General features: G+C 66.9%; 52 protein-coding genes and 1 pseudogene (2 of these 53 running past the window's edge). 33 read left to right on the top strand and 20 right to left on the bottom strand.

Annotated features, from left to right (window positions below; translation table 11 throughout):
- Positions 1-280: the 3' portion of a hypothetical protein gene (locus DID96_RS19345; protein ID WP_124600882.1), read on the top strand. It extends 212 nt beyond the left edge of the window; the window shows 280 of its 492 coding nt (coding positions 213-492); the start codon falls outside the window, past its left edge; it ends in the stop codon at positions 278-280.
- Positions 281-435: 155 nt separating this feature from the next.
- On the opposite strand, the gene DID96_RS19340 is transcribed toward DID96_RS19345, so the two are convergent.
- Positions 436-1266, bottom strand: coding sequence for an SDR family NAD(P)-dependent oxidoreductase (locus tag DID96_RS19340; protein WP_124600891.1), 831 nt, complete (start codon positions 1264-1266; stop codon positions 436-438).
- 120 nt (positions 1267-1386) lie between these two features.
- Here DID96_RS19340 and DID96_RS19335 point away from each other — a divergent pair, with 120 nt between their 5' ends.
- Positions 1387-2265 carry a LysR family transcriptional regulator gene (locus tag DID96_RS19335; RefSeq protein ID WP_124600881.1) on the top strand — a complete coding sequence of 293 codons (879 nt, stop codon included), beginning with the start codon at positions 1387-1389 and terminating at the stop codon, positions 2263-2265.
- Between the two features lie 9 nt (positions 2266-2274).
- Here the strand turns inward: DID96_RS19335 and DID96_RS19330 are convergent, their stop codons facing one another.
- Together DID96_RS19330 and DID96_RS19325 are read right to left on the bottom strand one after the other, a co-directional pair.
- Positions 2275-4137, bottom strand: coding sequence for a methyl-accepting chemotaxis protein (locus tag DID96_RS19330; RefSeq protein WP_124600880.1), 1863 nt, complete (start codon positions 4135-4137; stop codon positions 2275-2277).
- A 1014-nt stretch (positions 4138-5151) separates the two neighbouring features.
- Positions 5152-5478, bottom strand: a pseudogene (locus DID96_RS19325) (amino acid ABC transporter substrate-binding protein); the annotation flags it as partial.
- Positions 5479-5999: 521 nt separating this feature from the next.
- Here DID96_RS19325 and DID96_RS19320 point away from each other — a divergent pair.
- The 4 genes from DID96_RS19320 to DID96_RS19310 all read left to right on the top strand — a co-directional run bounded on the left by DID96_RS19320 (position 6000) and on the right by DID96_RS19310 (position 11993).
- Positions 6000-7640 (top strand): S8 family peptidase, encoded by a 1641-nt coding sequence (locus DID96_RS19320; protein WP_124600879.1) that lies wholly within the window; start codon positions 6000-6002, stop codon positions 7638-7640.
- Between the two features lie 557 nt (positions 7641-8197).
- The gene (locus tag DID96_RS38345) at positions 8198-8356 is read left to right on the top strand and encodes a hypothetical protein (RefSeq protein ID WP_185732299.1); all 159 of its coding nucleotides are present in this window, start codon (positions 8198-8200) and stop codon (positions 8354-8356) included.
- Between the two features lie 42 nt (positions 8357-8398).
- The gene (gene mgtA / locus DID96_RS19315) at positions 8399-11164 is read left to right on the top strand and encodes a magnesium-translocating P-type ATPase (RefSeq protein WP_124600878.1); all 2766 of its coding nucleotides are present in this window, start codon (positions 8399-8401) and stop codon (positions 11162-11164) included.
- Positions 11165-11249: 85 nt separating this feature from the next.
- A complete protein-coding gene (locus DID96_RS19310) occupies positions 11250-11993 on the top strand; it encodes a transporter (RefSeq protein ID WP_124600877.1) in 744 nt (247 codons plus the stop codon).
- A 63-nt stretch (positions 11994-12056) separates the two neighbouring features.
- Here DID96_RS19310 and DID96_RS19305 read toward each other — a convergent pair whose 3' ends face one another.
- From DID96_RS19305 to DID96_RS19295, 3 genes are all read right to left on the bottom strand, one after another.
- Complete coding sequence (locus tag DID96_RS19305; RefSeq protein ID WP_124600876.1) at positions 12057-12332, bottom strand: helix-turn-helix domain-containing protein; 276 nt, start codon at positions 12330-12332, stop codon at positions 12057-12059.
- Between the two features lie 144 nt (positions 12333-12476).
- Complete coding sequence (locus DID96_RS19300; protein WP_124600875.1) at positions 12477-12818, bottom strand: hypothetical protein; 342 nt, start codon at positions 12816-12818, stop codon at positions 12477-12479.
- Positions 12819-12821: 3 nt separating this feature from the next.
- Positions 12822-13553 (bottom strand): alpha/beta hydrolase, encoded by a 732-nt coding sequence (locus DID96_RS19295; RefSeq protein WP_124600874.1) that lies wholly within the window; start codon positions 13551-13553, stop codon positions 12822-12824.
- Between the two features lie 237 nt (positions 13554-13790).
- On the opposite strand from DID96_RS19295, the gene DID96_RS19290 reads away from it, so the two are divergent.
- Both DID96_RS19290 and DID96_RS19285 read left to right on the top strand, forming a co-directional pair.
- Positions 13791-14159 (top strand): DUF2784 domain-containing protein, encoded by a 369-nt coding sequence (locus DID96_RS19290; protein ID WP_124600873.1) that lies wholly within the window; start codon positions 13791-13793, stop codon positions 14157-14159.
- Between the two features lie 214 nt (positions 14160-14373).
- A complete protein-coding gene (locus DID96_RS19285; RefSeq protein ID WP_124600872.1) occupies positions 14374-15702 on the top strand; it encodes a leucine-rich repeat-containing protein kinase family protein in 1329 nt (442 codons plus the stop codon).
- 39 nt (positions 15703-15741) lie between these two features.
- Here the strand turns inward: DID96_RS19285 and DID96_RS19280 are convergent, their stop codons facing one another.
- Positions 15742-16617 (bottom strand): LysR family transcriptional regulator, encoded by an 876-nt coding sequence (locus tag DID96_RS19280; RefSeq protein WP_124600871.1) that lies wholly within the window; start codon positions 16615-16617, stop codon positions 15742-15744.
- Between DID96_RS19280 and DID96_RS19275 the strand changes: the two genes are divergently transcribed.
- The 5 genes from DID96_RS19275 to DID96_RS19255 all read left to right on the top strand — a co-directional run bounded on the left by DID96_RS19275 (position 16567) and on the right by DID96_RS19255 (position 20858).
- A complete protein-coding gene (locus tag DID96_RS19275) occupies positions 16567-16947 on the top strand; it encodes a hypothetical protein (protein ID WP_260463943.1) in 381 nt (126 codons plus the stop codon). The genes DID96_RS19280 and DID96_RS19275 overlap by 51 nt on opposite strands.
- Positions 16948-17077: 130 nt before the next feature.
- Entirely contained in the window at positions 17078-18145 is a 1068-nt protein-coding gene (locus DID96_RS19270) for a serine hydrolase (RefSeq protein ID WP_124600869.1), read from the top strand.
- A gap of 125 nt (positions 18146-18270) precedes the next feature.
- Positions 18271-18726 carry a MarR family winged helix-turn-helix transcriptional regulator gene (locus tag DID96_RS19265; protein WP_409333791.1) on the top strand — a complete coding sequence of 152 codons (456 nt, stop codon included), beginning with the start codon at positions 18271-18273 and terminating at the stop codon, positions 18724-18726.
- A 70-nt stretch (positions 18727-18796) separates the two neighbouring features.
- A complete protein-coding gene (locus tag DID96_RS19260) occupies positions 18797-19378 on the top strand; it encodes an isochorismatase family protein (RefSeq protein ID WP_124600867.1) in 582 nt (193 codons plus the stop codon).
- A 13-nt stretch (positions 19379-19391) separates the two neighbouring features.
- Positions 19392-20858, top strand: coding sequence for a DHA2 family efflux MFS transporter permease subunit (locus DID96_RS19255; RefSeq protein ID WP_260463942.1), 1467 nt, complete (start codon positions 19392-19394; stop codon positions 20856-20858).
- 36 nt (positions 20859-20894) lie between these two features.
- Here DID96_RS19255 and DID96_RS19250 read toward each other — a convergent pair whose 3' ends face one another.
- The gene (locus tag DID96_RS19250) at positions 20895-21494 is read right to left on the bottom strand and encodes a LysE family translocator (protein WP_260463941.1); all 600 of its coding nucleotides are present in this window, start codon (positions 21492-21494) and stop codon (positions 20895-20897) included.
- A 104-nt stretch (positions 21495-21598) separates the two neighbouring features.
- Here DID96_RS19250 and DID96_RS19245 point away from each other — a divergent pair, with 104 nt between their 5' ends.
- The gene (locus DID96_RS19245) at positions 21599-22546 is read left to right on the top strand and encodes a LysR substrate-binding domain-containing protein (RefSeq protein WP_124600864.1); all 948 of its coding nucleotides are present in this window, start codon (positions 21599-21601) and stop codon (positions 22544-22546) included.
- Here the strand turns inward: DID96_RS19245 and DID96_RS19240 are convergent.
- Positions 22461-23882: a PLP-dependent aminotransferase family protein gene (locus DID96_RS19240; RefSeq protein WP_124600863.1), complete on the bottom strand. Its 1422-nt coding sequence runs from the start codon at positions 23880-23882 to the stop codon at positions 22461-22463. The genes DID96_RS19245 and DID96_RS19240 overlap by 86 nt on opposite strands.
- Positions 23883-24035: 153 nt before the next feature.
- Between DID96_RS19240 and DID96_RS19235 the strand changes: the two genes are divergently transcribed.
- The 4 genes from DID96_RS19235 (at position 24036) to DID96_RS19215 (ending at position 29530) form a co-directional block, all read left to right on the top strand.
- Positions 24036-26360 (top strand): FdhF/YdeP family oxidoreductase, encoded by a 2325-nt coding sequence (locus DID96_RS19235; protein ID WP_124600862.1) that lies wholly within the window; start codon positions 24036-24038, stop codon positions 26358-26360.
- Between the two features lie 12 nt (positions 26361-26372).
- Positions 26373-27290, top strand: coding sequence for a bestrophin family protein (locus DID96_RS19230; protein ID WP_124600861.1), 918 nt, complete (start codon positions 26373-26375; stop codon positions 27288-27290).
- A 205-nt stretch (positions 27291-27495) separates the two neighbouring features.
- Positions 27496-27831, top strand: coding sequence for a sugar ABC transporter ATPase (locus DID96_RS19220; protein WP_124600860.1), 336 nt, complete (start codon positions 27496-27498; stop codon positions 27829-27831).
- Between the two features lie 109 nt (positions 27832-27940).
- Entirely contained in the window at positions 27941-29530 is a 1590-nt protein-coding gene (locus DID96_RS19215; protein WP_124600859.1) for an ABC transporter substrate-binding protein, read from the top strand.
- A 15-nt stretch (positions 29531-29545) separates the two neighbouring features.
- Here the strand turns inward: DID96_RS19215 and DID96_RS19210 are convergent, their stop codons facing one another.
- The gene (locus DID96_RS19210) at positions 29546-30883 is read right to left on the bottom strand and encodes a type II toxin-antitoxin system HipA family toxin (protein ID WP_124600858.1); all 1338 of its coding nucleotides are present in this window, start codon (positions 30881-30883) and stop codon (positions 29546-29548) included.
- Between the two features lie 2 nt (positions 30884-30885).
- The gene (locus DID96_RS19205) at positions 30886-31134 is read right to left on the bottom strand and encodes a helix-turn-helix transcriptional regulator (protein ID WP_124600857.1); all 249 of its coding nucleotides are present in this window, start codon (positions 31132-31134) and stop codon (positions 30886-30888) included.
- Positions 31135-31324: 190 nt separating this feature from the next.
- Between DID96_RS19205 and DID96_RS19200 the strand changes: the two genes are divergently transcribed.
- The 6 genes from DID96_RS19200 to DID96_RS19175 all read left to right on the top strand — a co-directional run bounded on the left by DID96_RS19200 (position 31325) and on the right by DID96_RS19175 (position 36073).
- Positions 31325-32395, top strand: coding sequence for an ABC transporter permease (locus tag DID96_RS19200; protein ID WP_124600856.1), 1071 nt, complete (start codon positions 31325-31327; stop codon positions 32393-32395).
- 76 nt (positions 32396-32471) lie between these two features.
- On the top strand, positions 32472-33386 hold the full coding sequence (gene nikC, locus DID96_RS19195; protein ID WP_124600855.1) for a nickel transporter permease: 915 nt from the start codon (positions 32472-32474) through the stop codon (positions 33384-33386).
- Position 33387: 1 nt separating this feature from the next.
- The gene (locus tag DID96_RS19190; protein WP_124600854.1) at positions 33388-34263 is read left to right on the top strand and encodes an ABC transporter ATP-binding protein; all 876 of its coding nucleotides are present in this window, start codon (positions 33388-33390) and stop codon (positions 34261-34263) included.
- Positions 34260-35036, top strand: a complete 777-nt coding sequence (locus tag DID96_RS19185) for an ABC transporter ATP-binding protein (protein WP_124600853.1) — start codon at positions 34260-34262, stop codon at positions 35034-35036. The genes DID96_RS19190 and DID96_RS19185 overlap by 4 nt, the downstream gene beginning before the upstream one ends.
- Before the next feature lie 135 nt (positions 35037-35171).
- A complete protein-coding gene (locus tag DID96_RS19180) occupies positions 35172-35426 on the top strand; it encodes a GlsB/YeaQ/YmgE family stress response membrane protein (protein ID WP_124600852.1) in 255 nt (84 codons plus the stop codon).
- 311 nt (positions 35427-35737) lie between these two features.
- The gene (locus DID96_RS19175) at positions 35738-36073 is read left to right on the top strand and encodes a type 1 fimbrial protein (protein WP_124600851.1); all 336 of its coding nucleotides are present in this window, start codon (positions 35738-35740) and stop codon (positions 36071-36073) included.
- A 67-nt stretch (positions 36074-36140) separates the two neighbouring features.
- Here the strand turns inward: DID96_RS19175 and DID96_RS19170 are convergent, their stop codons facing one another.
- The 3 genes from DID96_RS19170 to DID96_RS19160 all read right to left on the bottom strand — a co-directional run bounded on the left by DID96_RS19170 (position 36141) and on the right by DID96_RS19160 (position 38927).
- Positions 36141-37013, bottom strand: a complete 873-nt coding sequence (locus DID96_RS19170) for a LysR substrate-binding domain-containing protein (protein ID WP_124600850.1) — start codon at positions 37011-37013, stop codon at positions 36141-36143.
- Positions 37014-37023: 10 nt separating this feature from the next.
- The gene (bla, locus tag DID96_RS19165) at positions 37024-37932 is read right to left on the bottom strand and encodes a class A beta-lactamase (RefSeq protein WP_124600849.1); all 909 of its coding nucleotides are present in this window, start codon (positions 37930-37932) and stop codon (positions 37024-37026) included.
- Positions 37933-38090: 158 nt separating this feature from the next.
- Positions 38091-38927 (bottom strand): peptidoglycan DD-metalloendopeptidase family protein, encoded by an 837-nt coding sequence (locus tag DID96_RS19160; protein ID WP_124600848.1) that lies wholly within the window; start codon positions 38925-38927, stop codon positions 38091-38093.
- A 557-nt stretch (positions 38928-39484) separates the two neighbouring features.
- On the opposite strand from DID96_RS19160, the gene DID96_RS19155 reads away from it, so the two are divergent.
- From DID96_RS19155 to DID96_RS19145, 3 genes are all read left to right on the top strand, one after another.
- Complete coding sequence (locus tag DID96_RS19155) at positions 39485-40381, top strand: LysR substrate-binding domain-containing protein (RefSeq protein WP_124600847.1); 897 nt, start codon at positions 39485-39487, stop codon at positions 40379-40381.
- Between the two features lie 140 nt (positions 40382-40521).
- Complete coding sequence (locus tag DID96_RS19150) at positions 40522-40767, top strand: AbrB/MazE/SpoVT family DNA-binding domain-containing protein (RefSeq protein WP_124600846.1); 246 nt, start codon at positions 40522-40524, stop codon at positions 40765-40767.
- Positions 40764-41162 carry a PIN domain-containing protein gene (locus DID96_RS19145; protein WP_124600845.1) on the top strand — a complete coding sequence of 133 codons (399 nt, stop codon included), beginning with the start codon at positions 40764-40766 and terminating at the stop codon, positions 41160-41162. The genes DID96_RS19150 and DID96_RS19145 overlap by 4 nt, the downstream gene beginning before the upstream one ends.
- A gap of 46 nt (positions 41163-41208) precedes the next feature.
- Here DID96_RS19145 and DID96_RS19140 read toward each other — a convergent pair whose 3' ends face one another.
- A complete protein-coding gene (locus DID96_RS19140) occupies positions 41209-42225 on the bottom strand; it encodes an aldo/keto reductase (RefSeq protein WP_124600844.1) in 1017 nt (338 codons plus the stop codon).
- A 142-nt stretch (positions 42226-42367) separates the two neighbouring features.
- On the opposite strand from DID96_RS19140, the gene DID96_RS19135 reads away from it, so the two are divergent.
- Positions 42368-43279 carry a LysR family transcriptional regulator gene (locus DID96_RS19135; protein WP_124600843.1) on the top strand — a complete coding sequence of 304 codons (912 nt, stop codon included), beginning with the start codon at positions 42368-42370 and terminating at the stop codon, positions 43277-43279.
- A 6-nt stretch (positions 43280-43285) separates the two neighbouring features.
- On the opposite strand, the gene DID96_RS19130 is transcribed toward DID96_RS19135, so the two are convergent.
- Positions 43286-44440, bottom strand: a complete 1155-nt coding sequence (locus DID96_RS19130; RefSeq protein WP_124600842.1) for a porin — start codon at positions 44438-44440, stop codon at positions 43286-43288.
- A 388-nt stretch (positions 44441-44828) separates the two neighbouring features.
- Here DID96_RS19130 and DID96_RS19125 point away from each other — a divergent pair, with 388 nt between their 5' ends.
- The 3 genes from DID96_RS19125 (at position 44829) to DID96_RS19115 (ending at position 48567) form a co-directional block, all read left to right on the top strand.
- Complete coding sequence (locus DID96_RS19125) at positions 44829-45929, top strand: OpgC domain-containing protein (RefSeq protein ID WP_124600841.1); 1101 nt, start codon at positions 44829-44831, stop codon at positions 45927-45929.
- Positions 45930-45996: 67 nt separating this feature from the next.
- A complete protein-coding gene (locus DID96_RS19120; RefSeq protein WP_124600840.1) occupies positions 45997-46878 on the top strand; it encodes an esterase family protein in 882 nt (293 codons plus the stop codon).
- Positions 46879-47088: 210 nt separating this feature from the next.
- Positions 47089-48567: an aminotransferase class V-fold PLP-dependent enzyme gene (locus tag DID96_RS19115; RefSeq protein WP_124600839.1), complete on the top strand. Its 1479-nt coding sequence runs from the start codon at positions 47089-47091 to the stop codon at positions 48565-48567.
- A gap of 311 nt (positions 48568-48878) precedes the next feature.
- Here DID96_RS19115 and DID96_RS19110 read toward each other — a convergent pair whose 3' ends face one another.
- Both DID96_RS19110 and DID96_RS19105 read right to left on the bottom strand, forming a co-directional pair.
- Positions 48879-49973 (bottom strand): TrkA family potassium uptake protein, encoded by a 1095-nt coding sequence (locus DID96_RS19110; RefSeq protein ID WP_124600838.1) that lies wholly within the window; start codon positions 49971-49973, stop codon positions 48879-48881.
- A 101-nt stretch (positions 49974-50074) separates the two neighbouring features.
- The gene (locus tag DID96_RS19105) at positions 50075-51403 is read right to left on the bottom strand and encodes an FAD-binding oxidoreductase (RefSeq protein ID WP_124600837.1); all 1329 of its coding nucleotides are present in this window, start codon (positions 51401-51403) and stop codon (positions 50075-50077) included.
- A gap of 232 nt (positions 51404-51635) precedes the next feature.
- Here DID96_RS19105 and DID96_RS19100 point away from each other — a divergent pair, with 232 nt between their 5' ends.
- Together DID96_RS19100 and DID96_RS19095 are read left to right on the top strand one after the other, a co-directional pair.
- Complete coding sequence (locus DID96_RS19100; protein WP_124600836.1) at positions 51636-52490, top strand: helix-turn-helix domain-containing protein; 855 nt, start codon at positions 51636-51638, stop codon at positions 52488-52490.
- 136 nt (positions 52491-52626) lie between these two features.
- Complete coding sequence (locus tag DID96_RS19095; RefSeq protein WP_124600835.1) at positions 52627-54294, top strand: ATP-binding domain-containing protein; 1668 nt, start codon at positions 52627-52629, stop codon at positions 54292-54294.
- Between the two features lie 112 nt (positions 54295-54406).
- Here DID96_RS19095 and DID96_RS19090 read toward each other — a convergent pair whose 3' ends face one another.
- Positions 54407-55966 (bottom strand): methyl-accepting chemotaxis protein, encoded by a 1560-nt coding sequence (locus DID96_RS19090; RefSeq protein ID WP_124600834.1) that lies wholly within the window; start codon positions 55964-55966, stop codon positions 54407-54409.
- A gap of 165 nt (positions 55967-56131) precedes the next feature.
- On the bottom strand, positions 56132-57036 hold the 3' portion of the coding sequence (locus DID96_RS19085) for a nitronate monooxygenase family protein (protein ID WP_124600833.1). The gene runs 70 nt beyond the window's last position; the window shows 905 of its 975 coding nt (coding positions 71-975); its start codon lies beyond the right edge, outside the window; it ends in the stop codon at positions 56132-56134.

The raw sequence follows: 57036 nt of genomic DNA, 5'->3' as shown, positions 1-57036 counted from the left end.
ATGCACGAAGGACGGTGAAGCGCCTGCGGTCACGTCGATAAAGTCGTCCGGGCGCGGAGGCGCAACGGTTGGGGACTTCATCATGTTCGGCCTGGTAGGCGGCCCAATCGCTCACGGTATCGACAAAGCGACCGGCGCCGCCTATGTCTACCCCGATGACATTACGGTTTCGTTCGGCAAACCGGCAGATCAACCGCTCCCACAGGACATTACCGCACCGCACGCCGAAACGGATTCCACCGCATCGATCAAGATATCAGCGCCCACGTTGGCGCACTGATTCGATCAATCCCACGCTACTTTCGCGATGCGAGCAGCGAGGGCGACGGTTGCCGGGCAACGGCAGATGCACGGCGGAAGCGGTCGGCGTACACAAGCGACCAACACACAGCGGCAGTTCTCGAAAGCACGTCGGCCGGGCGTCGATCATCGCCCTCACCCCTGCTCGGCAACCACCTCATTGAGCCACGGCCGCAGCCCGCCCAACGTAAAGCCCCCGTCAACGAGAATGCTCTGCCCGGTCACGAAGCGTGCATCATCCGACAGCAGCCAGGCGACGACATCGGCAACCTCCTCAGGCTGGCCGATACGCCGCAGCGGCGTATGCAGCAAAAACGGCCGCATCGCGCGCTCGTCGCCGAGCGCCGCTTCGGACATCGGTGTCGCGATGACGCCCGGGCTGACGTTGTTCACGCGAATGTTGTTCGCCCCGACTTCCAGCGACACGGTACGCATCAGCGCATCGAGCGCGGCCTTGCTGGCCGCGTAGCCGGACGTCCCCGGTATCGCACCATGCGCCGTCCACGATGACGTATTGACGATCGCGCCGCCAACACCCGCAGCCAGCATCGCCTGAAGCTCGTATTTCATGCAGGCCGCCACACCCCGCAGATTGGTCGCGACCACGGTGTCGAACGTCTCGATCGCCGCGTCATGCAGCGGCACGAACTCGCCGAGCATCCCGGCGTTGTTCCAGGCCACGTGCAGGCCACCAAATGCGTCGACCGTACGCGCGACCAGACGCTGAACCTGCGCCGTATCGGTCACGTCGGTCGGCACGGCCAGCGCACGCCCGCCATCGGCCGTGATCTCCCGAACCACCGAGTCGAGCTCCGCGGGTCGCCGGCCCGCAACGACGACATTGGCGCCTTCTCTGGCCAGACGGAGCGCCGCCGCTTTCCCCATGCCGGTGCCGCCTCCGGTGATCAACGCAGTGCGTCCAGCAAACCGCGACGTCAATTGAAATCCGGGATCAGGTGTCGCCATATCGAGGCTCCTTGTATAAGCGGCAGACGACGCCGCAGTGACGGGAGCCGCCAGTATCATTGAAAAGTTTTCGTGGATAATCTCCACATAAATTGATTCAGTTTCGAGCGAGAGTGTCAAATGGATCTGCTGAGCAGCATGGAGGTTTTCGTTCGTGCAGTGGACGCGGGAAGCCTGAGCGCAGCCGCAATCGAGTGCCGGATGTCGCCGACGATGGCCGGCAACCACTTGCGCGCGCTGGAAACGCGCACCGGCATGAAACTGCTCAATCGGACCACGCGGCGCCTGAGTCTCACGGAGTTCGGCGAGACCTACTACGCGCGTTGCCAGGAAATCCTGCGGCTCGTCGGCGAGGCGGACCGACACGCGCAGAATCGGCAGACGCTTCCGAGCGGCAAGCTGCGGGTGACCGCCCCCGTGTCGTTCGGCAGCGAAGTGCTGGTCCCTGCGCTGTCCGGATATCTGGCGCGCTATCCCGCAATCGACGTCGAGTTGACGCTCAGCGATCGAGCGATGGACCTGCTCGACGATGGCTTCGATGCCGCGATCCGCATCGGCAAGCTCACGGACGCAAGACTGGTCGCGCGCCCGCTGGCCCCCTACCGGATGATGGTCTGCGCTTCGCCCGGGTACCTTGCCGAACGGGGAACACCGCGGCACCCCGACGAACTCGCGCAGCACGAATGCCTTGCATTCAGCATTTCAGCCGCTGCGCCATGGAAATTCAGCCTTCAGGAAGAAACGCTCAGCATCAAGGCGAACGGAAGGCTCAGCATCAACATGGGCCAGGCATTGCGTGTCGCCGCGCTGCACGGCATGGGGATCGTGATGCAACCTGCGGCGCTGTTGAAGGCGGATGTCGAGGCCGGCCGGCTCGTCTCGCTGTTCAGCGACTATCAGTTGCCCAGCCGCCCGATGTACCTGATGTACCCGCCGGACCATCGCACGCCCAAACTGCGCAGCTTCGTCGATTTCGCGCTGCAGCAGTTCGGCGAATGACAATGCCCGTCAAGCATCGACCTTGAACGCCGCCACCAGCCGCGTCAGCTCCGCTGCCTGGTGCCTCAAGCTCTCCGCCGCCGCCGCACTCTCCTCGACCAGCGCAGCGTTCTGCTGCGTCATCTCGTCGAGCGACTGTACGGCGCCGCCGATCTGATCGATACCGGCACTCTGCTCCAGGCTCGCATCGGCGATCTCGTTCATCATCGTGCTGACGCCCTGCACCTGCGAGACGACGTCGCGCATCACCTCGCCCGCTTCGCCGACCAGCCGCGAACCCACGTTCACCGTCCCGGCGCTGTGCTCGATCAACGTCTTGATCTCCTTCGCCGCCTGCGCACTGCGCTGTGCGAGATTGCGCACTTCCGAGGCCACCACCGCGAAACCCCGGCCCTGTTCGCCGGCGCGCGCGGCTTCCACGGCCGCATTGAGCGCGAGGATGTTGGTCTGGAAGGAGATGCTGTCGATCAGCCCGATGATTTCGGAGATCCGGTTCGACGCGTCGCTGATCTGCTCCATCGTGCTCACCACTTCTCCAACCACCTGCCCGCCGCGCACGGCAGTATCGGACGCGCCGTTGACCAGCCGGGCCGCGGTGCGCGCGGTTTCCGTGTTGTTCTTCACCACGGCGGTGATCTCCTCCATCGACGCTGCCGTCTTCTCGAGGTTGCTCGACTGTCCTTCGGTACGCTCGCTGAGATCCGCGTTGCCGGAAGCAATCTGCTCGGAGCCGGTCGCAATCGACGTCGATGCAGCCCGGATACGATGAACGAGTGTCGCCAGCGAAGACACGAAACGATTGAACGCGTCCGACAGTTGCCCGATCTCGTCCTCGCTCTCGACCATCATGCGACGGGTCAGATCGCCGTGCCCGCTCGCGATCTCGGACAGCAACGACGCCGCACGCCGGATCGGTGCGGCAATCGCGCGGCCGACCAGCAGAATGACCACCAGCGCGACACCAAGGCCTGCGACGGCGGCGACCAGCGCAGCATTCCGGATCGCATGCGTGACGGGCCCGAGCATTTCCGCCTCCGGCACCTCGACAACCACGTACGCGTTCAGCTCCGGAATGAAGGACGTCGCAATCAAACGCGCGTCCCCTGCTCCCGCATGGCTCAGCCAGGCGTACGGCTTGCCGGCCAGCAGCGCGGATGCGGCGTCGCCGGGCAAGCCGGCCTCGTTCGCCATGAAGTGTTTTCCGTCGATCAGCGCCGTATCGCGATGCATCATGATCGCGCCGTCCGGGCGCACGAGATAGGCATACCCGGTCTCGCCGATCCGGTATGCGGCGATGCCCCTGGCCAGCGCATCCACCGACAGGCTCATGCCGGTCGCGCCCACCGGGTTGCCGTCGAGCTCCACGCGGCTGTTGATGAACATCATGTAGCCGCCGACGGTCACCTCGTGGTCCATGTTGACCTCGAACGGCCGGCCGGTCGCGATGAAGGCCGTCAGCCATCGATCCTTGTCGCCGACCTTCCGTTGCAGGCCGGCCTCGCTGTAGTAGTTGCCGCTCTTCAGCGACACCCACTGCACGGACGCGGCCTTCTGCTCAGCCTTCACGTTCTCCGCAAGTTGCGTCCAGTTGCGCGTGCCGCCGTCGGGTTCGCCATCGGCCTCCCATTGCAGCAGAAACGCGTCGCGCGCCAGCACGCGCGATGCCGCGATCGGCCCGGCAAGCTGGCGCTGCACGTCCGCGCGGATGCTGTTCACCGCGGTCGGCAGCTCGTCCTGCACGACGCGGTCGCGCACGGCGCTCCCGATCAACCGGAGGCTCAGCACGCTCGAAATCGCAACGAAGACCAGCAGGCAACTGGTCATGCTGAGAATCAGCTTGTTCTGAATGGATAGCTTGCGCCAGAAGTGCATTGAATACCCTCTATGTTTGCTCGGTCGTGGCCAGCATGGTTTATCGGCACACGAGTGCGGAACGTTAGTAGCGGGCGCAAATAGTGGGTATAAGTCAATGCGGATCCCCGGCGCGCACGCAACATGACAGCGCGGGCCGGTGCCGTATCGATGCGCGTGTCGCGCTTCCGATTCGGCTGGCTTCGACGACAGAGACGGGCTAAGCGTCTAAATCGTTTGCACTTCGAACTTCAATCATCAACGGAACTTCGCCGGCAAATCCTCTCCCCGCGCCGAGAGCGTCGCGCGGACATCGAAGATGGGTGGATGCCGGTCGTACTAACCCGGATGATTCCCCGAGCGAGCACTCGGGATGGCGATGGTTTTGATCATTACAACGATTCCCCGGAATACGATGCGAAATTGAATATTCGCGCCGCCGTTCCTGTCGTTCTATTCCCGATCAAGCCGGGACAATTGGCTGTCGGCATCGAATGCAATTCATGGTAGGAGACTATCGCCGAATTACAAGACGTTCCGGCGAAACCGCACGCGCGTCACTCTCAACGGCCGATACAACTCGGCGGCGTTGCGTGCGCAACGTTTTGCGTTGGGTGTAGCAAAAAAAATCGGCAACGAATAGAGAGAAGCGCGGGAATCGTCTACTCTGAAATCTGCCGCATCCCGGAATGGCAGTCACGCAGCGGCTCGTGGCGGCGCGACGCAGACTACGCGAGCATGGATACGGCGAGCACACCCCGTCCCCGGCGGACCGTCGCTTTGCACATCGTCCGCAAGGGTGTCGACAGCGAAGCTGTGCGTGGAGTGTCATCGATGGATCGTCTGGCGAACGCAAGCATCGTTTGCAGATACCGACACGTGCCGCACTCGATTCGGGCATCGTGGCGGCATCCACGCTGCGCTGCCCGCGTGCGCTGCCGCCAAGCGCTGCATCCGACTCTTCGGCAACCAACGCCGACGCGGCCGGGCATCGGGCGCCCTGCGCGTTCGCGCGCCCGACTCGACCTCGCTCGCTCAATACTGCGCCTGATCCATCGGATTCCTGAACAGCTGCTTCATCTCCTCCGAAATTGGATAGTTCAGGTTCATCCCCTTCGGCGGAATCGGCTGCGTAAACCAACAGTTGTACAGCTTCTCCGCTTCCCCCGAAGTCTGCATCTTCGCGATCACGCCCTCGGCGACATGCTTGAACGCCGGATCGGCCCTGCGCATCATGCACGCGTAGTTCCCGTGGACGAGCGGCGTGCCCGTCACCGTGTACGCACCAGGATTGCGGTCCTTCGCGAGTTCGCCATACAGCAGCGGCTTGTCCATCACGAACGCAACCGCGCGGCCCGTCGTCGCGATGGCCAGCCAGCAATAACGACGGCCCACGCCTTTCTCCTGACGAATCGTGGATCGAACCGCGATCCTGCGCCCGCCAAAATCGCGCCGCATCAGGGAAAGCGTAAGGTCCGCGGCCGCCATCCGAGCGCTGCATGTGCGCTGCCGTGCCGCCGCAACGTCGCGATGGCACTTCTTCGACATGCTCCGCGCCGCCCGATCTCGCTGCGCGGCCGGGCACGCGGATGTACCAACCGTTCCAAACGCGCGTTCATGCTGGCATGCAGCAACGCTATCGTTTGCGCGCCCACCATGTTTTCTTTTGAAACGCACTCAAGAAGCCGCTGAGCAAGCCGTTACCCAGAGCGTGGCGCGCCGCAGCATCTGTTGCTGCCGAGCCACCAGATGACAACGAGAAGGACCGGATGCCCGCAGAACGACGCCGACGCAACGACACACGATGACACGCGAAGGCCGCGGCGACCGGCCCGACTGCCACACCGCCGGCACGACGGTTTTTACTACGATCGAGTTTCAACATGAGCGCCAAACGTTTCAATCCCGCTGTCGCACGGTTCGCTCACGCCCGCGCACTGGCCGGCATGCTGTCCGCCGCCGCGCTGCTGCCGCTCGCCGGCTGCGGAGGCGGCGGCGACGGCAACAGCCCGTCGCCGTCCACCGCCGCACCGGCCCCTTCGCCGGCTCCGTCACCCGCCCCCACGCCCAATCCGTCGTCGACCAGCAGCAACGCGTGCGCGACCCAGCAGGCCGCCGCGCAGATGGCCGCGCAAACCGCCGCCGCGAACGAGCCGCCGGTCGATCACCTGATCGTGAAACTGAAAACCGTGACGGCCGCGTACGCGATGTCGGCCGCCAACGGCACGTCGCGCATCGATGCGGTGATCCAGCGCGCGATGACTGCGTGGGGCTCGCCGAACGGCGCCGCACGCGCGTACTCGAGCACGGTACCGCAAACGCAGCTGAACGTGCAGGTCGAGCGGACGATGGCGAACGGCGCGGCCGTGCTGACGCTCGGGCAGCGTATCGCGGCGGCCGACGCGACTGCGCTCGCGCAGGTGGTCGCGGCCGACGGCGACGTCGATTACGCGGAACCGGACCGCCGGATGAGCGTGCGCGACACGCCGACCGATCCGGACTACAGCCAGCAGTGGTACTTCTCCGATCCGACAGCCGGCATCGACCTGCCTGCCGCCTGGACGCGCACCAAGGGCGCGCCGACGGTCGTCACCGCCGTGCTCGACACCGGCTACCGCCCGCATGCCGATCTCGTCGGCAACCTGCTGTCCGGCTACAGCTTCATCTCCGACGTCAACACGAGCAACAACGGCAAGACGCGCGGCCCCGACGCGACCGATCCGGGCGACTGGGTCACGCAGCAGGAGATCGACAACGCGAGCGGCCCGTTCTTTCACTGCGCAAGCACGCCGAGCGACAGCAGCTGGCACGGCACGCACGTCGCGGGCATCATCGGCGCGGCCGCGAACAACAACATCGGCATCGCCGGCGTGTCGTGGCTCGGCAAGATCCTGCCGGTGCGCGTGCTCGGCAAATGCGGCGGCGTGACGAGCGACATCGCCGACGCGATGCGCTGGGCAGCCGGCATTGCGGTCAGTGGCGCACCGGCCAACCCGACGCCCGCGAAGATCATCAACCTGAGCCTCGGCGGCACGGGCACGTGCAGCCAGACGTTCCAGCAGGCGATCGACGACGTGACCGCGAAAGGCGTGACGGTCGTCGTCGCGGCCGGCAACGACGGCCTGTCGACCGGACTCGATCAGCCCGCGAACTGCCGCGGCGTCATCAGCGTCGGCGCGACCGATACGACCGGCCTGCGCGCATCGTTCAGCAACTTCGGCACCGACGTCGCGCTGAGCGCGCCGGGCGTCAACATCCTGTCGACGTCGAACACCGGCACGACCGTACCCGGCGCGGACAGCTACGGCCTCGCGACCGGCACGAGCTTCGCGACGCCGCAGGTGTCGGGCGTCGCCGCGCTGATGCTCGCGGTCAACGGCAACCTCACGCCCGCGCAGATCCAGCAAAAGCTGCAGGGCGGCGCGCGCACGACGAAGCTCGCGGCCGGCACGTCGTGCACGGCGATGCCTGCAGGCTCGGGCATCCTCGATGCAGCCGCCGCGGTGACCGCGTCGACGCAGTAACACACGCAAGCAGCGACGCGGCAACGGACGCGCGTTCGGCACCCGGCCGAACGCGTGTTTCGTTTTCGGCGGGACGCCGCATGCGGCTTCGCCGGCACGCGCGGATTGGCCTGGAATCGAACAGGAAACCGTGCTGCCTTACGATCCGCTCGACGATGCATGACGATCTCAAAATAAATGTCTTACAAAAGGGTTGACGCTTCGCACTGCGTCCCTTTAACATCGCCCCCGTCTAAACACATGGAGTGTTCTGTGAACACCGATGCGAGTTGTAGTTGGTGCTTGACCAACATGACTGCCGCCTGAGGAAACCGCGCAGAGCCTCGTCTTCTGCCGCATCCCGGGAAGCAGGATGCGGCGTCCTTCCGGCCTGACCGGCCAGAATCCCCGCCAGATTTCTTGAACGACGTGCGACCGCCGACGCGGTAGCGCACGCTCGTCGCGCACGCAGCCCGGCTGCGCGCGCAATCCGTTCGCGCGCCGTCCGGCGTTCGTGCCGTCACGCACGCAACGCCATCGACCGCCCGTGCCGCTGACCGATAACGACAGGAGTGCAGATGAACTCAGACGACAGTAGTCGATTACCGCTCGCCGGTGCGGCTCTGCGCGCCAACTGCCTGACGATGCACGGCGCGCCGGCGAGCGGCCCTCTCTTCACCGATCCACAGCCGATCGCGCCCGACGCGACGCGGCAGGGAGCGTTCGTTCGTCGATAACGTGCGCTCCCCGCCCGCCGCATCACGCGCAAGGAGCGACACATGACACAAAGCAACCCCTCGCACAAGAAACAGCGCGGCTTCATCAAGACCGGCGGCGCCGGCCAGCAGAACGAACCGCGCATCATGCGCGCCGCGCAGGAAGCCGCCGGCCCGCTCGACGACACGCTAAAGTCGCTGCGCAGCAGCACGCGCGGCCTGACCTACGCACAGGCCGCCGACCGCCTGCAGCATTACGGGCCGAACGAGATCGCGCACGACAAGCCACCGCACTGGGCCCGCCAGCTGCTGCACTCGTTCCACAATCCGTTCGTCTACGTGCTGCTGGTGCTCGCCACGATCAGCTTTCTCACCGACGTCTACTTCGCGGCCCCAGACGACCGCGACTACGTCGGCATGACGATCCTGCTGACCATGGTCACGATCAGCGCGCTGCTGCGCTTCGTGCAGGAATTCCGCTCGCTGCGCGCCGCCGAGAAACTCAAGGCGATGGTGCGCACGACGGCCACCGTACAGCGCGCGGTGACCGACACGGCCGAGCCCGCGAAGCGGGACGTGCCGACGCGCGAAGTGGTGATCGGCGACATCGTGCACCTGTCGGCCGGCGACATGATCCCGGCCGACGTGCGCCTGATCGCATCGCGCGACCTGTTCATCAGCCAGGCCGTGCTGACGGGCGAGGCACTGCCCGTCGAGAAGTACGACACGCTCGGCGCGGTCGCCGGCAAGTCCGCGAACGCGCGCGCGGCCGGCGCCGCGAACGACGCGTCGCTGTCGCTGCTCGATCTCGAGAACGTCTGCTTCATGGGCACCAACGTCGTCAGCGGCACCGCAACGGCCGTCGTCGTCGCGACCGGCGAGGACACCTACTTCGGCTCGCTCGCGCGCAACGTCGTGAGCCACAAGCGCATCGAGACGAGCTTCGACCGCGGCGTCGCGAGCGTGAGCTGGCTGCTGATCAAGTTCATGTTCGTGATGGTGCCGATCGTCTTCATGATCAACGGCCTCACCAAGGGCGACTGGCTGAGCGCGCTCACGTTCGCGCTCGCGGTGGCCGTCGGCCTGACGCCGGAGATGCTGCCGATGATCGTCAGCGCGAACCTCGCGCGCGGCGCGGTCGCGATGGCGCGCCGCAAGGTCGTCGTCAAGCGCCTGAACTCCGTGCAGAACTTCGGCGCGATGGACGTGCTCTGCACCGACAAGACCGGCACGCTCACGCAGGACAAGATCATCCTCGAGCACCATCTCGACATATTCGGCCAGAAGGACGAGGAAATCCTGCGGCTCGGCTGGCTGAACAGCTTCCACCAGAGCGGCCAGAAGAACCTGATGGACATCGCGGTGGTCAATCGCGCGAACGAGATCGGCGATCGCGTAAAGCCGCAGGGCTACAAGAAGATCGACGAACTGCCGTTCGATTTCGTGCGTCGCCGCCTGTCGGTCGTCGTCGAGGACACGCGTGGCGAGCACCTGCTGATCTGCAAGGGTGCCGTCGAGGAAATGCTCGCAGTGTCGACCCACGTGCAGGACAACGAAGGCGTGCGGCCGCTCGACTTCGTCGCGCGCAAGCGGCTCATCGAACAGGCGAGCGCCTACAACGAGGACGGCTTCCGTGTGCTCCTCGTCGCGACGCGTGCGATCACGCGCGGCGACGAACGCGGGCAATACCGCACCGCCGACGAGCACGACCTCGTCGTGCGCGGCTTCCTGACCTTCCTCGATCCGCCAAAGGATTCCGCCGCGCCCGCGCTCGCCGCGCTGCGCGAGAACGGCGTCGCGGTGAAGGTGCTGACCGGCGACAACCCGACCGTCACGATGAAGGTGTGCCGCCAGGTCGGCCTCGAACCCGGCAAGCCGATGCTCGGCACCGAGATCGAAGCGCTCGACGACGCGACGCTCGCGCAGGTGGTCGAACGCACGACCGTGTTCGCGAAGCTCACGCCGCTGCAGAAGGCGCGCATCGTCAAGGCGCTGCAGGCGAACGGCCACACGGTCGGCTTCCTCGGCGACGGCATCAACGACGCGCCGGCGCTGCGCGACGCGGATGTCGGCATCTCCGTCGACAGCGGCGCTGACATCGCGAAGGAAACCGCCGACATCATCCTGCTCGAGAAGAGCCTGATGGTGCTCGAGGAAGGCGTGCTCAAGGGCCGCGAGACGTTCGGCAACATCCTCAAGTACCTGAACATGACCGCGAGCTCGAACTTCGGCAACGTGTTCTCGGTGCTCGTCGCCAGTGCGTTCCTGCCGTGGGAGCCGATGCTCGCGACGCAGCTGCTCGTGCTGAACCTGATCTACGACACGTCGCAGATGCTGCTGCCGTGGGACAAGATGGATCCCGAGTTCCTGAAGAAGCCGCGCAAGTGGGAAGCCGGCAACATCAGCCGCTTCATGCTGTGGGTCGGGCCGACGTCGTCCGTGTTCGACATCACCACCTACGTGCTGATGTGGACCGTGTTCGGCGCGGGCGCGATGTATCACCTGCACGGCGGTTCGAGCGGCCAGATCGTGATGAACTCGGGCTGGTTCATCGAAAGTCTCGTGTCGCAGACGCTCGTCGTGCACCTGCTGCGCACGCAGAAGATTCCGTTCCTGCAAAGCACCGCGGCGCTGCCCGTGCTGCTGTCGACGTTCACGGCGATCGCGATCGGCTGCTGGCTGCCGTTCTCGCCGTTCGCGGAATCGCTCGGCTTCATGCACCTGCCGAGCAGCTACTGGCTGTGGCTCGCGGCAACGATGACCGGCTACATCGTGCTCGCGCAGATCGTGAAGACGATCTACGTCCGCCGCTACAAGCAATGGTTCTGATGCCCGCCGCGGCGATCCACTGACAGCCGTCCGGCTCGCGCGCAACGCGCGGGCCGGACGCGTGCAACGCTTCACAGGTGATGTAATGAAAAGAATGCTTCCGCTCGCCGCCGCGAGCGCCTTCTTCGCGCCGATCGGCGCGGACGCCGCCCATCCGCTCGTCAGCGACGACACGGGCACACAGGGCAACGCGAACTGGCAGCTCGAACTGAACGCCGAGCAGACGTCGAAACAGGAGGAAACCGGACGTCAGCAGCTCTGGAATTCGACCATGACGCGCGGGTTCGGCGATCGGGTCGATCTGTACGTCAACGCGCCGTATACGCATCTGCAGACACGATCCGACGAAAACGGCTCGGGCTTCGGCGATGTCGAGGTCGGCATGAAATGGCGCTTCCTCGAACGCGGCCCGTTCACGCTTGCGCTGAAGCCAAGGGTATCGATCCCGACCGGGGACGACCAGCGCGGCCTGGGAACCGGGCGCGTCGGCGCCGGCGCGACGATGCTCGCGCAAGTCGATGTCGCGCGGTTTTCGTTTCTCGCCAATGCCGGGATCACGTACCAGCCGAATCGGCAGGACGACCTGACTTCGATCTGGCAGGTGTCGGGGGCCGCAATCTATCGGGCCACGGATACGTTCCAGATCGTCGTGGATGTCGGCACGTCACGCAATGCCGAGCGCAACGCGTCGGCGAATCCTGCATTCGTGATCGCCGGCGCGATCTATTCGCCGAAACCGTGGCTCGATCTCGATATCGGGTACCGGCGCGGGTTGAACGACCAGACGTACGATCATTCGGTCATGGCCGGGGTGACGGCGCGCTGGTGATCGATTGCGCGTCGCGCCAGACAATCTGAACGGACGGCGGGTCGCTTCGATGCCCCGCCCTTGTTACGCCGCATCGAAAAGCTGTGCACACACCGCACGACCGTCTTCGGTCAATGCCGCGGAGCCCGTGCCGTCTTCGTGCAGGGTCGTGACCGTCAGGCCGCCGGCGTCGAGCTGCGTCAACACGCGGCGCAACGAGCTCATCGGCAATTGCGTGCGCTTCGCGAGCTTCGGAAGCGACCACGTCTTGCCCGCGGGGTCGCGCGCCGCTTCGTGCAGCGCCGCCAGGATCGCGACAATGGCGGGATCGAGGTCGTCGTCGTTCTGTTCGGTGGTCATCGGTCGTGCGTATCGAGGTTTCGTCGTTCGGGCGGCAGCGCGCAGCACGTGCAGCGCATGCGCGCCCTCGCCCGTTGCGTTTCCGCTACTTTAAACAAAACCGCCAGATTGAGCGCCCTTCCGCCAATCGCCGGGCGCGGGCGATCACCGCCCGGTCAGCTTTCGCAGAATCTCCTGCAGCAGGCGCTCGTGCTGTTCCAGCGCCTCGTCGGCGGTACGTGCGGCGAAAGCCTTGTTGTCCTGCACGGCCATTCCGGCGATGCGCGTCACGAACAGACAGACGTCCACGGTCTTCGCATCCGCTACGCCACGGAAACGCGTCGTGATCGTCACGCCGGATTCGTCCAGCACGGTGCGGCGGAAGACGAGGTCGTTCTCGGCCATCCAGCGCGTCCACGCGCTTTCGTCGAAAACTTCGACGGGGACATCGTCCGCATCGAGGACGAAGAAGCGCCGCGCTTTGGCCGGAACGGAACGGGATGTCATCGTTCAATGGGTGGGGGCGAGCAGGAAGCCGAGCGCGTCCTGCCACCACGCATCGTCGACGAAGCCGATCCAGTCGTTATGCTCGGCCGCCTTCACGACCAACAGTCGTTTCGGATCGCCCAGCCCGTCGTAAAGCGCCTCGCCAAAGCGTGCCGGGACGATGCTGTCGCGCTCCGCGACCGCCACCACGACAGGACGGCCGAACGAGGCCAGATGCTCCACGCTGTCGTACCGGTCCCGCAGCAGCCACGTCATCGGCAGCCATGGATAGTGATAGGCGGCGACGTGCTCGAGCGTGTCCCACGGGGTGATCAGCAGCACGCCAGTCACGTTGTCGCGCTCGCGCGCGCCGGCCTCTGCCGCGACGCCGGCGCCGAGCGACTTGCCGACCAGCAGCAGCGGCATCCCGTAGCGGCGATGCGCAATCGCAATCGTCTGACGCGCGTCGGCAACCAGGCTTTCTTCGCTGGGCGCGCCTTCACGTGGCCCGTAGCCCGGATATTCCGCGAGAATCACGCGCAGCCCCATTCGGGTGAGCGCCGTCGCAAAGTACGAACGATGGCCGGCATGCCCGGCATTGCCATGGAACACGACGGCCGTTCCGCGCACCGGTCCGGTCGGCTCGGCCAGCAGGCCCCGAAAGGCGTCCGGTGACGGCCACGCGTGCAGCCCGCCGGATTCGACATCGCCGACCGTGGCCCGCTCGGGGAAGTAGATGAAGCGATCCTGCATCATCGCAACTCCTGCGAAGACAATCAGACACACGACGGCGAGACGCGTCGCCCCGCCCAATGCGCCCGCTCGGCTGTTCGCCGAAGCACTCGCATCCCGCCGGGCCATTTTCCGCTACGCTGTACGAGGTTCCCGCACGCGAGCTGGCGCGACGCCGTGCACGCTGACGCGTCCACGATCAAGCATACGCCCACCCGTTGCATCATGCGCGGCCCACACCAACGCACATGGAAGAACGTGATGATCTGGCTGGCGAATACGGTTCTGGTCGTGCACGCGATGCTCGTCATCTTCATCGTTGTCGGGTTGCTCGCGATCTGGGTGGGCGCCGCGTTCAAGCGCAACTGGGCGCGTAATCGCGCATTCCGGATCACGCATCTTGGCGCGATCGGCATCGTCGCAGCACTGGCAGCCCTCGACCTGCCGTGCCCGCTCACCGTCCTCGAGGACTTGCTGCGCGTCGGCAGGACCGGCCCGCAGGGATTCATTCAGCATTGGGTGAGCGTCTGGATGTACTACGATCTGCCGGCTTGGGTGTTTGCCGTCGTGTACGTCGCGTTTCTGCTGGTCGTGGTGGCCACCTGGCGCCGCATCCCGCCGCGACGATAACGGCAGTCGCTTCGGGTTTCAGGAGCGGCCGCATCCGCCGGCCCCCAACGCTGATTCTCCGGGGCGCTTGCCAACGATTGCCCGCGTATCGGCGATCCGTGTCACGCTCGGAACAGGTTGCCGGGTGGCGGAATGCGCGCCTGCCGGCATGCGCTCCGAGTAGAATTGGCGCGGTTGGCCAATCATCACCGGCCGCCGATTCCCACCCTCCATCGTGACAGCCTCCATTGAACAACTCCGGTCCGGACAGCTCGCGGGTGCCCGGCATCTGAAGCTCGCTTGCGGGCTGACCGAATTTCCGCGCGAAATCTTCGATCTTGCCGACACGCTCGAAACGCTCGACCTGTCCGGCAACGCACTTTCGACGCTGCCGGACGATCTGCCGCGCCTGCACCGGCTGCGCATCCTCTTTGCTTCGAATAACCCGTTTACCGAGTTGCCCGGTGTTCTGGGCGAGTGCGCGCAGCTGAGCATGATCGGCTTCAAGGCGAATCGCATCCGCAAGGTTTCGGGCAAATCGCTGCCGCGCGAACTGCGCTGGCTGATCCTGACCGACAACGAGATCGAATCGCTGCCCGCGGAGATCGGTGACTGCGCACGGCTGCAGAAGCTGATGCTCGCGGGCAACCGGTTACGCGCGTTGCCTGAGGAAATGGCTGCGTGCTCACGGCTCGAACTGGTGCGTCTGTCGGCCAACCGGTTGAACGAAATGCCCGCATGGCTGTTGCGCATGCCCCGCCTGGCGTGGCTCGCCTACGCAGGCAATCCGTTCACCGGCGCGCTTGAAGCGACGGCGTCCGCCGACACGTCGATCGCCGACGTGCGCTGGGCTTCGCTCGCGCTCGAGCAAAAGCTGGGCGAAGGTGCGTCGGGAATCATCTATCGGGCGACGCGGCAGGCGGATGACGGTCGTTCGTCGCAGCCCGCCGCCGTCAAGCTCTTCAAGGGCGCCGTGACGAGCGACGGCTTGCCCGACTGCGAAATGGCCGCCTGCATTCACGCAGGGCAGCACCCGAACCTGATCCCGGTGATCGGCAAAGTGAAAGACCATCCGTCGGACACGCACGGCCTCGTGATGGCGCTGATCGATCCGGCTTTCGCGAATCTCGCCGCGCCGCCGAGCCTCGATTCCTGCACGCGCGATGTCTATGCGGATGACGTGCGCTTCGATCCGGCGTCGGCACTGCGTATCGCGCATGGCATCGCATCGGCAGCCTGCCATCTGCATCGGCGAGGCATCATGCATGGCGACCTGTACGCGCACAACATCCTGCATTGCGGCGCGGGGCGCGCGTTGCTGGGAGATTTCGGCGCGGCGTCTTTCTACGACACCGACGATCGAGCGCTCGGATCGGCTCTGCAGCGGCTGGAAGTGTGCGCATTCGGCCATCTGCTCGACGAACTGATCGAGCGGTGCGAGCCGGGAACGCTGCCCTGCGCGGGCGAGCTTGAAGCCCTCGCGGCCTCATGCGTGAGCGAAACGGTCGAAAGCAGGCCTTCGTTCGAAGCGATTGCAGCCACGCTGCTGCCGTTGACGACGTGATGGGTGTCGGCGCGCGGCGCGGCAGCACATGCGCGTCGCTCAAGTCTCCTTCATCGCAGCCCGCACATGCGCGACAAAACGCGCGGTAACAGGGTCCTTCCGCGCGGACGGCCAGGCAAGCCCCACACGCCACTTCGCGTCCTTGCCGGGTAGCGGCAGCACCGTTGCGTCACGCAGCAGGTGCTGCGCACGCGACGGAATGAACGCAACGCCGACGCCCGCCGCGACCGACGTGAGCACCGACTGGACATCCTCTGCCTGCTGTGTGACGTTCGGCACGAAGCGGCGCTCGACGCACCAGCGGTCGATCTGCGCGGCGAGCCCGGGCCCCCGCGCGCGCTGCAGCGCAATGAAGCCGATCTCGTTGAGCACCCAGAGATCGGCGGGAACGCGCGTATATCCAAGGTGTGGCGGCAATGCCAGCGCGAGCCCCTCGTCGACCATCTTGAACGACGACAGCCCTTCCTCGGCCGGCAGGCGCAGGAAGCCGACCTCCAGCTTGCCTGCGAGCAAGCGGCGCGTCTGTTCCGACGAAGACAGGTCGCTCAGCGTGACGGCCACGCCCGGATGCTGACGGCGGAATTCGGCGATCAGCCGCGGCACGATCGTCAGCACCGACAGGCAGATGCCGACACGCAGATGCCCGCGCTGGCCGCTGCTCGCCTCGCGCGCGCGCCGCACGATGTCATCGGCATCGCGCACGAGCGCCTGTGCATCGGGCAGAAACCGTTCGCCGAACGGCGTCAGCTCGGCGCCATGCCGCCCGCGCTCGAACAGCTTGCCGCCCAGGCTCGCCTCCAGCGCGCCGATCTGCTTGCTGAGCGCCGGCTGGCTCATGTGCAGCATCTCCGCCGCGCGGCTGAAATGACGCCACTCGGTGACGGTCAGAAACGTTCTCAGCAGTTTCAGTTCCATTCCAGCGAGGAATCGTATCGATCAAAACATTCATTTTACGGATTGAACGCCGAGCGGTTCAATACGGTCATGTTCGTTCCGGAACCCTCCGTCATGCCTTTCCGTCACCCGATGAACCCGGCACGCCGCGTGGCGCTCGAACCCGCTGTTGCCGGGGAGCCGGCCGGCGACAGCGAGCCGGATCCGGCCGCAAGCGCCGCGGCGGCCCCACGCAACGCGCGCCGTCGCCCTCGCTTCGCCGACGCGATGTCCGACACCGAAGGTCGCGCGACGACCGGCTCGATAGCGATCAGTTTCGCCGTCGTGTCGCGCCGGCATTGGCCGCGCTGAGCGCGCCGGCACACGCGCGCCGCGGCGCATCCCGTTCGCGGTCACTCGTATAATTTCCCGCGCGCTTCGCCGCGCTCTCGCTCGCGCGATGCGCGCAGCCACAACCCGCGTGACACAAGAAGATTGCCGCTTGACTGGCATCATCGCGCGCCTGCCCCGCGCCCGGACTTACTGGCTCATCGCCATCTCGATCATCCTGTGTGCGTTCATGACGAACGCATCCGCCCATCGCGCAACCCAGCGCGTCGCGCACGAGCATGCGACGGCGGTCAAGAAACCGTCAGTACACCGCAAGGCCGCCAAGCATCGCCGCCCTCACGCACGGCATCGCGCCACCCGGCCCAAGCACGCGTCAGCCCAGCCGTCTCGCCGCACGAAACGCGCATCGACCGTCCGCCCGCGCAACGCGCCCGCGAAGCCGCGTCTGCTCGCAAGCTGCGGCTACAGCTCGCGCGCAGTGAAATCGCTCCATTCGCGCGCCGCCTACGTGCTCGACGTCGACACGCGCACCCCGCTCGTCGCGCGCAATGCGCGCACGGTGCGGCCGATCGCATCGATCTCGAAGCTGATGACGGCCGTCGTCGCGCGCAACGCCGGCCGTCCGCTGAACGGCATGCTGCGCGTGAGCGCACACGATCGCGACGCGATCAAGTTCACGGGTTCGCGGCTGGCGGTCGGCTCGACGCTGTCGCGGCGCGACATGTATCACATTGCGCTGATGTCGTCGGAGAACCGTGCGGCGGCCGCGCTGAGCCGCGATTTTCCGGGCGGACGCCCCGCGTTCGTCGCCGCGATGAATCGCGAGGCGAAACGGCTCGGCATGCGTCACACGCGTTTCCGGGAGCCGACCGGCCTGTCGCCGCACAACGTGTCGACGGCCGAGGAGCTCGCGCGGCTCGTCGACGCCGCCGCGCAGGATCCGCTGATCCGGCGCTTCTCGACGGACAAGTCGAAGACCGTGCGCCCCGGCGACGACGAACTGATCTACGTGAACTCCGACCCGCTCGTCCGATCCGGCCGCCTGCCGATCCGGCTGCAGAAGACGGGCTTCATTAACGAATCCGGGTACGGCGTCGTGATGCGCATGCACGTACACGGCCGGCCGGAAACCGTCGTCCTGCTCGGCGCGCCGACGCGTGCCGGCGTGACGAGCGATGCGCTCAGGATCCACCGCTGGCTCAGCTGCTCGTTGAAGTAGCATCGCCCGAACGCGCCGGTACAAACCGTCGCCGTCTCGCGTTCGCACGCCCCCGGACCGGGAGCGCCAGCCTTCCGCTCAATCCATATTAACAGTTTAACTTGCAAGTTAAACTGTCTTCTTCTATGATCCGCTCCATGAACTCATCGCGCCAAACCGATCTCCCCGTCGAAACCGTCGTCGCCGACCTGACGCTTGCCGTCGGCCAGTTGATCCGACGGCTCCGCTCCGAAGTCGATTCGAGCGGGCTCAACCTGTCGCAAATGAGCGCGCTGGCGCGGCTCGAACAGAACGGGCCGATGACGACCGCCGATCTCGCCCGCGCGGAATCGATGAAGCCGCAGTCGATGAAGGCGATCCTCGCGAGCCTCGAGGAAGAACGCCTCGTCGAGCGCCGGGCGCACCCGACCGACGGCCGGCAAATCCTGTTCCTGCTGACCGAAGCGGGCATCGAGGAACGGCGCAAGCGCACGGTCGCGAAGCGCGCATGGCTCGTCGCCGCCCTCGAGAAACTCGATCCGGACGAAACCCGAACGCTGGTCGCCGCGATTCCGCTGATCAGGCGGCTCGGCGACTCGTGAACCCTGTCTCCGGAACCCTGCGAATCCGTGGGCGTTCCGGAGGCCACCTCACCTACTCGGAGCCCCATCCATGAGCGCCCCCCGCGTCGACCCGACTTCCGCGCTGATCGTCATCGATCTGCAGAAAGGCATCACCGCACTCCCTACCGCCCATCCGGCCACCGACGTGATCCGGCACGCGGCCGCACTGGCCGACGCGTTTCGCCGGCGCGGCCTGCCGGTCGTGCTCGTCAACGTCGCCGGCGGCGCGCCGGGCAGGACCGAACAGGCGGGCCTCAAGGGCCCGTTGCCCGCGGGCTGGACCGATCTCGTGCCTGAACTGGACCGGCAGCCGCACGACCATGTCGTGACGAAACGGACGTGGGGCGCGTTCACCGGCACCGGCCTCGACGCCCACCTGAAGGCAGCCGGCGTCACGCAGATCGTGCTGGCGGGCATCGCGACGAGCATCGGCGTCGAATCCACCGCGCGCCAGGCCCACGAACTCGGCTACAACGTGACGCTCGTCGTCGACGCGATGACCGACCTGAACGCCGACGCGCACGCGAACAGCGTCGCGCGGATCTTCCCGCGACTCGGCGAAACGGGTTCCACGCAGGACATCGTCGCGTTGCTCGAAGCGCTCGACGCGCTCGACACGCCCGATGCATGACCGCGAGGCAAACGTGAACGATGGGCACGCGAGCGCCGCCGACCGGCTCGATCCGTCGATCTGGAAGGTCAGCGCGGTCGCCGTGCTGGGTTCGCTGCTGTCGCAGCTCGATGCGACGATCGTCAACGTGTCGCTGTCCAGTCTCGCGACCGACCTGCACGCGAGCCTGTCGACGATCCAGTGGGTGACGAGCGGCTACCTGCTCGCACTCACGCTGGTCCTGCCGCTGAACGGCTGGCTGGTCGACCGCATCGGCGCCAAGGCGCTCTATCTGTGGTGCTTCTCGGCGTTCACGCTGTCGTCCGCGCTGTGCGGGCTCGCGTGGTCGGCGCCGTCGCTGATCGCGTTTCGCGTGCTGCAAGGCTTGAGCGGCGGCCTGCTCGCGCCAATGGCGCAGATGATGATCGCGCGGGTTGCCGGCAAGCAGATGGCGCGCGTGATTGGCTATGCAGCGGTGCCGGTGCTGATCGCGCCGATCCTCGGGCCGGTCGTCGCCGGCGCGATTCTGCAGCAAGCGTCGTGGCGCTGGCTCTTCCTCGTCAACCTGCCGGTCGGCGTGCTGGCGATCGCGCTCGCCGCGCGCTTCCTGCCGAACGATCGCGAGGAAACGCAGCCGCGCGCGCTGGACTGGATCGGCCTCGCGCTGCTGTCGCCGGGCCTCGTGCTGTTCCTGTCTGGCGCGGAGCGGATCGGCCGGCCGCTCGGCATCGCCGTGCTTGCCGCGTCCGCGCTGCTGCTCGCCGCGTTCGTCCGCATCGAGCGGCGCATGGGCGCGCACGCGCTGATCGACCTGCGGCTGTTGCGCGGCAAGGTGTTCAGCGCAGCCGCGAGCACGCAGTTCCTGTCGAACGGCGCGCTGTATGCCGGCCAGATGCTGATTCCCGTCTTCCTGATCGACGCATGCGGGCGGTCGCCTGGCGAAATGGGCTGGCTGCTCGCGCCGCTCGGCCTCGGCATGCTGGTCACGTATCCGTCGATGGGCGCACTGACGAGCCGGTTCGGCGTGCGGCGGGTGTCCGCCGGCGGCGCGGCACTGGCGCTCGCCGCGACGCTGCCGTTCGTGTTTCTGGCCACGCACGGGCTCGACCTGGCCGTGCTGATTCCCGCGCTGTTCCTGCGCGGAATGGGACAGAGCGCGGTCGGCACGCCGTCGATTTCCGCCGCGTATGCGTCGGTCGACCGGCGCAATCTGCCAATGGCGACGACATCGCTCAACATCATCCAGCGTCTCGGCGGGCCGACGTTCACCACGTTGTGCACTCTGTTCCTCGCCTGGCAGATGCAATCGCCGCACGTCGCCACAGGCGCGACGAACGCGTATGCGTGGACGTTCCTGCTGCTGTGCGGATTGCACGCGCTGACCTTCGTGATGGCGCTTCGGCTGCCGCTGTGGTCCGATGCGGCCGGACAGCGGGATGCCGCGCAAGCCGGCCAGGGGGATGCCGCGCAGTCGTCGGCGGGTTCGCGCGAAACGTCCTGACACCGGAACCGTTCGATCGCGACAGCGACCGCGTTGCTACGGCAGCCACATCGGCGCAATCGACAACACGAGCAGCAGGCCCAGCCCGGCATTCAGCCAGCGCCACTGCACATCGGTGCGCAGCAGCCGCGCGAACACGAGACCGGCCGCGCACCACAGCGACAGCGACACCATCGCGGCCACGCCGAACGCGACGCCGAGCAACGCGCCGAGTCGCAGCGGCCCGGGTGCGAGCGCCGCAAACGACGCGGCGGCGCCGAGGGTCATCGCCCATCCCTTCGGGTTGTGCCACAGCATCCAGACGCCGCTCACGAACCCCTGCGGCTTGCGCAGGTGCGCATCGAGACGGGGTGGACCGCTGCGCACGATGCGCGCGGCCAGCCACAGCAGATACAGCGAGCCGAACGCCTTCAACGCGAACTGCAGCGTCGGCCACTCGGCCAGCACGCTGCCGAGCCCGACCGCCGCCGCCGCGGCCATCGATGCGAGTCCGGCCGCGATGCCGGTCATATAGCGCAGCGATCGCCGAAACCCGAAATGTGCACCCGACGCGGTCGCCAGCGTGGTCGCACCGCCCGGCGTGCCGGTGGCGACGATCACGAACAGAATCAATGGCAGGTATTCGCGAAACGGCACTGTGCCTCCCGGCAGTCGTCCATGAAGCTCCGTTTTTACCCGCGCATCACGCATTACGAAAGCGAAGATTCCTTATTCCAGCCATTAGCGTTCATAATGCGTGAATGCCACGCAATCTCGACATCGCCCTGCTCCGCGCGTTCGTCACCGTCGCCGATCACGGCAGCATGACGGCCGCCGCGCATGCGCTGCATCTGACCCAAGGCGCGGTCAGCCAGCAGGTCGCGCGGCTCGAGGCGCTGTCCGGGCCACTGCTGTTCCGTGAACATCGCAACCTGCATCTCACCGCGGCCGGCGAGCGTCTGCTCGGGCAGGCGCGCCGCCTGCTCGCGCTGCACGACGCGCTGTGGACGGACATGACGGCGGACGCGATGGACGGCACAGTCCGGATCGGCGCACCGCAGGATCTCGTCGGAAGCTGCCTCGGGCCGATCCTGAAAGGCTTTGCACAGGCCCGGCCGCAGGTTGCGCTGTCGCTCGTGTGCGCGGCGTCACCGGACTTGCTGCGCACGCTCGGGAAAGGGGAAATCGATGTCGCGCTGGTCGAGGAGCCGCTCGGTTCGTCGCGCGGCGAATGCATTGCCGTCGATCGGCTGGTCTGGGTCGGCGCGAAAGGCGGAACCGCGCATCGAAAGGTGCCGCTGCCCGTGTCGATGGTGGCGGAAACGTGCGCATTCCGCCCGGTCGTGCTCGATGCGCTGCGCGACCGCGATCTCGCGTGGCGCACCGTGTTCGAAAACGGCAGCGTCGACGCGACGGCCGCGACGGTGCGATCCGACCTCGCGGTGACCGTCTCGCTCGCGTCCACCGTGCCCGCCGACCTCGACATCCTGCCGGCCGACAGCGGCCTGCCCGAACTGCCCGGCTTCGCGATCAACCTGCATCTGCCGCGCGGTCAGAGCTCGCCCGCGGCGACCGAACTCGCGCATCACCTGAGGAACGGCTTCGCCCGCCGCGCTCAGCCCCTCACCCCCTTGCACACTCCGCAGCCAGCCGCCCCAGCGTCTTCAACGCCGCCTCGATCTGCCCCGACCACGGATAGCTGTAGTTGAGCCGGATGAAATGCCGGTAATCCGTCGTGGCCGAGAACATGTGGCCCGGCCCGACGGTGATCCGCTGCGCGAGCGCCATCTGGTACAGCCGCATCGCATCGACCTGCGGCGGCAACTCGACCCACAGCACGTAGCCGCCCTGCGGCTGCGACAGCCGCGTGCCTTCCGGAAAGAACCGCCGCACCATCGCGCTCATCAGGTTCGCCTGCTGCGCGAAGCATTTGCGGATCCGCCTGAGATGCTGGTCGTAGCCGTCGTGCTTCAGGTATTCCGCGATCGCGAGCTGCTCGGTCACGGGCGTCGCGAGCGTGTTCAGGAACTTCAGCTTCTCGACCTGATCGCGAAATCGGCCGGGCATCGCCCAGCCGATCCGGTAACCGGGCGACAGGCTCTTCGAAAACGACGCACAGTGCAGCACGAGCCCGTCGCGGTCGAACGACTTCAGTGCGCTCGGCCGCGCGTCGCCGTAATACAGCTCGTGATAGACGTCGCTCTCGATCGCCGGCACGCCGTGCTTCGCGAGCAGCTCGACGAGCGCGCGCTTGTGCGCATCGGGCATCTGGAAGCCGAGCGGATTCTGGAAATTCGGCATCACCATGCACGCGGCGATCCGCTCGCGCTCGAGAATCCGCTCGAGCGCCTCGAGATCGATGCCATCGGCCGGATGCGTCGCAACTTCAAGCGCGCGCATCCCCATCCGCTCGATTGCGTGCAGCATCGCGTAGAACGTCGGCGACTCGACGGCGATCGTATCGCCGGGCCGCGCGACGGCCTGCAGACACAGATTGATCGCTTCCGTCGCGCCGATCGTCACGATGATTTCGTCCGGCTCGACCGCGATGCCGCTTTCCAGGTAGCGCCGCGCGATCTGCCGGATCAGCTCCTGGTTCCCGGGCGGCAGGTCGTCGATCACACCCCAGCGCGTGCGCCGCCGCGCGATCGACTGCGCATGCCGCGCAAGCCGCTGCACCGGGAACTGCGTGGCGTCCGGATACGGCGACCCGAGCGGCACCGCATCGTTGCGCGCGATCGAGCGCAACGTCGACAGCACTAGCCGGCTCACGTCGACGGTCGACGACGTCGCGACCGGCGCCGACGCATGCAGCTCGGGCTCGCCCGTCGGCTCCATGCGTGCCCGCACGAAATACCCGGACTGCGGCCGGCTTTCGATCTCGCCACGGCTTTCCAGCACCAGATACGCGCGCAGCACGGTCGTAATGCTGAGCCGATGCAGCCGGCTCGCCTGCCGCACCGACGGAATCCGTTCGCCCGGCCGGTACATGCCGCGCTCGATCTGCCGTTGAAGATCGTCGGCCAGTTTCTCGTAGCGCTTCACCCTCTCACCTTTCAAAAACCATTCAACAGCACAGTTCCGTTCTGCACTGCGGCAGATTGGCGCAACTGTACTCTTTTTTGAAGTGAACAGGTGTACACACAGGCGACACCGGGTCCCGCGTACGCTCCACACATCGACCCCGACCCATGCATCATGAAAAAGACATCCGCCACCGCGCGCATCGAGCCTTATACCCACCCGGCCGCCGGCTGGGGGGCGCTGAAAGCCGTCACGATCAACCTGATCAAGGAAAAGGTCACCGGCGGCAACTACCGGACGCTGCTCCGCCAGAACCAGCCGGACGGCTTCGATTGCCCCGGCTGTGCGTGGCCGGACCGCAAGCACGCGTCGACCTTCGAGTTCTGCGAAAACGGCGTGAAGGCCGTCGCGGCCGAGGCGACCAGCAAGCGCGTGACGCCCGGGTTCTTCGCCGAGCACACGGTCACCAAGCTGCTCGAGCAGTCCGACTACGAACTCGAACAGCACGGGCGCCTCACCGACCCGATGATCTACGACGCGCAGACCGACCGTTACGTGCCGGTCGCATGGGACGACGCGTTCGAGATGATCGCCAGCCATCTGCGCGCGCTGCCGGACCCGAACCAGGCCGCGTTCTACACGTCCGGCCGCGCGAGCAACGAAGCGGCGTTCCTGTACCAGCTGCTGGTGCGCGTGTACGGCACGAACAACTTCCCCGATTGCTCGAACATGTGCCACGAGGCGACGAGCCGCGGGCTGCCGCCGTCGGTCGGCGTCGGCAAGGGCACGGTCACGCTCGACGATTTCGAGCTGGCCGACACGCTGCTGATCTTCGGCCAGAACCCGGCGACGAACCATCCGCGGATGCTCGGCGAGCTGCGCGAATGCGCGAAGCGCGGCGCGACGATCGTGTCGATCAACCCGCTGAAGGAGCGCGGGCTGCAGCGCTTCGCGGATCCGCAAAGCCCGCTCGAGATGCTGACGATGTCGGGCACCAGCATCGCGTCGACGTTCATCCAGCCGACGATCGGTGGCGATTTCGCGCTGATCAAGGGCATCGCGAAGCGCGTGCTCGAACTCGACGACGACGCCCAGAACAACGGCGCGGCGCGCGTGCTCGACACCGCGTTCATCGCCGGGCACACGGCCGGCTTCGACGCGTTCGCGGACGACCTGCGCAATGAAAGCTGGTCCGCGCTGACCGCCGAAAGCGGCGTGCCTTATGAGCAGATCGACGGGCTCGCGCAGCTTTACGCGCGCAGCGAACGCGTGATCGCGACCTGGGGGATGGGTCTCACGCAGCACAAGCATTCGGTCGCGACCGTGCAGATGTTGACGAACCTGATGCTGATGCGCGGCAACATCGGCCGCCCCGGCGCGGGGCTGTGCCCGGTGCGCGGCCATTCGAACGTGCAGGGCAACCGTACGGTCGGCATCGAGGAAAAGCCGTCGCAGGCGTTCCTCGACCGGCTCGGCGAGGTGTTCGATTTCGTGCCGCCGCGCGAGCACGGCTACGACGTCGTCGAGACGATCGAGGCGATGCTCGAAGGCCATCTGAAGGTGTTCATCGGCCTCGGCGGCAACTTCGCGATGGCGACGCCCGACACGCCGCGCACGTGGGAAGGCCTGCGTCGCTGCAACCTGACCGTGCAGATCACGACCAAGCTGAACCGCAGCCACCTGATCCACGGCCGCCACGCGCTGATCCTGCCGACGCTCGGCCGCACCGAGATCGACCTGCAGGACAACGTGCCGCAAGGCGTGACGGTCGAGGATTCGATGAGCATGGTCCACGTGTCGTACGGGATGAACAAGCCGGCGTCGCCGAACCTGATGTCGGAAACGGCGATCGTCGCGCACATCGGCCATGCGCTGTTCGGCAGCGGCAAGATCGACTGGCTCGGCTACAGGAGCGACTACGCGAAGGTTCGCGATGCGATCGAAGCGACCCTCGACGGCTTCTACGACTACAACGCGCGCATCGCGAAGCCGGGCGGCTTTCACCTGCGCGTCGCGTCGCGCGACCGCGAATGGCTGACGCCGACGGCCAGGGCGAACTTCATCGCGCACGCGCTGCCGTCCGACACGCCGATCCAGCGCGCCCGCGCGCTGCACGGCGAACGCCTGATGACGCTGATGACGACCCGCTCGCATGACCAGTACAACACGACGGTCTACGGGCTCGACGACCGCTATCGCGGCGTGTTCGGCCAGCGCCGCGTCGTGTTCGTGAACCCCGACGATCTCGCGATGCTCGGGCTGAAGGCCGGCGACTGGGTCGACATGGAAACGGTGTGGCACGACGGCATCGAGCGGCGCGCGAACGGCTTCCTGCTCGTCGCGTACGACATTCCGCGCGGCTGCATCGGCGCGTATTATCCGGAGACGAACCCGCTCGTGCCGCTGGACAGCGTCGGCGACGTCTGCAACACGCCGACGTCGAAGTCGGTGCCGGTGCTGCTGCACCGCGCGGCCGCGCCAGCGTCGCAAGCGGCCTGAAGGAGTGTCGTCATGATCGTGCGCCCCCGCGAGCACTGGCTGCGGATGCTGTTCGTCTGGAACGGCTCGGTGCTGCAGGCGATCCTGCCGCAGCTCGCGCTGACGCTCGCGATCAGCATCGTCGCGCTGTGGACCGGCGGGCGCGTGATGGGCGAGAAGGTGCCGCTGAACCCGACGCCGTTCACGCTGATCGGCCTCACGCTGGCGATCTTCGCCGCGTTTCGCAACAACGCGAGCTACGACCGCTATCGCGAAGGGCGGGTGCTGTGGGGCGGCGTGCTGACCGCCACGCGCACGCTGACGTCGCAGGCGTTCGCGTACCGCGTGTTCGACACTGACGACGAGCGCCGCGCGTTCGTGCGCACCGTGATCGCCTTCGTCTACGCGCTCAAGCACCAGTTGCGCGGCACCGATCCCGACGCCGACCTGCGTCCGCTGCTCGGTGCGCAGACCTACGCGCAGGTCGCGCCGCTGAAGTTCCGGCCGGTCGCGATCGTGCACCTGCTGCGCACCGCGTTCGCCGCGCGCGCGGACGCCGGCCGCCTCCCGGACACGCGCCTGTGGATGCTCGACGCGCGGCTCGACGATCTCGTCGCGATGGTCAGCGGCTGCGAGCGCATCGCGTCGACGCCGATCCCGTTCTCGTACGACGTGCTGCTGCATCGAACGATCTACGCGTACTGCATTCTGCTGCCGTTCGGCCTCGTCGATTCGATCGGTGCGGCGACACCGTTCGTCACCGTGTTCGTCGCTTACACGCTGATTGCGCTCGACGCGATCGCGCATGCGATCGCCGAACCGTTCGGCACCGGCCCGAACCATCTCGCGCTCGATGCGATGACGCGGCAGATCGAGCGCACGCTGCTCGAACTGAACGGCGAGCCGCTGCCGGACGAAGTGAAGCCCGGCAAGTACTACCGCCTCACCTGACGCGCGCCGCCGGCGGCGGGTGCTTGTTGTATCGAATCGTTTCAGCATGCGATTCGTGTCGGACCCTGCGGGTATACTTTGCCGTCAGCCGCTTTGCTCATCCGCTGCGGCAAGCAGCACGATTCCGAACGGTTTCGTCGCGAAGCTTCGCGTTTCGCCTGCACCCGCGTTCCAGCCTCGACACGACAGACACGACCACCCGACCATGAAACGATTCCTGCTTCTCCTTCCCGCCGCCGTGCTCGCCGCGTGCGGAACCGCGCCGTCGTCCGACACGGCCGCTTCCGGCGGCGAGGGCGCGATGATCTACGTATCGTCGCAGCGCCCGGCCGACGCGATCGCGAACTGCCTCGACAGCCGGCTGTCGGACGCACATCGGTCGCACCACAACGGCGTGACCGACATCACGGTCGGCTCGCGCTCGTACTTCGTCACGCTCACGCCGTCCGGTGCCGGTTCGGTCGTCAAGGTCGTGCGCGGCTCCGGCAGCGAGCCACCCGAGGAAGCGATGCGCTTCGCGATCGCGCGCTGCGTGATCTGACGCGCGGCAGGCCGCGCACCTGTGGCAGCCCATGGCTGCCGCGATTATTTTCAACCGGGCTCCTGTCGATGAGAGAATCGCACCACGATCTCTCTCCGATGGAGCCCGCATGAAGCATCTGCTGTCCAGGCTGTTCGTCAGTGCCGCGCTCGCCGCGCTCACCCCCGTGTTGCCGGCGCAGGCCGCGACGCCGCCCGGCATCTTCGTCGTCGCCACGCAGCTCGGCGAATTCACGACCCTCGACCCGAGCGTGATCTACGAGCTCGTGCCGTCCGAGTACGTCGCGAACACCTACGAACGGCTCGTGCGCGTCGACCTGAAGGACCCGACGCGCTTCGACGGACAGATCGCGCAGTCGTGGACCATCGGCGCCGACGGCGTCACCTACACGTTCAAGCTGCGCCCCGGGCTCACGTTCCATTCCGGCAATCCGGTGACCGCCGACGACGTCGCGTGGTCGCTGCAGCGCACGATCCTGCTCGACAAGGGCCCGGCCGGCGTAATTGGCGACCTCGGCCTCACGAAGGCGAACGTCGTGCAGAAGGTCCGCGCGATCGATCCGCAGACCGTCGTGCTCGAGACCGACCGCAAGTACGCGCCGAGCTTCGTGCTCAACGTGCTGAGCGCATGTCCCGCATCGGTGCTCGACAGGAAGCTGCTGATGTCGCACCAGCAAGGCAACGACTTCGGCAGCGCGTGGCTGAAATCCAGCGATGCGGGCTCGGGCCCGTACAAGCTCGTCAAGTGGACCCCGAACGAGAGCATCGTGCTGCAGCGCTTCGACGCATACCGCACGCCGTACCCGATGCAGCGGGTCGTGCTGCGCCACGTGCCGGAAGCCTCCGCGCAACGGCTCCTGCTCGAGAACGGCGACGCCGACGCCGCGCGCAACCTGAGCCCCGACAGCCTCGCCACGCTGACGAAGGCCGGCAAGATCAAGGTCGCCGCGTGGCCCGTGTCCGCGCTGCTGTACCTGAGCCTGAACACGAAGAACCCGAACCTCGCGAAGCCCGAAGTCCAGCAGGCGATGAAGTGGCTCGTCGACTACGATGGCATCCAGCGCAATATCGTCAGCACGACCTACAAGGTGCACGAGACGTTCCTGCCGGAGGGCTTCCTCGGTACGTCAAACGCGCGCCCGTACAGGCAGGACGTCGCGAAGGCGAAGGCGCTGCTCGCGCAGGCCGGTTTGCCGAACGGCTTCGACGTGACGATGGACATGCCGAACGACTATCCGTACCTCGAGATCGCGCAGGCGCTGCAGGCGAACTTCGCGCAGGGCGGCATCCGCGTGAAGCTGATCCCGGGCGACGCGAAGCAGGCGATCGGCAAGTATCGCGCGCGCCAGCACGACATCTTCATCGGCGAATGGTCGCCGGACTACATGGACCCGAACAGCAATGCGCGCGGCTTCGCGTGGAATCCGGACAATTCGGACCAGTCGAAGGACAAGATGCTCGCGTGGCGCAACAGCTGGGACATCCCGCAGCTCACGAAGGACACCGAGGCCGCGCTCGTCGAGCCGTCGCCGGCGAAGCGCGCGCAACGCTATGAAGCGCTGCAGAAGGCCGTGCTCGCGAACTCGCCGTTCGTCATCATGTTCGAGAAGGTCGTGCAGGTCGCGACGCGGCCGGGCGTGACGGGCCCGGAAATCGGGCCGATCAACGATCTCGTGTCGTATCGGACGCTGAAGAAGTAAGCGCGGCGCCGCCGCTCAACCGGCCGGCATCGCGTCGAGCCGCTCCGCGGCCTGCCGCAAGCCGTCGAGGATGCGGTCGGCGACCTTCGCCGGAAACCCTTGCGGCAGCGCCGCGCCAACCGAGTCGATCACGCGCGGCGTCGCCGCGATCAGCCGCTCGACGATCGGCGTCGCGATATCGCCGAGCAGGCAATGCTCGGCCATCGCACTGAAATGGCGCCGCGTGATGTCCCGCATCGCGTAGTGCTTGCGCTTGCCGTGCATCGCCATCGCGAGCTTCGCCTTGTGCCACGACCACTGGTTCGCGCCGTCGCCCTCGACCGGCCAGATAGACATCACGTCGTACAGCGGCGTGAGCCTGAAGCGCCCGCCCGGCAGCAGCCGCAGGCTGAAATTCTTCGCGTGGCCGTCGGGCGCGGCGAGCATCCAGAACACGACCAGCGCGGCGAACAGCGTGTCGAGATCGTCGGCCGGCGCCTCCGAGCGCCGCAGGATGCCGACGAGGTCCGGCACACCCGGGCCGCCGTGCGACTCGTATTTCAGATGCGGCGGCACGCCGAGCGCCTGGCAGAAATCCTCCTGCGGCAGGCGCAGCAGCCACCGGCCGTCACGATGCAGCGCGCGGTCGAAGCGTGCGACCGACAGCACCTTGTGCGTGCCGAACCTGACGACCTCCGCATCCGGCACCGGCAGCCCGAACGCGCGCAGGATCGCGAGGCACAGCCATTCGTTCTCGACCGACGTCGTCAGGTCCGCGCGCTTGTTGCCGACGAGGCCGAGCGGCAGCTTCAGGATGTGCGTGGTCGGCGTCGCGCCGTGCGGACGCATCCATCGCCCGTCGTGATACAGCAGCGCGGTTTTTTCCTGCGCGCCCGCAAGCGACAGGCGGAAGTCGTCGTCATCGTCCCAGGCGCCGACGGCCACGCCGCTCGCCTGGTCGAGCAGCCGCGCGACGTCGTCGTCCGACAGCGGCGTGCCGTCGATGCGGTCGAAGCCGGCCGGCGTCTCGTCCTCGCCGAGCAATTGCACCGCGCCGACGCAATCGCGGCCGAGCGCGGCGAGCAGGTCGAACGGCTCGAGCGTCGCGGTGCCGAAACGCGTCGCGAGGCGCCGGCGGATTGCGTCGCTGTCCGGCAGCAGGTTGTCGAAATAGTGGTTCACGCGCTCGCCGCGCAACGGCGCGTCGCCGATGCCGAACGGCAGCGACAGCGACAATGGCCGGCCCGCCGCCGACTGCTTCCAGCCGGCGTCGTACTGCAGTTCCATGTCGCCGCGCGCGGGAATCCGCCAGACGCCGACCCTGAGCCCGTTCGCCCAGATCGACAGTGCGCGGGCGTGCGATTTGCGGCCCATGCTCACCACTCGGCGTCGGCCGCACCGCTCTCGCCCTTCGTGCGGATGCTGAGTTCGAGGTCGTACAGCGCGGTCAGCGCGAGGAGCTGGGTCAGCGACAGGCTGGCGGTGCGGGTGGTTTCGAGTAGCGACAGACGCGGCTGCCCGATGCCGATGCGGGCGGCGGCCTCGGCCTGCGTCATGCCCTTGGCCTGGCGCGCGGACGACAGGATCTCGCCAAGCTGGGCGGGGGTGTTGACGATCAGGTTCACGGCGCGGATTCCTGTGGGTAATAAATGCAGTATATTCCCGTCACACATAAATACAAAATATTCCTCAAACAAATAACCGCGTGATATGTTCGACAGGAATAACTTCGTGCGCCATTCGCTCTGCGCGCGCCCGCCGCCCGCTATCATCTCGTGTCGTACCGAAACCTGAACAAGCAATGAGATTCACCGCATGTCGACTCCCGCCTCCTCCGTCGAAACGTTGCGCACGCTGCCCGCCCGGCACCCCGGCGTGCGCTGGGCGCTGCGCGTGCTGCGCTGGGTGCTCACGCTCGCCATCACGTTCGCGGGGCTGCTCGCGCTGACGTTCGTGATCGGCCGCAAGGTGCCGATCGACCCGGTGCTCGCGATCCTCGGCGATCGCGCGTCGGCCGACGCGTACGCGGCCGAGCGCATCGCACTCGGGCTCGACAAGCCGCTCGCGACGCAATTCCTGATCTACGTGCGCGACGTGCTGCACGGCAATCTGGGGATGTCGCTGCTGACGTCGAACCCCGTGCTCGACGACATCAAGCGCGTGTTCCCGGCGACGCTCGAGCTGGCCACGCTCGCGACGCTGATCGGCATCGCGATCGGCGTGCCGCTCGGCGTCGTGGCTGCGGTGAAGCACAACCGGCCGATCGATCACGTCGCGCGCTTCGTCGGCCTGATCGGCAGCTCGGTGCCGGTGTTCTGGCTCGGCCTGATGGGGCTCCTGCTGTTCTATGCGCGGCTGCAATGGGTCGCGGGGCCCGGCCGGCTCGACCCGGTATTCGACGGGATGGTCGAAACGCGCACCGGCAGCCTGCTGATCGATTCGGCACTCGCCGGCGAATGGGACGTGTTCCGCAATGCGCTGTCGCATATCGCGCTGCCCGCGGCGATCCTCGGCTACTACTCGGTCGCGTACCTGAGCCGGATGACGCGCTCGTTCATGCTCGACCAGTTGAGCCAGGAATACATCGTCACCGCGCGCGCGAAGGGGCTCTCCGAACGGCGCGTGATCTGGCGCCACGCGTTCGGCAACATCGCGGTGCCGCTGCTGACCGTGATCGCACTCACCTACAGCAACCTGCTCGAAGGCTCGGTGCTGACCGAGATCGTGTTCGCGTGGCCGGGGCTCGGCTCATACCTGACCGGCGCGCTGCTCAATGCAGACATGAACGCGGTGCTCGGCGCGACGCTCGTGATCGGCGCGATGTTCATCACCGTCAACCTGCTGACCGATGCGCTGTATCGCGTGTTCGATCCGCGTGCGCGCTAGGTTTGCATAGGGACCGTTACACCATGACCGATTCACTGATCGTTGCGCTTGCGCACCCGCCGACGGGAGGCCGCCGATGAACGCCGCACGCGTCACGCTGCGCGCGTGGCTGCTGTCCGACGCGCCCGCGTCGCGCGCGCAGGCCGCGTGCGGCCTCGCGTACCGCCGCTGGCGCCGCTTCGCCGCGAATCCGCTCAACCTGTTCGGGCTCGCGATCCTCGTCGCACTGATCGCGGTTGCGATCGCCAGCCCGCTGATCATGCCGCACGACCCGCTGCGCCAGGTGCTCGCCGACCGGCTGCTGCCGCCCGGCTCGCCATCGCACTGGCTCGGCACCGACCAGCTCGGCCGCGATATCCTCTCGCGGCTGATCGACGGCTCGCGCCTGACGCTCGGCATCGCGCTGCTCGTCGTCGCGATCGTCGTGCCGATCGGGCTCGCGATCGGCACGACGGCCGGCTACTGCGGCGGGCTCGTCGACAGCGTGCTGATGCGCATCACCGACGTCGCGCTCGCCTTCCCGAAGATCGTGCTCGCGCTCGCCTTCGCGGCCGCGCTCGGGCCGGGCGTGATCAACGCGGTCGTCGCGATCTCGATCACCGCGTGGCCCGCGTATGCGCGGCTCGCGCGCGCGGAGACGATTCGCATCGCGCAGGCCGATTACATCCATGCCGCGCGGCTGCAAGGCGCGTCCGGCGCGCGCATCCTGCTGCGCTATATCGTGCCGCTCTGCATGTCGTCGGTGATCGTGCGCGCGACGCTCGACATGGCCGGCATCATCCTGACCGTCGCGGGCCTCGGCTTCCTCGGCCTCGGTGCGCAGCCGCCGAGCCCGGAATGGGGCTTCATGGTCGCGTCGGGCCGCAACGTGCTGCTCGACGCCTGGTGGGTCGCGACGCTGCCCGGCGCGGCGATCCTGCTCGTCAGCCTCGCGTTCAACCTGCTCGGCGACGGGCTGCGCGACGTCTTCGATCCGCGACATGGAGCATGACATGACCGCCAATCATGCGAATGTGCCGCCGCTGTGCGAAATCGACGGCCTGAAGATCGGCTTTCGTGGCCACGACGGCAGCGTCAGCGACGCGGTGCGCGACCTGTCGCTGACGCTCGCGCCCGGCGAACGGCTCGGCATCGTCGGCGAATCGGGCTCCGGCAAATCGCTGACGGGCCGTGCACTGCTCGGCCTGCTGCCCGAAGCCGCGCGCTGGTCCGCGCGCACGCTGCGCTTCGCGGGCCACGACCTGCTTGCGATGCCGGCGCGCGAACGCCGGCGGCTGTGCGGCAGCCAGATGGGGATGATCCTTCAGGATCCCAAATATTCGCTGAACCCGGTGATGACGGTCGCGAAGCAGATGGGCGAGGCGTTCCGGCTGCATGAGCCGGGGCTGCGCGGAAAGGCGCTGCGCGAACGGATCGTCGACGCGCTCGCGGCCGTGCAGATCCGCGACCCCGCGCGCGTCGCCGATGCGTATCCACACGAGTTGTCGGGCGGCATGGGGCAGCGCGTGATGATCGCGATGATGGTGTCGACCGGCCCGCGCCTCTTGATCGCCGACGAACCGACGTCGGCGCTCGACGTCGCGGTGTCGATGCAGGTGCTCGCGGTGCTGGACGCGATGATCGCGCGGCACGGCACGGGCCTGATGTTCATCAGCCACGACCTGCCGCTCGTGATGTCGTTCTGCGATCGCGTCGCGGTGATGTATGCGGGCCGCGTCGTCGAAACCTGCGCGGCGCGCGACCTGCGGCACGCAACGCATCCGTATACGCGCGGCTTGCTCGCGGCGAACCCGCCGCTCGCGAACCCGCCCGACGAACTGCCGGTGCTGCAACGCGATCCGGCCTGGCTCATTGAGGCTGCCCGATGATCGACGTCGACCACGTCTCGATCCGTTTCCCGACCCGCACCGGCCATGTCGACGCGGTGCGCGACGCCAGCTTCGCGGTGCCCGATGGCGAGGTGTTCGGCCTCGTCGGCGAGTCCGGCTCCGGCAAGTCGACGCTGCTGCGCGCGCTGACGGGCCTCGTGCCGCTCGCGGGCGGCAGCCTCGCGATCGACGGCCGGCCGATCGGCGGCAAGCTCGACCGCGCGTTTCGCCGCAACGTGCAGATGGTTTTCCAGGATCCCTACGCATCGCTGCATCCGCGCTTCACGATCGACCAGACGCTGCGCGAGCCGCTGTCGATCCACGGGATCGGCGACGCCGACGCGCGGATCGCGCGCGCGCTCGCCGAAGTCGGGCTCGGGCCCGCGTTCCGCTTCCGCTACCCGCATCAGCTGTCGGGCGGCCAGCGGCAGCGCGTCGCGATCGCGCGCGCGCTGATCGTCGAGCCGCGCGTGCTGCTGCTCGACGAGCCGACGTCCGCGCTCGACGTGTCGGTGCAGGCCGAGATCCTCAATCTGCTGCGTCGCCTGCATCGGGAGCGGCGCCTCACGATGATCCTCGTCAGCCACAACCTCGCGGTGGTCGGCTTCCTGTGCCAGCGCGTCGCGGTGATGCAGCACGGCGAGATCGTCGAGCAGCTATCGGTCGAGCACGTGCGCGCCGGGCAGGTCACGCGCGACTACACGCGCTCGCTGCTGCGCGCGACCGAAGGCTATCGCCGGATCGATCCGGCGCTCGACGCGCCCGCCGCGTGACGCCGGCCTGACGCCGGCGTGACTCACGAGCGCCTGACATCCGGCACGCGGCGGATGCCAGGCGGGCACCGCGCGGAACCCTCGCGCACGGCGAGAGTCCATTCCCATTCGTTCAGCAACGACCAGGAGGCACTCATGCTGCAATTCATCGAAACCCTGGTGGTCGGGTTCATCGTCGGCCTTCTCGCTCGCGCACTCAAGCCGGGCGACGACAAGATGGGCATGTTGATGACCACCGTCGTCGGCATCGTCGGATCGCTGATCGCGGGCTACGTCGGCCGCGCGGCAGGCTGGTACGCGCCCGGCCAAGGCGCGGGCTGGATCGCGTCGATCATCGGCGCGATCGTGCTGCTGGTGATCGTCGGCGCGGTGCGCACGCGCGGCGGCTGATTGCGCGTCGTCTTCATCGCAATCGACAACGGCCGCTCGCAACGAGCGGCCGTTCTGCATTCGGGCCGCCTCTGGTGATTCGCACCGCCATTGCCGCTCGTATCGCGTCCGGTATTACCCCGACTTGCGAATGCGCAGATTCCGCATATATTGAATCGAGCAATACGCAGCTTATTGGCTTATGCCAATTATCTGGAATTTTTCATTCAAGAGGTTCGATGCATTTGCCGTTTACGCAGGTAGCTTCGCAGCGTTGACGGACTGCCATTCGAGCGGCCTCGCTGCGACGCGCTGCCACCCTGGAGCCTGTCATGAAGCACCGCTTGTCTGCCTCCTCGTTCCTGTTGGCTGCTTCGCTTCTGGCGTCGCCGCCGTCCTTTGCCGACGGGGGTTCCGGCATCATCCACTTCACCGGCATGATCGTCGAGCCGCCGTGCTCGTTCGCCGTCGACGCGGCCAATGCCGCACGCGCGAGCGTGCGTCCCGAGTGCCCGCGCCCGGCCTCCGGCCAGATCGCATTCGTCGATCCCGCCACTCGACTGGCTGTCAAGACGACGACATTTACGCAATTGTCGCATTCGATAGATTTACCGAATCGCACGAATAACGCGCATTCACCAATGATTGCAATCGTCACCTATCAATAACGCAGTCGCCGGCATCGATCCGCATCGCCTTCGTGCGATTCGTGCGGCGTGTTCGCATGCCGTCGCGTCAGTCGCGATGGCATGCGATCCAGTCGCTGAACGCGCGGATTTTCTGCTGGTTGCCGAGGCTCTCGGGATACACGAAGAAATAGCGCGCGCCCGTTTCGAGCACGATGTCGAACGGCCGTTCGAGGCGTCGCGCGCTGACATCGTCGTCGACTAGCGTCACGTCGCCGATCGCGACGCCGAAGCCCTGCATCGCCGCGTTCGTCGCGAGGTCGAGCGTGTCGAAGCTCGGTCCGCGCTCGGGATCGACCGTGCGCGCGCCCGCATGGTCGAGCCATGCACGCCAGTCGCGATGGTCGCGCGTCGGATGCAGCAGCGTGTGGCGCGCGAGGTCGTCGACCGCGTGCAGCGGCGACGTCTGTCGCAACTCGGGTGCGCAGACGGGCGTCAGCCGCTCGTCGAACAGCGGCAGCGCGGCTACGCCCGCGCCTGGCGACGTCCCGTAGACGATCGCCGCATCGAACGGCTCGCTCGCGAAATCGACGTCGTGCTGCCAGGCGGTCGTGATCTGCACGTGCAGATCGGGATGCTCGCCCTGGAAACGCATGATGCGCGGCAGCATCCAGCGCATCACGCAGGTCGGCACCTTCAGCGCAAGATCGGTGCGCTGCCGCGTGAGCTTCAGCGAGATGTCCTCGATGCGCGCGAAGCTCTCGTTGACGACCGGCAGCAGCTGCTCGCCTTCGGCCGTCAGCGTCAATCCCTTCGCATGCCGCTTGAACAGCGGGAAACCGTAGTGCGCCTCGAGTGTCTGGATCTGCCGGCTTACCGCGCCCTGCGTGATGCAGAGCTGCTCGGCGGCGCGCGTGAAGCTGCGATGGCGGGCCACCGTCGAGAAGATCTGCAGCGCGTGCAAGGGCGGAAGTCGGCGCATGGCGATGCGATCAGCCGCCGCCAGCGAGCGCGGCAGCCGCGAGGCGCGCCGCCGACGCGACGACGTCCGCGCGCGGCGCCGCATCGGCGCGCGGCTGCGTGAACGACACCGCGATCACGAGCGGCGCGTGCGACGGCGGCCAGAGCACCGCGACGTCGGTCGTCGTGCCGTAGCCGCCCGTCCCCGCCATGTCGGCAACCCGCCAGTCGGAAGGCACGGCGGCGCGAATGCCCGTGCCGCGCGCCCCGCCACCCGGGTTGCCGACCATCCACTTCGTCAGTTGCGTGCGCTGCGGTTCGCCGAGCGTATCGCCGAGCAGCAGCCGGCGCAGCGTCTCGGTCATCGCGAGCGGCGTCGACGTGTCGCGATCGTCGCCGGGCGCGGCCGTGTTCAGCTCCGGTTCCCAGCGATCGAGGCGAAACAGCGTGTCGCCGCTCGTGTGCGCGAACCCGGTGACGGCCTGCGGGCCGCCGAGCACGCCCATCAGCAGGTTCCCCGCGGCCTTGTCGCCGGATTGCAGTACTGCGATGCAGAGCTGCTCGATCGTCAGGCCGGTGTCGACGTGGCTCTCCGTGACGGGCGAGCCGGATACGACGTCGTAACGGCGGTACAGGATGCGGCGCGGCAGCAGCGACTCGTCGAGCGCGCTGCGCGCGAGCATCGCCGCGACGGCGACGACCGCATAGGTGCCGCACATCGGAAAGTGCTCGCGCGAACGATAGGCGATCCGCGCGCCGCTCGCGGTGTCGAGCGCGGCGACGCCGAGGCGGCCGTCCGATGCTTTCTCGAGTGCGTCGAGCTGGGTTTGCGCGGCGTGGACGCGCTCATGATCGGCAACAGGCGCCGGCGCGCAAGCGGCGACGAACGGCGCGGCAACGGCCGCAAGCAGCAGCGAGCGGCGGGACGGAGAGTGGTCCATGGATGACGATGCGGCTGCGTAGTATGGGGCTGCGTATCAGGCGCTTCTCAGGCTGCTTAACACGCGGCGTCATGAATGCGTTCATGCCCCGACCCGCGTGCTGCCAGCTAGCGTAACAGCGAACGCGCCCTGTTTCCAGCAGCGCCCACGCGCCGTGCTCAGCCTTGCGTCGACGGCAGATACGGCATCGGGTTGACAGGCTTGCCGTCGCGCCGCACCTCGAACAGCAGCGCGACGCGCGAGTTGTCGAGGTCGCCCATCTCCGCGATCTCGTCGCCCCGGTGCACGACGTCGCCAGTCTTCACGAGCAACTTGCGGTTATGCGCATAGGCGGTCAGGAAATCCGCGTTGTGCTGGACGATGATCAGGCTGCCGTAGTCGTTCAGGCCGGTGCCCGCGTACATCACGCGGCCGTCGGCGGCCGCGCGCACCGGGTCGCCTGCCCGGCCGGCGATCTGGATCCCGCGGTTCTGCCCCGGCTTGAACGCTTCGACGACGCTGCCGCTCGCGGGCCACGCAAGCGTGACCGCGTGTGCGTGCCGCTTCGTGTCCTTCACGACCTGCCGGTCATTCGCGGTCTGCGCGGTCTGCGCGGCCGGCTGAACCGGCGCGGCCGTCGCGCCGCCGTTCGCGGCTGTCGTCGGCGCGGGTGCCTGCGGCGTTTCCTGCTTCACGATGCGCAACGCCTGTCCGGAACGCAGCCGGCTGCGTGCGCCGAGCTTGTTCCACAGACGCAGGTCGGCCACGCTGCAGTCGTTCGCCGCCGCGATGCGCGTCAGCGTGTCGCCGCGTTTGACCACATAGCGGTGCGCGACGAGGATCGGCGCCTGCGGCATCTGCGCCGCGACAGGCGCGTTCTGCGGTGGTGTCGCCGACGCGCCCGCCAGCGTATCGCTCGGCGGCGTCTGCTGCGTATTCGCGCAGCCGGCCATCACGAGGACGGCGGCCAGGCCCGGCAGCCATCCCGCGATACGGTTGATCTCGCGCTTTTCCATGGTCGACCCGATTCCGATTTGACAATCTTTCAAGCATCTCAAAATTGGGACGGCCGACGTGTAACCGGATGCAAACAATGATGACAAACGATCACGAACCCGGTGCCGGCCGTACATCTGATATCGGTAATACGGTCAGACCCGGAAAAACTTGACACTTGGCGGCGAAATTGGCGAAAAAAATTCCGGCGCTCGGTAAAGACGACTCACACCGCTCATTCCATTACACATGCCCGCGGGAACCGCGAACGCATCGCCGGTTCGGCGAACGGCGACACGCCGGTGCGGCTGCGTTCAACCCAGCCACTCGGCGATTTCCAGACAGACCAGCGCAATGCCGACACACAGAAAGAACAGATGAAGTGCGATCTTGAACGACACGCCCCAAGACGGATCGATGCGCATGACAGGCTCCCAGGTTCGTTGTGGCGCAATGATCGTGCATTGTTCGCGCCCCGAAAATACGGAAGCGGCGAAGCGGGCCTCAGGCAACGCCTGAGCCCCCGTGCGCGGTTCCTGCTACCTTATCGCCGATCACCATAACATCTGACCCCATCATGCGCTTCGACCTGACCGACCTGCGGCTTTTCCTGAACATCTGCGAGGCGGGCACCATTACGGGCGGCGCCGAACGCACGCACATCACACTGCAGGCCGCAAGCGAGCGCATCCGCGGGATGGAGGACGAGCTCGGCGTGCCGCTGCTGCACCGGACCAAGTCGGGCACGCAGGTCACCAACGCCGGCCTCGCGCTCGAGCACCATGCGCGCACCGTACTGCAGCAGATCGACCACATGCGCGGCGAGCTGCAGCAATACGGCCAGGGGCTGCGCGGCCACATCCGGCTGCTCTGCAATACCGCGTCGCTCAGCGAATACCTGCCCGACGCGCTCGCCGAATACTTGCCCCACCATCCGAAACTGTCGATCAGCGTCGAGGAGCGCTCGAGCCAGGACGTCGTGCACGCGATCCGCAACAGGACCGCCGACGTCGGCATCGTCGCCGATTCGGTCGGCCTTGGCGGGCTCGAGCAGAAGCCGTTCCGCGAGGACTGGCTGCTCGTCGTCGTGCCGGCCGGACATCCGCTTGCCGCGCGTGACAAGGTCGCGTTCGACCAGATCGTCGACGCGGACTTCATCGGCCTCACCGACGGCAGCGCACTGCAGGTCCATCTGGCGGACCAGGCGCGCGCGCTCGGCAAGCGGATCCGCTATCGCGTGCAGCTGAAGAGCTTCGACGCGATCTGCCGCGTGATCGAAAGCGGTGTCGGCATCGGGATCGTGTCGCGGCACGCCGCGCTGCGCGCGATGCAGACGATGGAGGTGCGGATGGTCGAGCTGTCCGATGCGTGGAGCCATCGGAAGCTCACACTGTGTGCGCGGTCGTTCGATGCGCTGCCGAAGTACACGCGGGAGTTCGTCGCGTTCCTGTCCGGTGGCGGTGCACGCCGGTAGGATGGAGCACGGCGGCCGCTGCCGGGACATTCGGTCGGCCGGGCGGCTCGTTCACCTGCTTCCTGGGTCGTGACCGGCGTTACTTCGCCCTTGCCTTTATCGATTCCTTACCATAAAGTAAGGCGCATTGGAGGGCAACCATGACAGCCGCAACTATCACATCGAAGGGCCAAGTCACGATTCCGGTGGACGTGCGCAACCAGCTCGGCCTGGAGTCCGGCGACCGGATTGAGTTCAGCTTCAACGAGGCAACGGGCCGGTACGAGATATATCCGGCCACGCGATCGCTCGCTTCGCTCAAGGGCATCGTCAAGAAGCCCGCTAATCCCGTGTCGATCGAGGACATGAACCGCGCCATCGCCGAGCAGGGAGCATCCGCGCGATGATCGGACTTGATACGAACGTTCTGGTCCGCTATTTCGCGCAGGACGATGCTGTGCAGTCGAAAAAGGCGACGGTGCTGATGGAGTCCCTGTCGGCCGATCGGCCAGGCTATGTCTCGCAGGTCGCGCTTGTCGAAGTCGTGTGGGTACTCGGGCGCTGCTACCGTGTCGAGCGCGACCAGATGAAGGACATCATCGACTCGATGATCGGCACGAAGGAACTGGTCGTCGAAGCGGCGGACACAGTGCGAAAGGCACTTCGCGTTTTCGCGGCATCAGACAAGGCGGATTTCGCGGACTGCCTGATCGAGCGGTCGGGGCACGTTGCCGAGTGCGAATACACCGCCACTTTCGACGTGACGGCCTCGAAGGTCACCGGAATGCAATTGATCAAGTAACGACGGATGTCGCCGCCGGCGGTGAGCCACCACCCCCGGCAACCCCTCACTCCTTGTGGCCAGCCCCCCGCCCCTGCTCGCTGTCGAGGTGCGCCATCTGCGCGGCCGGATAACGGTCGCCGGCAGCCGCCCCGGCGGGAACCGCCGCTTCGATGTGGGCGAGATCATCGACCGTTAGTTGCGTATCAAGCGCCGACAACGCGTCCTGCAGCTGCGTGCGCTTGCGCGCGCCGATCAGCGGCACGATGTCATCGCCGCGCGACAGCGCCCACGCGATCGCCACCTGCGCCGGATTGCGGCCCTTCTCGTCGGCGATCGCGCGAAGCGCGTCGACGAGCGCGAGGTTGCGCGTCAGGTTCTCGCCCTGGAAGCGCGGGCTCGCGGCGCGGAAATCGCGCCCCACTTCCCGCTCGGCCGACCAGCGCCCGCTCAGCAGCCCGCGTGACAGCACGCCGTACGCGGTCACGCCGATCCCGAGTTCGCGGCACGCGGGCAGGATCTGCGCCTCGATGTCGCGCGACAGCAGCGAATACTCGATCTGCAGGTCGGCGATCGGCGCGACGGCCGCCGCGCGGCGCACGGTGTCCGCACCGACTTCCGACAGCCCGATGTGCCGCACGTACCCTTCCTTGACGAGATCGGCGATCGCGCCGACCGTCTCCTCGATCGGCACCGCCGGATCGATGCGCGCCGGCCGGTAGATGTCGATATAGTCGGTGCCGAGCCGCTTCAGCGAATACGCGACGAAATTACGGATCGCCGCCGGCCGCGCGTCGTAGCCGACGAACGCGCCGGCCGGATCGCGCAGCGCGCCGAACTTCACGCTGATGACGACCTGCTCGCGCGCCCTGCCGCGCAGCGCGTCGCGGATCAGCATCTCGTTGTCGCCCATCCCGTAGAAGTCGCCGGTGTCGAGCAGCGTGATCCCGTGGTCGAGCGCCGCATGCAGCGTCGCGATGCTTTCCTGGCGGTCGGCCGGCCCGTACATGTCCGACATGCCCATGCAGCCGAGCCCGATCGCCGAGACCTGCGGGCCCGTGCGGCCCAGTTGACGCAGTTTCATGTCCGTTTCCTCGAAGTGGTGAGTGGATGGACGCGATTCTGGCGAGATCGCGCGCTGCGATAAACGCGAAAGACTCCACCAAACTATTCGACGCTGATTAACAATGGAGGCCTGTTCCAATCCGCCAGGTTTTCCGCCCCGCATGGACCATCTGCACGCTATGCGCATCTTTGCGCGCGTCGCGCATCTCGGCAGCTTCACGAAGGCGGCCGAGCAAATGCAGCTGCCGCGCCCGACGGTCAGCAACGCCGTCCAGTATCTCGAGAAACATCTGAAGATCCGCCTGCTGCAGCGCACGACGCGGCGCGTCGCGCTGACCGCCGAGGGCGCCACCTACTACGAGCGCTGCATGCGGCTGCTCGCCGATCTCGACGACGCCGAGACACTGTTCGAGGATGCCGGTGCGTCACCGCGCGGCGTGATCCGCGTCGACCTGCCCGAGCGTTTCGCGCTGAACGAAGTAATTCCAGCGCTGCCGGCGTTTCACGCGCGGTTTCCGGACCTGCGCGTCGTGATGAGCACGACCGACCGCTTCGTCGACCTCGTCGCGGACGGCATCGACTGCGCGGTGCGCGTCGGCGCGCTATCCGATACGTCGCTCGTCGCGCGGCGGATCGGCGAGCTCGCGCAGGTCAACTGCGCGTCGCCCGCGTACCTCGCGCGCCACGGCACGCCGCGCTCGCCGGACGACCTGCCCGAGCACGTCGCGGTCGGCTATTTCTCGACGCGCACGGGCCGCGAGCTCGACTGGGAATATGCAGACATGGATACCGGCGAGATGCACGCGGTGAAGATGCGCAGCGTCGTGTCGGTCAACAGTTCGCAGGCGTACCTCGCGTGCTGCCTCGCGGGGCTCGGGATGATCCAGGCGCCGCGCGACGGCCTCGCCGAGCCACTCGCGCACGGCGCGCTCGTCGAAGTGCTGCCGGAATGGAACGCGGCGCCGCTGCCGGTGTCGGTGGTGTTTCCGCACGGCCGGCACCTCGCGCCGCGCGTGCGGATTTTCGTCGACTGGCTCGCGCAGACGCTCGGCCGGCCACATCGGGCCGGCTGAGCGCACTTAGAACTTGTGGCGGATCGCCGCGCGCACCGCGAACTGGTTCGACGACGACGACGGCCCGTCGGTGCCGACCACGTAACCGCCGTCGGCGGCCGTGCCGCTCTTGTCGCCGGCGACCCTCTGCCACGCGCCCTGCAGGTACACGTCGGTGCGTTTCGACAGGCTGTAGTCGGCCATCAGGCCGACGGTGTGGTATTTCGGCTTGATCGAGCCGTTCGAGGCGTCGAACTTGCCGTCCGTGAACACGTACTGCGCACCGAGATAGATATCGGACGTGAGCTGGTACTTGCCGTTGACCTCGAAGTTCTGGAACTTCGTCGCGGTCAGGCCGAGCCCCGAGAACGTCGACACCGGCAGGTAGACGGTCGACACCGGATTCTTCACGTCGGTCTTCGTATAGACGAAACCGACCGTCGCCGGGCCGAACGTGTAGTTGATGCCGCCACCGAAGATCCGCAGGCGGTCGGCGACGAAGTTCGCGTCGTCGGCCGCGATCGCGCCCGCATTGCCGATGCCCGGATTGTTCGCCTGCAGGTAGGCCGCGGCGACCTGCAGGCCGGCCAGCGAATACTGCGCGCCGATGCTGTACTGGCGGTTGTTCGAGAAGCCCGTGCTGTTGCTGAAGCTGTACGTGCCGCCGAGCGTCAGGCCGTTCCAGTCCGGGCTCGCGTACTTGATCGTGTTGTTGACGCGGAACGAGTTGTCCGTGTTGTCGTTGTCGAACGGATGCGAGAACAGCGTGCCGCCCCAGTTGCCGTTCGCAGTCAGCGGCGCGAGATAGTCGACGAGGGCATCGTACTGGCGGCCGAATGTCAGCGTGCCGAAGCGCGACTCGCTCAGGCCGACGAACGCCTGGCGGCCGAACATGCGGCCGCCCTGGCCGAGCCGGCCGTTGTTCACGTCGAAGCCGTTTTCCAGCGTGAAGATCGCCTTCAGGCCGCCGCCGAGATCCTCGGAGCCGCGCAGGCCCCAGCGACTGCCTTGCGCGTAGCCGCTCGCGAGCTGGTAGTTGGCCTTGCCGACGCCGTTCACGTTGACGTTGTTCGTATAGTTGAAGCCTTCGTCGATCAGGCCGTACAGCGTCACGCTGTTTTGCGCGAACGCCGGCACGGCGAAGGCGGCGAGCGTGGCGGCAACGATCACGCGCTTGTTCATCTCGAATCTCCAGGACCGGGATGCCCGGCGCGGCCTGCGGCGCGCCGGGCGAATGTCTTTTTGCATGGCCCGCTCGGCGGGCGGCGCGGGGTGGCACGCCGCGCAATGGTCAAAATGGTGTCACGTCGCGAATCAAACGTCCATCGGGGCAACAGTCCGCCGCGGAAAGCGTTGCGCCCTTCCAACTGACCCCATTGTGCCGATTGACGGGCGGGCCTTGCGGGCTGCGGGCGGCCGGCATGCCATCCGCGTAAACCCGTAAACCTGCGCTTCGATGGCACAATGCACATCTGTTCGTCACATTTCTTCACGCATTCATGCTTCACCCCGATTCCCGCGCGGCGCGAGCCTGCCGCGCGATCGGCGTGCCGTCCCGGGAGACCGGCCGATGAGCGCCGCCGCCAAGCCCGGCCGCTACGCCGAGCTCGATTTCTTCCGCGGCCTTGTCCTGCTCGTGATCGTCATCGACCACATCGGCGGCAGCATCCTGTCGCGCGTCACGCTGCACGCATACGCGCTGTGCGACGCGGCCGAGGTGTTCGTGTTCCTCGGCGGCTTCGCCACCGCGATCGCGTACAACTCGCTCGCGGAGCGGCACGACGAGGCTGCCGCGCGCCAGCGCTTCATCCGCCGTGCGTTCGAGATCTACCGTGCGTTCCTCGTGACGGCCGGCCTGATGCTGCTGATCACCGCCGCGCTGAACGCGTTCGCGATCGACGGCCCGAACATGCCGACCAACGATCTCGACGGCCTGATCCAGAAGCCGCTCGCCGCGCTGCGCGACATCCTGCTGTTCCGGCGGCAGCCGTACCTCGCGTCGGTGCTGCCGATGTATGCGTTCTTCGCGCTGCTCGTCCCGCTCGCGCTGCCGCTCGCGCGCAGCCAGCCTTGGCTGATGCTCGCGTTCAGCGCGTCGCTGTGGTTCGCGGCGCCGCGCGTTGCCGGCTACCTGCCGACCGTCGAAGGCGCGCCGTGGGATTTCAACCCGTTCGCATGGCAGTTCCTGTTCGCACTCGGCGTGGTCGCGCGCTGCCAGCCCGTCTATCAGACGCTCGCACCGAAACCGCAGGGCTGGCTGCTGACCGCGGCCGCGCTCGCGATCGTCGCCGCGGGCGCGTACTACCGGCTGCGCATCGAACCGTTCCCGACCGATCCGTCAATCAAGCAGAACCTCGGCGTGCTGCGCCTCGTGAACTTCCTCGCGATCGCGTGGCTCGCAGCCAAGCTCGTCCATCTCGGCTGGATGAAGAAGGTCGCGCACGCGATGCCATGGATCGGCACGATCGGCCGGCAGGGCCTGCTGTGCTTCGTCGCGGGCACCGCGATCTCGCTCGCGGTCGATTCGCTGCTGTACCAGGCGACCGAAGGCTATCTCGACGTGCCGCTCGGGCTGACTGCCGACATCGTCGCGATGGGCCTGCTGTATCTCGTCGCGAAACTGTATCCGCCGCTGACGTCGCGGCTGTCATTGCTGCGCACGCGGCGGTAAAAAACCACCGCGCAGCCGTCATCCGCCGCTGCTACGATAGGCGGCGACTATCCTCATCCCGCTTGCCATGCGTCGATTTATTCTCCTGCTTGCCGCCGCGCTGACCGTCGGTTTCGCCGAATCCGCCCAATCCACCCAGCCTGCCCAGGCTGCCCAGGCGGCGCCGCTCAACGACGACAGCAGCGTCGTGATGCGCACGTTCCATTCGGCGTCGCTGCAGCGCGACTGGTCGTACACGGTCTACCTGCCGCCCCGCTACAACCCGGAAGGCGCGCGCTACCCTGTGCTGTACCTGCTGCACGGCAACGCGGGCAACGCGAACGACTGGATCACGCAGGGCCGCCTGCAGGTGACCGCGGATGCGCTGATCGAGCGGCATGAGATCCCGCCCGTCGTGATCGTGATGCCGCAAGGCGGCACCGACTGGTATGTCGACCGCAAGGAGCGGATGCAGAGCGCGTTCCTCAACGACCTGCTGCCGGACGTGGAGACGCACTTCGCGGTGTCGAACCAGCGCGCGGGCCGCGCGATCGGCGGCGTATCGATGGGTGGTTTCGGCGCGCTGCGCTTCGTGCTGCTCGAACCGGGCCTGTTCTGCGGCGCGATGCTGCTGAGCCCCGCGGTCTACGCGAACGAGCCGCCGGTCAACTCGGCGGCCCGTTACGTCGGCGTGTTCGGCGACAAGCAGTTCGATTCGCGCGTCTGGCATGAACTCAATTACCCGGCGCTGATGCGCGGTTATTTCGCGCGCAACTGGCGCGTGCCGATGTTCATCGCCGTCGGCGACGACGACCTGACAATCCAGGCCGAATCGAGCGTGCTCTACACGCAGCTGCGCCGCGCGCAGAACCCAGCCGAGCTGCGCATCGTCGACGGCGGACATACGTGGGACGTGTGGCGCGGGCTGATCGGGCCTGCGCTCAAGTACACGATGGAATGCGTGAAGTAAGCCGGGGGGACGGAGTATTGCTTGCCGGACATCGGGCTGGCCGGCGCTCGCCGCCCGGCGACGAGACGGGAAGTAGCAGTGACGCCCCCCCAAAAAACCAGCCGATAGAAAAATATTCCACGCGGAGCGCAATTCTCAGCTCAATTTGGATCCATTTTCCGCGTTGCCCGCCGTATGATTTCCCGCATGACGGAGCAGCAAGTAAAGGATATGAGCGAGAACAACACATTGCATTACCTCGACTACGCGGCGACTACGCCTGCAGATCCGCGCGTGATCGAGTCGATGGTCACCTGTCTCGGTGTCGACGGCGCATTTGGCAATCCCGCGTCGGGATCGCACCTGGCGGGCAGGCTGGCGCGGGCAAAGGTCGAGCGGGCACGCGAACAAGTGGCGGCACTCATTGGCGCGGATGGGGACGAAATCGTCTGGACGTCAGGCGCCACTGAATCCAACAACCTGGCGCTCAAGGGCTACGCGGATACCGCCACCGAAAAGCGCCACCTGATTACGAGCCGCATCGAACACAAGGCCATTCTCGACACGATGGCCAGCCTTTCGATGCGCGGGTTGTCGGTCTCCTACCTCACGCCGACGTCCGATGGCGAAATCACGGCCGACGCTGTGGCGACGGCGATCGGCCCGGAGACTGGCCTTGTATCGCTCATGCTCGTGAACAACGAGATCGGCACGCTCACGAACATCGGCGAGATCGCCCGAATCGTGCACGCCGCCGGCGCGCTTCTCCACGTCGACGCAGCGCAGGCGCTCGGCAAGACGCCGATCGATGTCCGCGCGCTCGGAATCGACATGATGTCGATGTCGGCGCACAAGGTCTATGGGCCCAAAGGGATCGGCGCGCTCTTCGTCCGTCGCGACATTGCGGACAGGATTGCACCGCAAATGCACGGCGGCGGACATGAGCGGGGATTACGCTCGGGTACGCTCGCGACCCACCAGATCGTCGGCATGGGCACCGCGTGCGAGCTGGCGGCCGAAGAACTCGAGGCCGACACGGCACGGATTGCCGCGCTAAGCGCGCGTTTGACGGACGCCGTGCTCGCGCTCGGAGACGTCACGCAGAACGCGCGCGCGGCGCGACGCATCCCTCATACGCTGAGCCTGACCGTGAACGCACCCGGCTTCTTCCCGTTCATGCTCGGCGACGCACTCGCCGTGTCGTCCACATCCGCCTGCAATTCGGCCGCCGGCACGCCGTCTCATGTTCTGACGGCAATCGGCCTCGATGCGGATTCGGCGAGCCGCACCGTCCGTATCAGCGTCGGACGCTTCACGACGGAACAGGACATCGACTTCGCGATTTCCTGCTTCCGGAAAGCCATCGAGCAATGCCGGTCGACCGCGTCGAACGGGTTTGCGGCATCGCGCCAGATCATGCCGGAAGACCTGAGAGCCATTCGCAACGCGGGCTATCGCTCCGTGATCTGCAACCGGCCCGATGGAGAAAGCGCCGATCAACCGGCCTTTGCGGAAATCGCCGCCGCTGCGCGCGAACTGGGGCTCGACGCGCAATATCTTCCCGTCGAGTCTGGCCACATTGGCGACGCGGAAGTCGATGCCTTTGCAGCAATGGTCGACGCATTGCCGAAGCCGGTTCTCGCTTATTGCCGAAGCGGCAATCGATCCGGAATGCTGTGGAATCGGTTGGCGGCTCGGCGTTCGGCATGACGAGGCCGCATGGGCGCTCGGTTTGCAGCGCCGCTTTGCGGGCGGATGTGCATTCCTCCCGCCTCGTATTCCTGTTGGCGGAACGCAGGGCATTCCGCAATCGACAGCCGACTGGTTGAGCGAGACGGGAAGGTCATCGAAACCGCATTGCACACGGGAAAACGGCGTGGGCAGGTCTGACGGCAATTCCCCGAAAGACCCACATGCTCATCGAAATCGGTTCTAACCCGTGCAACATGCTGGCAGGGCAACAAAGACTGGTTGCTTCCGATGAGCCGTCATGCGAACCCTGCGATCGGAGCGATCATGCATCACACATCCGGATCCGGAATCCGCGCCGACTGAATCACGACCAACGTGTCGCCGGCCTCGATCCGGCACGGCGGATCTTCATAGAACGAATGAATCTTGCCGCAGCGATCGAGCCCGACGACGATCGCGCCCGGCAGCAGGTTCGTCATGCAGCCGATCTCGTGCTTCTGCGCTGGCCGCTCGAGCTGCGTCGCGCGGCCGCGGGTCGACAGCATGTCGTTGACGAACGGCACGATGTAGCGGCTGTGCACCGCGTCCGCGAGCAGCAGCGCGCCGATCTTCGTCGACGACACGATCACGTCCGCGCCCGCCTGCCGTAACTGCCGCTGATACAGATTCTCCTGGATCCGCACGACGATCTTGGTATCGGGCGCGATGCTGCGCACCGACAGCGTCAGCAGGATCGCGGTCGGATCGTCGGTCACCGAGATGATCACCGCCTTCGCTGAACGCACCTGCGCCTGCTGCAGCAGGTCCTCGTGCGCGGGATCGCCGAGCAGCCCCGTCACGCCGAGCGAGGTCGCCGCCTCGAGCGCCTGCTGCTGCGCATCGATCACGATCACCGTCGCCGGATCAACGCCGCTCTCGAGCAGCTCGCGCACGGCGATCGAACCGGAGAGACCGTAGCCGCACACGACGATGTGATCGGTCAGTTGCTTTTGCAGGCGTTTCATGCGGAATTCCTCGACAACGCGCTGGATCACGAACTGATATGCCGTGCCCAGGAAGATGAACCAGATGCCGATGCGGATCGGCACGATGAAGAACGCATCGATCAGGCGCGCCCGCGCGGTGACGGGCACGATGTCGCCGTAGCCGACCGTCGCGACCGTGACCATCGTGAAATAGACGAGGTCGGCGATGTTCATCGGCGTGCTCTTCGTCGAATCGCGCAGCCCGTCGCGGTCGAGGTACAGCACGAAGAACGCGAGCGTGCACAGGAACACGACGAGGCACAGCCGGAACAGCAGCGTGCGCCGCGGCGACGTCGCGGGACGCGTGAACAGCGTGCGCTTGCGCGGCGCCTGCCACGGATTGCGGGCGCGCCGCAGACGGGATCGCAACGACCGGCGTTGTGCGGAAGGCGAGGCCAACGGGGGATTCTCCTGAAGGATGCGGGCTCGATTCTACGATGGAGACGCGTGTAACAGGCGCGTGCAACGGATGCGTGCAACAGGCGCGTGCCCGGCGCGCGTCACAGCATGCTGCGCGGGCGCACCATCGTCCCGTCGGCGAAGCGCGCCGCGCGGAACGCGCGCAGGTCGAGCGACGGCGCGCCGGTGTCGATCCATTCGGCAAGCAGCCGGCCGACGATCGGCCCCATTGCGAAGCCGTGACCGCAAAAGCCCGTCGCGATCGCGAGACCCGACAGCGTGCCGGGCGCGTCGATCACGGGAATACCGTCTGGCAGCACGTCGATCAGCCCGGCCCAAGCCTCGACGATCTGCGCCTCCTTCAGCGCAGGAAAGATCGCCTTCAGCTTCGCGAGCGCGCGCGGCGCATGCGCGCGATTCGGCTGCGGTTGCGGATCGCGCGGCTCGATCGGCCCGGGCCCGCCGTTGATGCGCGCGAGCACGTCGCGCCACGCAGCACCGTTCAGGTGCAGCCGGAATTTCTCGCGCTGCGACCAGAACTCCGGCCAGAACAGGCTCAGCCCGCGCAGATGGCCGAGCGTCAGGTCGACGTCGGCCTGCATGTCGTCGGCGAGGTTGATTGCGCCGTTCTTGCGCTGGCGGATCCCGAGCCCATGGCCCCAGATCGTCGACGCAGACACCGGCGGCAACACGTTGGTGCGCATGCAGGTGCCGCGCACCGCCTGCTGCGGCAGCCGGATGCCGACGCCGTCGAGCAGGCGATGACTCGTCGCGCCCGCCGCACAGATCACGCGCGACGTGCGAATCGTGCCGCGCTCGGTTACGACGCCCACGACCGCGCCGCCGGCCGCCTCGATCGCCGTCACGCCGCAGCCTTCGAAGAAGCGCGCGCCTCTTTCCGTCGCGCGCGCGGCGAACGCGGCGGCGACGCGCCGCGGCTCGGCCTGCCCGTCGCTCGCCGTATAGAGTCCGCCGAGCGCCGGCGCGGCGAGGCCGCTCACGTGCTCGTCGATTTGCGCGCGCGTCAGCGTGCGCGTGTCGAGCCCGTGCTCGCGTGCGACATTCAGCCACGCCTGGAACGACGCCCAGTCGATTTCGTTATCCGCGATATACAGGCAGCCACCCTGACGCCATTCGAGATCGAAACCGAGGGTCTCCTCTAATCCCGCCCAGATCCGGATGCCGGCCATCATCAGCGGCACCTCGGCGGCTTCGCGCCCCTGCTGGCGCACGAAGCCCCATGCGCGCGTGGACTGCTGCCCGGCAAGCCGCGACTTGTCGAGCACGACGGCCTTCAGGCCGCGCAGGCCCAGGTAGTACGCAGCTGCGCAACCCATGATGCCGGCGCCCGCGATCACGACGTCTGCGTCGGCGGGAAACGCCGCGTCGACGCGAGTCAGCGTGTCGTAAAGCGGATAAGTTGTCGTCATTGTTTCTTGTCAGTGAGTAATACCCGGAACGCGCGCAGATATACGGTAACGTTGCGAAACACCTTTCACACAATCGCATGCTTCACTACGAGGAACCGATGCCATTTTGCGGTAAAGTTATCTTTTCCGCGCGTGGCCGGTCGGCTCGCCATTGGACGTCACCGAGATCGTCCGCCGATTACGCCGCAAGGCGTCGTTCTGAACGTCATTCGACCCGATCCGCTCCCGTAGCATGACCATTGAAGCAATAACCACGGATTCCCTCGCGGTCGCCGAGCGCGTGCGCGAGCTGATGACCCGCAACGGCATCGGCAAGCGTCAGCAGACCACCGAGCTATGCCGCATCCTCGACCTCAGTTTTTCCCAAGGCCACCGCAAGCTGCGCGGTAGCAGCCCGTGGACGCTCGCGCAGATCAAGAAAGTCGCCGAAGCGTACGGCGAGCCCGCCGCGCAGCTGTTCGGCGCGCAGACGCTCGACCCCGGCATGGTCGGTGCGTATTCGCAGGAAGCCGTGCTGTACGCGGGCGTCGCCGAGATTCCCTGCACCGCGTGGATCGGCGCGCCGCTCGAGTCCGGCGCGCGGCCGGAATTCGTCGCGTATGAACAGAACGGCCGCTGGCGCGTGCTGCGCCATACGGGCGTGCTTTACCAGAACGCGTACGACGTGCACAAGATCGAGATCTATCCGCGCCGCGCCGAAAGCGACAAGCTGGTGGTCGCGGTGATCGACCCCGACCGCGTCAGCGCAACCGAACTGTGCCGCTATCTCGAGCGGCAGGGCTTCGCGACGGCCGCGTTCGACGGCCTGACCGCATTCGTCGACGCGCTGCAGGGGCAAGCGTTCGACGCAGTCGTCACCGAATGGCTGTTCGACGACTGTACGGCCGCCACCGCGATCAAGGCGGTGCGCACGTCCGACAATCCGGGCGCGCCGATCTTCGTGCTGACGGGCGACCTGCTCACCGGCCGCGCAAGCGAAGCCGACATCAGCGAAGTGATCCGCGCGTTCGACGTCGTCTGCTACGAAAAACCCGCGCGCATGGCGATTCTCAGCGCAGATCTCGCGAAACGCGTCGCGCGCGGCTGAACGCCGCCGCGCGCCGGCCGAACGGCCGGTTGGCCAAAGAGCCCGCGCACGCTGCGGCGCCACGGCCGCGAACAGGTTCCTCAGTACAATAACCGCACCTGTTCACGCCCACCCGGCATCCGCCGCGACCGACGCCATGGCCCACCTCATCCCCGACGACTGGAAAAGCCTCGCCGCCACCGGCGCGGCCGAGCGCGAACGCGAAACGCTGGCGGCGCTCGAACACGCGCTGCCGGACGGCTACACCGTGTATCACGGCGTCCACTGGACGCGCGCCGAGCACGGCTTTTCCGTGTTCGGCGAAGCCGCTTTCGTGGTGGTCAGCCCGGCCGGGCGCATCCTGCTGATCGAGCAGAAAGCCGGCTTCCTGCGCGAAACGCCGAAGGGACTCGTGAAGGTCTACCTGCAGACCGAGCGCAATGTGTCGATCCAGCTCGCGCGCACGCAGGAAACGCTGCACCGGCGCCTGACCGCCGCGCTCGGCGCGGGCGTCTACGGCGTCGACGCGCTGCTCTACTGTCCCGACTACACAATTCGCCAGGCCGCAATCGCGGGCGTCGCGCCTGACCGCATCGTCGACGCGACACGCAAGGCGCAGCTCGCGCAGGTGATCCGGCAACTGCTGCCGGCCGACGAGCCGCGCGTCGCGAACGCGCCGAAGATCCACCATTTCCTCGCCGACGAACTCGCGCTGACACCCGATACGAGCGCGCTCGTCGGGCAAGCCGGCACGCTCGTCACGCGGCTGTCCGGCGGCCTCGCCGCATGGGCGCGCCAGCTCGAGTTCACGCCGTTCCGGCTGCGCGTCACGGGCACCGCGGGCTCCGGCAAGACGCAGCTCGCGGTGCAGGCGATGCGCGACGCGATCGCCGCCGGCCGGCGCGTGCTCTACGTGTGCTTCAACCGGCCGCTCGCCGACTACATCGCGCGCATCGCACCGCCCGGCGCGAAGATCGCGAACTACCACCAGCTGTGCGACTGGGTCGCGCGCGACGGCGGCTACACGCCGGACTTCCAGGCGCCCGACGCGTTCGAACGGCTCGAGGCGCACTTCGCGGCAACGCCGGTGCCGGACCGCTGGCGCTTCGACGTCCTGATCGTCGACGAAGGGCAGGATTTTCATGCGCCGTGGGCTGCGGCGCTGGAGCGCCTGCTCGCGCCGGACGGCGCATGGTGGTGGCTCGAGGATCCGCTGCAGAACCTGTACATGCGCGAACCGGTCGCGCTGCCGGGCTGGGTCACGCTGAAGGCGTTCACGAACTATCGCAGCCCGCGCGACCTGCTCGAATTCGTGCGGGACACCGTCGGCCGCGTCGAGCCGCTGGCCGCCGAGCTGCGCTCGGGCAGCCCGTTCGACGGTTCGGATCCCGCCGTATCGGCATACGGTGAAGACGGCGCGTCGGGCGCCGCGCTCGCCGACGCGTGCATCGACGCGACCAAGCGCGCGATCACGCACGCGCTGTCGCTCGGGTTCCGCAAGCAGGACATCGCGGTGCTGTCGTACCGCGGGCGCGAAGGCTCGGTGCTCGCGCCGCTCGATCAGCTCGGCCCGCACCGGATCAAGAGCTTCACCGGCAAGTACGACCTGTTCGGCAATCCCGAGTACCGCGAAGGCGACGTGCTGCTCGACTCGATCTATCGCTTCAAGGGCCAGTCGGCGCCGTGCGTGATCCTCACCGAAGTCGATTTCGACGTGCTCGACGCGCGCGCGGCACGCAAGCTGTTCGTCGGCGCGACGCGCGCGACGATGAAGCTGCTGCTCGTCGCGTCGTCGCGTGCGGCCGCGCAACTGGCGGCCGCCTAGCATACGCTGACGGCCCCTCAGGGACCTGAGGGTACGCTCAGCCGCGGCCGGGCGTGCGGCTGGTCAGGCTCGTCGGCCCCGGTCAGCCCGGGCCGGCTTGCGTCCGTCCGCGTCAGGCGACGCGGAACGCACCCACCGCGCGACGCAGCCCGTCGGCCTGCTCCTCGAGCGACGCGGCCGCGGCGGCCGCCTCCTCGACGAGCGCCGCATTCTGCTGCGACACCTGATCCATCTGCGACACCGCGCGGTTCACCTGCTCGATGCCGTCGCGCTGCTCGTTCGACGCCGCCGCGATCTCGGTCATGATGCTCGTCACGCGCGTGATCGCCTGCTGGATGTCCTGCATCGTCGTGCCGGCGACGCCGACGAGCCGCGTGCCGTTCGCGACGCGCTCGACCGATTCGCCGATCAGCGTGCGGATCTCCTTCGCCGCCGACGCCGAGCGCTGCGCCAGCGTGCGCACTTCGCCCGCGACCACCGCGAAGCCGCGGCCCTGCTCCCCGGCGCGCGCCGCCTCGACCGCCGCGTTCAGCGCGAGGATGTTGGTCTGGAACGCGATGCCCTCGATCGTGCCGATGATGTCGGCGACCTTCTGCGAGCTCTGGTCGATCTCGTTCATCGTGCCGATCACTTCGCCGACGACCGTCGCGCCTTTCGACGCGATGTCGGACGCGCTGTCCGCACAGGCCTGCGCTTCGACCGCGTTGTCGGCGTTCTGCTTCACCGTCGCGGTAAGCTGCTCCATGCTCGCGGCCGTCTGCTGGAGCGCGGCCGCCTGCTCCTCGGTGCGCTGCGACAGGTCGGTGTTGCCTGCCGCGATCTGGTGCGTCGCGGTGACGATCGCCTCGGAGCCGTGCGTGACCTGGCGCACGGTGTCGGCCAGGCTGCGCTGCATCCCCGTTACGCCGGTGACCAGTTCGGCCATCTCGTCGCGCGACGACCAGCGCACTTCCGACGTCAGATCGCCGTCGGACAGCCGGCGGAAATGCGTGAGCAGCCGCGAGAGCGGCTGCGTGATCGCGAAGTGCAGGCCGATCGCGCAGCCGAGGCACGCGGCGAGGCCGAACGCGATGCCGGCGACCGCGCCCGCGCGCAGCCAGCTGTAATAGATCTGCGCGGTGTCGTAGACGTCCTTGCCGCGCGCCGCCTGGAAATCGTCGAGCGCGTTGGTCGCCTGCGTGAGTGCGACCGACAGCGGCGGCGCGACCGTCATCAGCAGCCGGTCGGCCTCATCGCGGCGGCCGCCCCGGATCGCGTCGATCATCGGCTTCAGTGCCTGGCCGATCAGCGCCTGCCGCGCGGTGTCCATCCGGCCGGCGAGCACGCTTTCGTCGCCGTCGTGCGGCAGCGCCGCGTAGACGCGCCACGTGGCGTCCGCCTTCGCGAGGTAGCCCTCCGCCTTCGAGACGGTGTCCTGCACGTCGGACGACTCGGGGTGCAGCATCGCGCGGTCGAGCGTCGTGCGCACGATCATCAGGTTCAGGCTCGTCGCGGCGAGCGCGCCCTGCGCGACCAGCTGGCGCGTAGACGCCTCTTCAAGTGCGCGATTCGAGCTCTGCATGCCCGCGAGGCCAATCAGCCCCGAGACGACGAGCAGGCCCGCGACGAGGCCGAGCGTGGAAAAGATCCGGGTTCGGATCGAGAAACGGGAAAACAGGGCGTTCAGGTTCATGACGGCACGTGTGCGGTAAGAAACGCCGCGGCAGATCGGCACACGGCATCCGGGATTACGGTTTGCCTGCAGAAAACTTGAGACCGGCTCCGCTTTTCCCGTGATGCAGGTCAAATTCCGGCCCGTTCGGCGGCCGGTTCCAATGCCCTGTTACGGTGCAAAAATCTAGACTTCGCAAAAATTGCGACCGCGCGCCAACTCCCGACGGCACTCGGCCACGATACGTTCGAGCAGTTCCGCGCAGGTGGGAATGTCGCGGATCAGGCCGACGACCTGGCTGGCCCAGACGAGCCCGCCGTCCACGTCACCGCGCTCGAGCGCGGCACGACCTCGCGCGCCTGCCACCAATGGCTGAATATCCTTGAACTCGCAGCCGCCGGGGCGCCGTTCCATCGCGACAACCTCGTTCGAAATCGCGTTCCTCAATACCCGGCCGGAGTTATGAAGCGTCCGGAAAATGAGCTGCGTGTCGCGTTCGTTCGCGGCAACCAGCGCTTCCTTGATTTGCCGATGAATCGGCGCCTCTTCCGTGGCACAGAAGCGCGTCCCCATGTTGACGCCCTCGGCGCCAAGCATCAGTGCCGCAGCCAGGCCACGACCATCGGCGATTCCGCCCGACGCGATCAACGGTATCTTCACTTGATCCGCTGCGGCCGCAAACAGGACGAAGCCGCCGACGTCATCCTCGCCAGGATGGCCGGCACATTCGAATCCGTCGATGGAAATCGCATCGACGCCATTGCGCTCCGCGGAGAGCGCATGCCGCACCGACGTACATTTATGAATGATCCTCACGCCAGCCGCCTTGGCTTTGTCGATAAACGTCTTCGGATTGTTGCCGGCCGTTTCCACGACTTTCACGCCGCTGTCGATCGCCGCGTCCAGATAGGCCTCGTATGGCGGCGGACTGGATGACGGGAGGATCGTCAGGTTCACCCCGAACGGCTTGTCGGTCATCTCGTGACAGCGTCGGATCTCGGCCGCGAGTGCCTCGGGTGACGGCTGGGTCAGGCTCGTCAGCACGCCAAGTCCACCGGCATTCGATACCGCCGATGCAAGTTCGGCGCGCC

Origin of the sequence: Burkholderia sp. Bp8963, from assembly GCF_003854275.1 — a bacterium.
In the GTDB taxonomy this organism is placed as follows: domain Bacteria; phylum Pseudomonadota; class Gammaproteobacteria; order Burkholderiales; family Burkholderiaceae; genus Burkholderia.
This window is presented reverse-complemented; position numbering and strand designations above follow the sequence as displayed.

Coding starts and splice junctions, on each gene's coding strand:
- DID96_RS19295 (WP_124600874.1), bottom strand. CDS start 13,553: ATGATGCAGGATCGCTTCATCTACTTCCCCGAGCGGGCCACGGTCGGC.
- DID96_RS19220 (WP_124600860.1), top strand. CDS start 27,496: ATGAAACGATTCCTGCTTCTCCTTCCCGCCGCCGTGCTCGCCGCGTGC.
- DID96_RS19120 (WP_124600840.1), top strand. CDS start 45,997: ATGCGTCGATTTATTCTCCTGCTTGCCGCCGCGCTGACCGTCGGTTTC.
- bla (WP_124600849.1), bottom strand. CDS start 37,932: ATGGACCACTCTCCGTCCCGCCGCTCGCTGCTGCTTGCGGCCGTTGCC.
- DID96_RS19290 (WP_124600873.1), top strand. CDS start 13,791: ATGATCTGGCTGGCGAATACGGTTCTGGTCGTGCACGCGATGCTCGTC.
- DID96_RS19100 (WP_124600836.1), top strand. CDS start 51,636: ATGACCATTGAAGCAATAACCACGGATTCCCTCGCGGTCGCCGAGCGC.
- DID96_RS19095 (WP_124600835.1), top strand. CDS start 52,627: ATGGCCCACCTCATCCCCGACGACTGGAAAAGCCTCGCCGCCACCGGC.
- DID96_RS19245 (WP_124600864.1), top strand. CDS start 21,599: ATGCCACGCAATCTCGACATCGCCCTGCTCCGCGCGTTCGTCACCGTC.
- DID96_RS19105 (WP_124600837.1), bottom strand. CDS start 51,403: ATGACGACAACTTATCCGCTTTACGACACGCTGACTCGCGTCGACGCG.
- DID96_RS19300 (WP_124600875.1), bottom strand. CDS start 12,818: ATGACATCCCGTTCCGTTCCGGCCAAAGCGCGGCGCTTCTTCGTCCTC.
- DID96_RS19215 (WP_124600859.1), top strand. CDS start 27,941: ATGAAGCATCTGCTGTCCAGGCTGTTCGTCAGTGCCGCGCTCGCCGCG.
- DID96_RS19125 (WP_124600841.1), top strand. CDS start 44,829: ATGAGCGCCGCCGCCAAGCCCGGCCGCTACGCCGAGCTCGATTTCTTC.
- DID96_RS19235 (WP_124600862.1), top strand. CDS start 24,036: ATGAAAAAGACATCCGCCACCGCGCGCATCGAGCCTTATACCCACCCG.
- DID96_RS19130 (WP_124600842.1), bottom strand. CDS start 44,440: ATGAACAAGCGCGTGATCGTTGCCGCCACGCTCGCCGCCTTCGCCGTG.
- DID96_RS19170 (WP_124600850.1), bottom strand. CDS start 37,013: ATGCGCCGACTTCCGCCCTTGCACGCGCTGCAGATCTTCTCGACGGTG.
- DID96_RS19320 (WP_124600879.1), top strand. CDS start 6,000: ATGAGCGCCAAACGTTTCAATCCCGCTGTCGCACGGTTCGCTCACGCC.
- DID96_RS19340 (WP_124600891.1), bottom strand. CDS start 1,266: ATGGCGACACCTGATCCCGGATTTCAATTGACGTCGCGGTTTGCTGGA.
- DID96_RS19210 (WP_124600858.1), bottom strand. CDS start 30,883: ATGGGCCGCAAATCGCACGCCCGCGCACTGTCGATCTGGGCGAACGGG.
- DID96_RS19145 (WP_124600845.1), top strand. CDS start 40,764: ATGATCGGACTTGATACGAACGTTCTGGTCCGCTATTTCGCGCAGGAC.
- DID96_RS19175 (WP_124600851.1), top strand. CDS start 35,738: ATGAAGCACCGCTTGTCTGCCTCCTCGTTCCTGTTGGCTGCTTCGCTT.
- DID96_RS19180 (WP_124600852.1), top strand. CDS start 35,172: ATGCTGCAATTCATCGAAACCCTGGTGGTCGGGTTCATCGTCGGCCTT.
- DID96_RS19280 (WP_124600871.1), bottom strand. CDS start 16,617: ATGGAACTGAAACTGCTGAGAACGTTTCTGACCGTCACCGAGTGGCGT.
- DID96_RS19135 (WP_124600843.1), top strand. CDS start 42,368: ATGGACCATCTGCACGCTATGCGCATCTTTGCGCGCGTCGCGCATCTC.
- DID96_RS19185 (WP_124600853.1), top strand. CDS start 34,260: ATGATCGACGTCGACCACGTCTCGATCCGTTTCCCGACCCGCACCGGC.
- DID96_RS19275 (WP_260463943.1), top strand. CDS start 16,567: ATGACGCCACTCGGTGACGGTCAGAAACGTTCTCAGCAGTTTCAGTTC.
- DID96_RS38345 (WP_185732299.1), top strand. CDS start 8,198: ATGAACTCAGACGACAGTAGTCGATTACCGCTCGCCGGTGCGGCTCTG.
- DID96_RS19230 (WP_124600861.1), top strand. CDS start 26,373: ATGATCGTGCGCCCCCGCGAGCACTGGCTGCGGATGCTGTTCGTCTGG.
- DID96_RS19090 (WP_124600834.1), bottom strand. CDS start 55,966: ATGAACCTGAACGCCCTGTTTTCCCGTTTCTCGATCCGAACCCGGATC.
- DID96_RS19260 (WP_124600867.1), top strand. CDS start 18,797: ATGAGCGCCCCCCGCGTCGACCCGACTTCCGCGCTGATCGTCATCGAT.
- DID96_RS19265 (WP_409333791.1), top strand. CDS start 18,271: ATGATCCGCTCCATGAACTCATCGCGCCAAACCGATCTCCCCGTCGAA.
- DID96_RS19310 (WP_124600877.1), top strand. CDS start 11,250: ATGAAAAGAATGCTTCCGCTCGCCGCCGCGAGCGCCTTCTTCGCGCCG.
- DID96_RS19335 (WP_124600881.1), top strand. CDS start 1,387: ATGGATCTGCTGAGCAGCATGGAGGTTTTCGTTCGTGCAGTGGACGCG.
- nikC (WP_124600855.1), top strand. CDS start 32,472: ATGAACGCCGCACGCGTCACGCTGCGCGCGTGGCTGCTGTCCGACGCG.
- DID96_RS19160 (WP_124600848.1), bottom strand. CDS start 38,927: ATGGAAAAGCGCGAGATCAACCGTATCGCGGGATGGCTGCCGGGCCTG.
- DID96_RS19155 (WP_124600847.1), top strand. CDS start 39,485: ATGCGCTTCGACCTGACCGACCTGCGGCTTTTCCTGAACATCTGCGAG.
- mgtA (WP_124600878.1), top strand. CDS start 8,399: ATGACACAAAGCAACCCCTCGCACAAGAAACAGCGCGGCTTCATCAAG.
- DID96_RS19140 (WP_124600844.1), bottom strand. CDS start 42,225: ATGAAACTGCGTCAACTGGGCCGCACGGGCCCGCAGGTCTCGGCGATC.
- DID96_RS19200 (WP_124600856.1), top strand. CDS start 31,325: ATGTCGACTCCCGCCTCCTCCGTCGAAACGTTGCGCACGCTGCCCGCC.
- DID96_RS19150 (WP_124600846.1), top strand. CDS start 40,522: ATGACAGCCGCAACTATCACATCGAAGGGCCAAGTCACGATTCCGGTG.
- DID96_RS19330 (WP_124600880.1), bottom strand. CDS start 4,137: ATGCACTTCTGGCGCAAGCTATCCATTCAGAACAAGCTGATTCTCAGC.
- DID96_RS19115 (WP_124600839.1), top strand. CDS start 47,089: ATGAGCGAGAACAACACATTGCATTACCTCGACTACGCGGCGACTACG.
- DID96_RS19305 (WP_124600876.1), bottom strand. CDS start 12,332: ATGACCACCGAACAGAACGACGACGACCTCGATCCCGCCATTGTCGCG.
- DID96_RS19190 (WP_124600854.1), top strand. CDS start 33,388: ATGACCGCCAATCATGCGAATGTGCCGCCGCTGTGCGAAATCGACGGC.